65 protein-coding genes and 1 tRNA gene (1 of these 66 running past the window's edge) are annotated in these 54,329 nt (G+C 67.8%); 12 read left to right on the plus strand and 54 right to left on the minus strand.

Annotation, left to right across the window (positions count from 1 at the left end):
• Positions 1-53 precede the first annotated feature (53 nt).
• Positions 54-224 carry a hydrophobic protein gene (locus ACFV6E_RS27010; RefSeq protein WP_385161390.1) on the minus strand — a complete coding sequence of 57 codons (171 nt, stop codon included), beginning with the start codon at positions 222-224 and terminating at the stop codon, positions 54-56.
• Between the two features lie 184 nt (positions 225-408).
• On the opposite strand from ACFV6E_RS27010, the gene ACFV6E_RS27015 reads away from it, so the two are divergent.
• Positions 409-582, plus strand: a complete 174-nt coding sequence (locus tag ACFV6E_RS27015; protein ID WP_385161388.1) for a CsbD family protein — start codon at positions 409-411, stop codon at positions 580-582.
• 135 nt (positions 583-717) lie between these two features.
• Here ACFV6E_RS27015 and ACFV6E_RS27020 read toward each other — a convergent pair whose 3' ends face one another.
• Entirely contained in the window at positions 718-1,128 is a 411-nt protein-coding gene (locus tag ACFV6E_RS27020; protein ID WP_385161386.1) for an ATP-binding protein, read from the minus strand.
• A gap of 145 nt (positions 1,129-1,273) precedes the next feature.
• Here ACFV6E_RS27020 and ACFV6E_RS27025 point away from each other — a divergent pair, with 145 nt between their 5' ends.
• Positions 1,274-2,110 carry a helix-turn-helix domain-containing protein gene (locus ACFV6E_RS27025; protein WP_385161384.1) on the plus strand — a complete coding sequence of 279 codons (837 nt, stop codon included), beginning with the start codon at positions 1,274-1,276 and terminating at the stop codon, positions 2,108-2,110.
• A 7-nt stretch (positions 2,111-2,117) separates the two neighbouring features.
• Positions 2,118-2,312, plus strand: coding sequence for a DUF397 domain-containing protein (locus ACFV6E_RS27030; protein ID WP_385161382.1), 195 nt, complete (start codon positions 2,118-2,120; stop codon positions 2,310-2,312).
• Positions 2,313-2,318: 6 nt separating this feature from the next.
• On the opposite strand, the gene ACFV6E_RS27035 is transcribed toward ACFV6E_RS27030, so the two are convergent.
• The 3 genes from ACFV6E_RS27035 to ACFV6E_RS27045 all read right to left on the minus strand — a co-directional run bounded on the left by ACFV6E_RS27035 (position 2,319) and on the right by ACFV6E_RS27045 (position 5,406).
• Positions 2,319-2,972 carry a DUF4232 domain-containing protein gene (locus ACFV6E_RS27035; protein ID WP_385161380.1) on the minus strand — a complete coding sequence of 218 codons (654 nt, stop codon included), beginning with the start codon at positions 2,970-2,972 and terminating at the stop codon, positions 2,319-2,321.
• Positions 2,973-3,278: 306 nt separating this feature from the next.
• The gene (gene glmS / locus ACFV6E_RS27040) at positions 3,279-5,126 is read right to left on the minus strand and encodes a glutamine--fructose-6-phosphate transaminase (isomerizing) (RefSeq protein WP_385161378.1); all 1,848 of its coding nucleotides are present in this window, start codon (positions 5,124-5,126) and stop codon (positions 3,279-3,281) included.
• A gap of 115 nt (positions 5,127-5,241) precedes the next feature.
• Complete coding sequence (locus ACFV6E_RS27045) at positions 5,242-5,406, minus strand: hypothetical protein (protein ID WP_385161376.1); 165 nt, start codon at positions 5,404-5,406, stop codon at positions 5,242-5,244.
• Between the two features lie 291 nt (positions 5,407-5,697).
• Between ACFV6E_RS27045 and coaA the strand changes: the two genes are divergently transcribed.
• Positions 5,698-6,687 carry a type I pantothenate kinase gene (gene coaA, locus ACFV6E_RS27050; protein WP_385465153.1) on the plus strand — a complete coding sequence of 330 codons (990 nt, stop codon included), beginning with the start codon at positions 5,698-5,700 and terminating at the stop codon, positions 6,685-6,687.
• Positions 6,688-6,743: 56 nt separating this feature from the next.
• Positions 6,744-7,679 carry a DUF389 domain-containing protein gene (locus ACFV6E_RS27055; RefSeq protein ID WP_385161372.1) on the plus strand — a complete coding sequence of 312 codons (936 nt, stop codon included), beginning with the start codon at positions 6,744-6,746 and terminating at the stop codon, positions 7,677-7,679.
• Positions 7,680-7,786: 107 nt separating this feature from the next.
• Here the strand turns inward: ACFV6E_RS27055 and glmM are convergent, their stop codons facing one another.
• The 4 genes from glmM to ACFV6E_RS27075 form a co-directional block, all read right to left on the minus strand.
• Positions 7,787-9,145, minus strand: coding sequence for a phosphoglucosamine mutase (gene glmM / locus ACFV6E_RS27060; RefSeq protein WP_385465156.1), 1,359 nt, complete (start codon positions 9,143-9,145; stop codon positions 7,787-7,789).
• A gap of 226 nt (positions 9,146-9,371) precedes the next feature.
• The gene (gene rpsI, locus ACFV6E_RS27065) at positions 9,372-9,893 is read right to left on the minus strand and encodes a 30S ribosomal protein S9 (RefSeq protein WP_385161368.1); all 522 of its coding nucleotides are present in this window, start codon (positions 9,891-9,893) and stop codon (positions 9,372-9,374) included.
• Positions 9,894-9,935: 42 nt separating this feature from the next.
• A complete protein-coding gene (gene rplM / locus ACFV6E_RS27070; RefSeq protein ID WP_385161366.1) occupies positions 9,936-10,379 on the minus strand; it encodes a 50S ribosomal protein L13 in 444 nt (147 codons plus the stop codon).
• 264 nt (positions 10,380-10,643) lie between these two features.
• Positions 10,644-11,906 (minus strand): glycosyltransferase 87 family protein, encoded by a 1,263-nt coding sequence (locus ACFV6E_RS27075; RefSeq protein WP_385465159.1) that lies wholly within the window; start codon positions 11,904-11,906, stop codon positions 10,644-10,646.
• A gap of 74 nt (positions 11,907-11,980) precedes the next feature.
• Between ACFV6E_RS27075 and ACFV6E_RS27080 the strand changes: the two genes are divergently transcribed.
• The gene (locus tag ACFV6E_RS27080) at positions 11,981-12,850 is read left to right on the plus strand and encodes a hypothetical protein (RefSeq protein ID WP_385465162.1); all 870 of its coding nucleotides are present in this window, start codon (positions 11,981-11,983) and stop codon (positions 12,848-12,850) included.
• Between the two features lie 55 nt (positions 12,851-12,905).
• On the opposite strand, the gene truA is transcribed toward ACFV6E_RS27080, so the two are convergent.
• The 31 genes from truA to rpsJ form a co-directional block, all read right to left on the minus strand.
• A complete protein-coding gene (gene truA / locus ACFV6E_RS27085; RefSeq protein ID WP_385161360.1) occupies positions 12,906-13,763 on the minus strand; it encodes a tRNA pseudouridine(38-40) synthase TruA in 858 nt (285 codons plus the stop codon).
• 73 nt (positions 13,764-13,836) lie between these two features.
• Positions 13,837-14,367, minus strand: a complete 531-nt coding sequence (rplQ, locus tag ACFV6E_RS27090) for a 50S ribosomal protein L17 (RefSeq protein ID WP_385465165.1) — start codon at positions 14,365-14,367, stop codon at positions 13,837-13,839.
• Between the two features lie 188 nt (positions 14,368-14,555).
• The gene (locus tag ACFV6E_RS27095; RefSeq protein ID WP_003966937.1) at positions 14,556-15,578 is read right to left on the minus strand and encodes a DNA-directed RNA polymerase subunit alpha; all 1,023 of its coding nucleotides are present in this window, start codon (positions 15,576-15,578) and stop codon (positions 14,556-14,558) included.
• A gap of 142 nt (positions 15,579-15,720) precedes the next feature.
• Positions 15,721-16,125, minus strand: coding sequence for a 30S ribosomal protein S11 (gene rpsK / locus ACFV6E_RS27100; RefSeq protein WP_003948617.1), 405 nt, complete (start codon positions 16,123-16,125; stop codon positions 15,721-15,723).
• A gap of 97 nt (positions 16,126-16,222) precedes the next feature.
• Positions 16,223-16,603 carry a 30S ribosomal protein S13 gene (rpsM, locus tag ACFV6E_RS27105; protein WP_385161356.1) on the minus strand — a complete coding sequence of 127 codons (381 nt, stop codon included), beginning with the start codon at positions 16,601-16,603 and terminating at the stop codon, positions 16,223-16,225.
• Between the two features lie 217 nt (positions 16,604-16,820).
• A complete protein-coding gene (rpmJ, locus tag ACFV6E_RS27110; protein ID WP_003974245.1) occupies positions 16,821-16,934 on the minus strand; it encodes a 50S ribosomal protein L36 in 114 nt (37 codons plus the stop codon).
• 60 nt (positions 16,935-16,994) lie between these two features.
• Complete coding sequence (gene infA, locus ACFV6E_RS27115; RefSeq protein WP_003948620.1) at positions 16,995-17,216, minus strand: translation initiation factor IF-1; 222 nt, start codon at positions 17,214-17,216, stop codon at positions 16,995-16,997.
• Positions 17,217-17,390: 174 nt separating this feature from the next.
• On the minus strand, positions 17,391-18,227 hold the full coding sequence (gene map / locus ACFV6E_RS27120; protein WP_385161354.1) for a type I methionyl aminopeptidase: 837 nt from the start codon (positions 18,225-18,227) through the stop codon (positions 17,391-17,393).
• 102 nt (positions 18,228-18,329) lie between these two features.
• The gene (locus ACFV6E_RS27125) at positions 18,330-18,992 is read right to left on the minus strand and encodes an adenylate kinase (protein WP_385161352.1); all 663 of its coding nucleotides are present in this window, start codon (positions 18,990-18,992) and stop codon (positions 18,330-18,332) included.
• On the minus strand, positions 18,992-20,305 hold the full coding sequence (gene secY / locus ACFV6E_RS27130; RefSeq protein ID WP_385161350.1) for a preprotein translocase subunit SecY: 1,314 nt from the start codon (positions 20,303-20,305) through the stop codon (positions 18,992-18,994). Before secY ends, ACFV6E_RS27125 begins: the two co-directional genes overlap by 1 nt.
• A 231-nt stretch (positions 20,306-20,536) precedes the next feature.
• A complete protein-coding gene (gene rplO / locus ACFV6E_RS27135; RefSeq protein WP_385161348.1) occupies positions 20,537-20,992 on the minus strand; it encodes a 50S ribosomal protein L15 in 456 nt (151 codons plus the stop codon).
• 2 nt (positions 20,993-20,994) lie between these two features.
• The gene (gene rpmD / locus ACFV6E_RS27140) at positions 20,995-21,177 is read right to left on the minus strand and encodes a 50S ribosomal protein L30 (protein WP_005481207.1); all 183 of its coding nucleotides are present in this window, start codon (positions 21,175-21,177) and stop codon (positions 20,995-20,997) included.
• On the minus strand, positions 21,177-21,782 hold the full coding sequence (gene rpsE, locus ACFV6E_RS27145) for a 30S ribosomal protein S5 (protein ID WP_016645168.1): 606 nt from the start codon (positions 21,780-21,782) through the stop codon (positions 21,177-21,179). Before rpsE ends, rpmD begins: the two co-directional genes overlap by 1 nt.
• 65 nt (positions 21,783-21,847) lie before the next feature.
• A complete protein-coding gene (gene rplR / locus ACFV6E_RS27150) occupies positions 21,848-22,228 on the minus strand; it encodes a 50S ribosomal protein L18 (protein WP_385161345.1) in 381 nt (126 codons plus the stop codon).
• Between the two features lie 3 nt (positions 22,229-22,231).
• A complete protein-coding gene (rplF, locus tag ACFV6E_RS27155) occupies positions 22,232-22,771 on the minus strand; it encodes a 50S ribosomal protein L6 (RefSeq protein ID WP_385161343.1) in 540 nt (179 codons plus the stop codon).
• Positions 22,772-22,795: 24 nt separating this feature from the next.
• A complete protein-coding gene (gene rpsH, locus ACFV6E_RS27160; protein WP_010986352.1) occupies positions 22,796-23,194 on the minus strand; it encodes a 30S ribosomal protein S8 in 399 nt (132 codons plus the stop codon).
• Positions 23,195-23,404: 210 nt separating this feature from the next.
• Positions 23,405-23,590 carry a type Z 30S ribosomal protein S14 gene (locus ACFV6E_RS27165; protein ID WP_003948630.1) on the minus strand — a complete coding sequence of 62 codons (186 nt, stop codon included), beginning with the start codon at positions 23,588-23,590 and terminating at the stop codon, positions 23,405-23,407.
• Between the two features lie 5 nt (positions 23,591-23,595).
• Entirely contained in the window at positions 23,596-24,153 is a 558-nt protein-coding gene (rplE, locus tag ACFV6E_RS27170) for a 50S ribosomal protein L5 (protein ID WP_385161341.1), read from the minus strand.
• A complete protein-coding gene (rplX, locus tag ACFV6E_RS27175; protein ID WP_053674523.1) occupies positions 24,153-24,476 on the minus strand; it encodes a 50S ribosomal protein L24 in 324 nt (107 codons plus the stop codon). The genes rplE and rplX overlap by 1 nt, the downstream gene beginning before the upstream one ends.
• 2 nt (positions 24,477-24,478) lie before the next feature.
• A complete protein-coding gene (gene rplN, locus ACFV6E_RS27180; RefSeq protein ID WP_003998823.1) occupies positions 24,479-24,847 on the minus strand; it encodes a 50S ribosomal protein L14 in 369 nt (122 codons plus the stop codon).
• Between the two features lie 100 nt (positions 24,848-24,947).
• Complete coding sequence (gene rpsQ, locus ACFV6E_RS27185) at positions 24,948-25,259, minus strand: 30S ribosomal protein S17 (RefSeq protein ID WP_385161339.1); 312 nt, start codon at positions 25,257-25,259, stop codon at positions 24,948-24,950.
• A complete protein-coding gene (gene rpmC, locus ACFV6E_RS27190) occupies positions 25,259-25,483 on the minus strand; it encodes a 50S ribosomal protein L29 (RefSeq protein WP_030174543.1) in 225 nt (74 codons plus the stop codon). Before rpmC ends, rpsQ begins: the two co-directional genes overlap by 1 nt.
• Positions 25,483-25,902 (minus strand): 50S ribosomal protein L16, encoded by a 420-nt coding sequence (gene rplP / locus ACFV6E_RS27195; RefSeq protein WP_003974260.1) that lies wholly within the window; start codon positions 25,900-25,902, stop codon positions 25,483-25,485. The genes rpmC and rplP overlap by 1 nt, the downstream gene beginning before the upstream one ends.
• A gap of 5 nt (positions 25,903-25,907) precedes the next feature.
• Positions 25,908-26,744 (minus strand): 30S ribosomal protein S3, encoded by an 837-nt coding sequence (gene rpsC / locus ACFV6E_RS27200; protein WP_190134826.1) that lies wholly within the window; start codon positions 26,742-26,744, stop codon positions 25,908-25,910.
• Positions 26,744-27,091 (minus strand): 50S ribosomal protein L22, encoded by a 348-nt coding sequence (rplV, locus tag ACFV6E_RS27205; RefSeq protein ID WP_023547379.1) that lies wholly within the window; start codon positions 27,089-27,091, stop codon positions 26,744-26,746. Before rplV ends, rpsC begins: the two co-directional genes overlap by 1 nt.
• 42 nt (positions 27,092-27,133) lie before the next feature.
• Entirely contained in the window at positions 27,134-27,415 is a 282-nt protein-coding gene (gene rpsS / locus ACFV6E_RS27210; protein WP_019072284.1) for a 30S ribosomal protein S19, read from the minus strand.
• Positions 27,416-27,427: 12 nt separating this feature from the next.
• The gene (rplB, locus tag ACFV6E_RS27215) at positions 27,428-28,264 is read right to left on the minus strand and encodes a 50S ribosomal protein L2 (RefSeq protein WP_093824855.1); all 837 of its coding nucleotides are present in this window, start codon (positions 28,262-28,264) and stop codon (positions 27,428-27,430) included.
• 39 nt (positions 28,265-28,303) lie between these two features.
• Positions 28,304-28,720, minus strand: coding sequence for a 50S ribosomal protein L23 (gene rplW / locus ACFV6E_RS27220; protein WP_385161335.1), 417 nt, complete (start codon positions 28,718-28,720; stop codon positions 28,304-28,306).
• Positions 28,720-29,376 carry a 50S ribosomal protein L4 gene (gene rplD / locus ACFV6E_RS27225; protein ID WP_385465168.1) on the minus strand — a complete coding sequence of 219 codons (657 nt, stop codon included), beginning with the start codon at positions 29,374-29,376 and terminating at the stop codon, positions 28,720-28,722. The genes rplW and rplD overlap by 1 nt, the downstream gene beginning before the upstream one ends.
• Before the next feature lie 7 nt (positions 29,377-29,383).
• On the minus strand, positions 29,384-30,028 hold the full coding sequence (gene rplC / locus ACFV6E_RS27230) for a 50S ribosomal protein L3 (RefSeq protein ID WP_385161331.1): 645 nt from the start codon (positions 30,026-30,028) through the stop codon (positions 29,384-29,386).
• A 17-nt stretch (positions 30,029-30,045) separates the two neighbouring features.
• Positions 30,046-30,354 carry a 30S ribosomal protein S10 gene (gene rpsJ, locus ACFV6E_RS27235; RefSeq protein WP_003948644.1) on the minus strand — a complete coding sequence of 103 codons (309 nt, stop codon included), beginning with the start codon at positions 30,352-30,354 and terminating at the stop codon, positions 30,046-30,048.
• 605 nt (positions 30,355-30,959) lie between these two features.
• On the opposite strand from rpsJ, the gene ACFV6E_RS27240 reads away from it, so the two are divergent.
• The 5 genes from ACFV6E_RS27240 to ACFV6E_RS27260 are packed head-to-tail and all read left to right on the plus strand — an operon-like array spanning position 30,960 to position 35,587.
• Complete coding sequence (locus ACFV6E_RS27240) at positions 30,960-31,571, plus strand: hypothetical protein (RefSeq protein ID WP_385465170.1); 612 nt, start codon at positions 30,960-30,962, stop codon at positions 31,569-31,571.
• Positions 31,568-32,224: a hypothetical protein gene (locus ACFV6E_RS27245; protein WP_385161327.1), complete on the plus strand. Its 657-nt coding sequence runs from the start codon at positions 31,568-31,570 to the stop codon at positions 32,222-32,224. The genes ACFV6E_RS27240 and ACFV6E_RS27245 overlap by 4 nt, the downstream gene beginning before the upstream one ends.
• Positions 32,224-33,978, plus strand: coding sequence for a putative T7SS-secreted protein (locus tag ACFV6E_RS27250; RefSeq protein WP_385465173.1), 1,755 nt, complete (start codon positions 32,224-32,226; stop codon positions 33,976-33,978). Before ACFV6E_RS27245 ends, ACFV6E_RS27250 begins: the two co-directional genes overlap by 1 nt.
• Entirely contained in the window at positions 33,979-34,284 is a 306-nt protein-coding gene (locus tag ACFV6E_RS27255; RefSeq protein ID WP_385465175.1) for a YrhB domain-containing protein, read from the plus strand.
• Position 34,285: 1 nt separating this feature from the next.
• Complete coding sequence (locus ACFV6E_RS27260) at positions 34,286-35,587, plus strand: YrhB domain-containing protein (RefSeq protein ID WP_385161322.1); 1,302 nt, start codon at positions 34,286-34,288, stop codon at positions 35,585-35,587.
• 147 nt (positions 35,588-35,734) lie between these two features.
• Here the strand turns inward: ACFV6E_RS27260 and tuf are convergent, their stop codons facing one another.
• The 14 genes from tuf to ACFV6E_RS27330 form a co-directional block, all read right to left on the minus strand.
• On the minus strand, positions 35,735-36,928 hold the full coding sequence (gene tuf / locus ACFV6E_RS27265; RefSeq protein ID WP_385161320.1) for an elongation factor Tu: 1,194 nt from the start codon (positions 36,926-36,928) through the stop codon (positions 35,735-35,737).
• 145 nt (positions 36,929-37,073) lie between these two features.
• Positions 37,074-39,200: an elongation factor G gene (gene fusA, locus ACFV6E_RS27270; protein WP_385161318.1), complete on the minus strand. Its 2,127-nt coding sequence runs from the start codon at positions 39,198-39,200 to the stop codon at positions 37,074-37,076.
• 39 nt (positions 39,201-39,239) lie between these two features.
• Positions 39,240-39,710 carry a 30S ribosomal protein S7 gene (rpsG, locus tag ACFV6E_RS27275; protein ID WP_003992340.1) on the minus strand — a complete coding sequence of 157 codons (471 nt, stop codon included), beginning with the start codon at positions 39,708-39,710 and terminating at the stop codon, positions 39,240-39,242.
• Between the two features lie 2 nt (positions 39,711-39,712).
• Complete coding sequence (gene rpsL / locus ACFV6E_RS27280; RefSeq protein WP_003948652.1) at positions 39,713-40,084, minus strand: 30S ribosomal protein S12; 372 nt, start codon at positions 40,082-40,084, stop codon at positions 39,713-39,715.
• Positions 40,085-40,456: 372 nt separating this feature from the next.
• Positions 40,457-44,371 carry a DNA-directed RNA polymerase subunit beta' gene (locus ACFV6E_RS27285; protein WP_385161316.1) on the minus strand — a complete coding sequence of 1,305 codons (3,915 nt, stop codon included), beginning with the start codon at positions 44,369-44,371 and terminating at the stop codon, positions 40,457-40,459.
• Positions 44,372-44,481: 110 nt separating this feature from the next.
• Entirely contained in the window at positions 44,482-47,967 is a 3,486-nt protein-coding gene (rpoB, locus tag ACFV6E_RS27290) for a DNA-directed RNA polymerase subunit beta (RefSeq protein ID WP_385161314.1), read from the minus strand.
• 587 nt (positions 47,968-48,554) lie between these two features.
• Positions 48,555-48,938, minus strand: coding sequence for a 50S ribosomal protein L7/L12 (gene rplL / locus ACFV6E_RS27295; RefSeq protein ID WP_385161312.1), 384 nt, complete (start codon positions 48,936-48,938; stop codon positions 48,555-48,557).
• A 126-nt stretch (positions 48,939-49,064) separates the two neighbouring features.
• Complete coding sequence (rplJ, locus tag ACFV6E_RS27300) at positions 49,065-49,595, minus strand: 50S ribosomal protein L10 (protein ID WP_385161310.1); 531 nt, start codon at positions 49,593-49,595, stop codon at positions 49,065-49,067.
• A 399-nt stretch (positions 49,596-49,994) separates the two neighbouring features.
• Positions 49,995-50,846 (minus strand): hypothetical protein, encoded by an 852-nt coding sequence (locus tag ACFV6E_RS27305; RefSeq protein ID WP_385161308.1) that lies wholly within the window; start codon positions 50,844-50,846, stop codon positions 49,995-49,997.
• Positions 50,847-51,091: 245 nt separating this feature from the next.
• Positions 51,092-51,817, minus strand: coding sequence for a 50S ribosomal protein L1 (gene rplA / locus ACFV6E_RS27310; protein ID WP_385161306.1), 726 nt, complete (start codon positions 51,815-51,817; stop codon positions 51,092-51,094).
• A 79-nt stretch (positions 51,818-51,896) separates the two neighbouring features.
• A complete protein-coding gene (gene rplK, locus ACFV6E_RS27315) occupies positions 51,897-52,331 on the minus strand; it encodes a 50S ribosomal protein L11 (protein ID WP_016645192.1) in 435 nt (144 codons plus the stop codon).
• Between the two features lie 182 nt (positions 52,332-52,513).
• Entirely contained in the window at positions 52,514-53,377 is an 864-nt protein-coding gene (gene nusG, locus ACFV6E_RS27320; protein ID WP_385465178.1) for a transcription termination/antitermination protein NusG, read from the minus strand.
• 75 nt (positions 53,378-53,452) lie between these two features.
• Entirely contained in the window at positions 53,453-53,740 is a 288-nt protein-coding gene (gene secE, locus ACFV6E_RS27325; protein ID WP_385161302.1) for a preprotein translocase subunit SecE, read from the minus strand.
• Positions 53,741-53,847: 107 nt separating this feature from the next.
• Positions 53,848-53,920 (minus strand) — tRNA-Trp (locus ACFV6E_RS27330).
• 212 nt (positions 53,921-54,132) lie between these two features.
• Here ACFV6E_RS27330 and ACFV6E_RS27335 point away from each other — a divergent pair.
• On the plus strand, positions 54,133-54,329 hold the beginning of the coding sequence (locus ACFV6E_RS27335; RefSeq protein WP_385161300.1) for a pyridoxal phosphate-dependent aminotransferase. Its footprint extends 1,030 nt past the window's final position; 197 of the gene's 1,227 nt are visible here — the first part of the coding sequence; it begins with the start codon at positions 54,133-54,135; its stop codon lies beyond the right edge, outside the window.

Here is a 54,329-nt window from a genome sequence, read left to right on the forward strand (position 1 = left end):
GCCGTGGACGGCCGGGACCCCTACGCGTCTATTCGTCGCCGTGCGGGTGCTCGCTACCAGCGATACCAGCGGCCGCGACGGCCACCGCTGCCCGCCGGACGGACGAGGAAGCCGAGCAGCCAGACCACGAGCACGATGATCGCGATCCACCACAGGGCCTTGAGTGCGAAGCCCGCACCGAAAAGGATCAGGGCGAGCAGCAGAACCAGAAGCAAGGGAACCATGTCTATCAACCTCCGATCCGCCGAGTTCCCCCTTGTTGAGGGAACAAGCATGCGGATATCCATGACTGATTCCCGGATTCCGGGGCATGGGCGCTCGCTCCGAAGCCACGACGTTTAGCCCTTTCCTCGTCGGCAATCCGAAGGCCAGCACCAAGGACGATCAACACGTTGGGATGTGAAACCCGTGGCTGACAACCAGAAGGCACAGGCCAAGGCCGAGCAGACCAAGGGCAAGGCCAAGGAGACGCTGGGCCGCGCCGTGGGCAATGACCGCATGCGGGCCGAGGGCCGCGCGGAGAGCGCCAAGGGAGATGCCCGCGAGGCCCGGGAAAAGGTGAACGACAAGTTCCGACGCTGACGCGGGCGGTTATTTCACGGCTTCGGGCACCCCTGCACGACGCGTTCGACGTATTCGACATATGCGACGCATCCGATGGGGGTGCCCGAGGCCGTTTCCCGTTTCTCGCGGAACTTATATCTCCGGTCGGATTCGTTATGCGGCGGCCAGCTCGCACCACACGAACTTGCCCGGATCCCCGTTCGTGACGAGCGGCTGCCAGCCCCACTCGTCGGCGCAGGCCCCGACCAGCGCCAGCCCCCGTCCCTCTTCCGGCAGTTCCCCGGCCGACGCCGGACATCGCGGCGGTCCGGGCGGCTCGGGGTCGGCGTCACACACCCCGATCCGCAACACCCCCGCCACCCAGCGCACCCGCAGGGCGGCGGGGCCTTTCGTATGCCGTACGGCATTGGACACCAGCTCGGCGGCGAGCAGCTCGGCGACGTCGACGAGGCGGATGAACCCGTGGACGGTGAGGATCAGACGCAGGGTCCGACGGCTGACGGTGACGGCGCGCGGATCGTTGGGGATGTGGAGCGAGTACTCCCAGGGATCGTTTTCGGGCATGCGGAACTCCGTTCAACGGACGGGAGCGCAGCGTGTGCGACGCGTGACTGAGAGTAGGTATAACTCGTCATACGGAGCAAGCCGGTCGCGTAATCTGAGCCCGAACGAGTCGCGCCGACAGGCGTGTTGAATCGAGGAGCGACTGATGCCGCTGAGGCGCGAACCCACGGCACGACAAATGCGCCTGGGCATTGAGTTGCGCAGACTGCGTGAGGCGGCAGGACTCACCGCCGTCGAGGCAGCAGCACTGCTTGGGGCCGGTCGCGTCCAGATCAGCCACATCGAATCCGGACTCGCGGGCGTGAGCGAGGAGCGGCTGCGGCGCCTTGCTTCCCACTACGCCTGCACGGATGAGGAGTTCATCGGCGCCCTGGTCGCCATGGCCACCGACCGGACACGGGGTTGGTGGGAGGAGTACCGGGGATCACTGCCCACGTCGTTCCTGGATCTCGCCGAACTGGAGCATCACGCCGCGCTCTTGCACGAGGTGGTGTTCTTGTACGTACCGGGCCTCCTCCAGACGGAGGAATACGCCCGCGCACTTTTCTCGTCGCGAGTACCTGAACTCACCCAAAGAGAACTTGAGTTGCGCGTCAGCCATCGAGCGCGACGCCAGAAGAGCACCATCCCGTACGAGGTAGTGATCCACGAAGCGGCCCTGCGCATCAGGGTCAGCGACCGCGCCGCATCCCGGACGCAACTCACCAAGCTTCTGGAGCGATCGGAGGCGGACAACATCACCGTGCGCGTCATCCCGTTCGACCTGGACGGATTCTCCAGAGCATCGAGCACCATGTCGTACGTGGGTGGCGCCCTGCCCAAGCTGGACACAGTCGTACGAGACACGCCCCACGGCTCGGTCTTTCTCGACTCCGAAGCTCAGCTTGCCACTTACCGAATCCGCCTCCGTAAGGTGGAAGCGGTGTCACTCGAACCGGACCGGTCGCGTGACTTCATCCACGAGCTTCTGAAAGAGCTGTGAGGCACCCATGACCACGCTCAACAACTGGCGGAAGTCGTCCTACTCCGGGGAAGGCGACGGCAACGCCTGCGTCGAGATCGCCAACTCCCCCACCCACATAGCCGTCCGAGACTCAAAGGCCCCGGCCGAGGGGATCCTCACCCTCACGGCCGGAGCCTTCGTCCCGTTCATCGAGGCCCTGAAGGCCGCGACCCCCCGTTGAAACGCGTCACTGCTTCCCCGTGCCGACCGGGTCCACCGTGACCTCGTTGCCGGTGTCGGCGGTGACCGGGAGGTTGAGGCTGACCGACAGGGTCTTGGAGTGGGTCTCGTTGGGCGGGGTCACCTCGATCGCGGTGACGTCCACGCCCGAGCCGCCGGAGTTGTTCGGCGGGTAGTGCAGCGTGAAGCGGGTCGTGTCGCCGTTCTGGAGGACGACGGACACGGGAGTCACGTCGCTGCGCTTGGCGCTGAGCGGTCCCGAGGCGGCCTCGGACCGGAGGTCGACGCCGGGGAAGCCCTTGAGCGAGCACGCCTCGCCGGTGTTCTTCATGCGGACCACGAGGTCACCCTCGCCCATGCCGTGCGTGGAGCTGAACTCCAGGTTCGCGGTCTGGCACTGGCCGGTGTTGATCTGCCCGCCCCCGCTGCCGTCGGCGGAGCCGGACTCCGAGGTCGCCGAGTCGTCACCGCCGGAGGTGTTCGACGCGTTCTTGCCGGACGCGTTGCCCCCGCCGGAGGACTTACCGGAGGACGAGGAGGAGGAAGACGAAGAGTCCGAGCCCTTGCCGCTCGCGTCCGCGTCGCCGCCACCCTGGCAGGCCGTGAGCGAGAGACCCGCGGCGAGGGCCACGGCGGCGATGGTGAGCTTCTGAGCGCGCATCGTTTCTTCCTTCATGGTCGGTGCCGTCTGCGTTGCTGACCATGAAGACCCCGCCCGCCCGAACCTCGTTCCGTCGGGCCGCGCCCCCGTACATGCCTGTTACACGCGATTGCGGAACACGCGGGCGCCACTCCGCTCCCCGCCCCCATTTACCGGGGGCGGGGCGCCGTCACGGTCCCGCGGGCCGTGACACCACCCGCCGGGACAGATCCGTGACCGACCCGCCCTTGCACATCCCCGGCGGCACACTCTCTTCACGTGCGCCCCACGCCCCGGTTTCAGCGGTGCCCGGCCGGCACGGCCCCGTCACTCCACGGTGACCGACTTCGCAAGGTTGCGCGGCTGGTCGACCTCGTTCCCCCGCGCCGTCGCCAGTTCGCAGGCGAAGACCTGGAGCGGGACCGTGGCGACCAGGGGCTGGAGCAGGGTCGGCGTCACCGGGACCCGGACCAGGTGGTCCGCGTACGGGACCACCGCCTCGTCACCCTCCTCCGCGATGACGATGGTGCGGGCGCCGCGCGCGCGGATCTCCTGGATGTTGGAGACGATCTTGTCGTGGAGGACGGACCGGCCCCGGGGGGACGGCACGATGACGACCACCGGCAGGTCCTGCTCGATCAGCGCGATCGGTCCGTGCTTCAGCTCGCCCGCCGCGAAGCCCTCGGCGTGCATGTAGGCCAGTTCCTTGAGCTTCAGGGCGCCTTCCAGCGCGACCGGGTAACCCACGTGCCGGCCCAGGAACAGCACCGTGTTCTTGTCGGCGAGCGAGCGCGCCAGCTCCCGTACCGGCTCCATGGTCTCCAGGACACGGTCGACCGAGTGCGCGATCTCCGCGAGGTCCCGGACGACGGCCCGGATCTCGTCGCCCCACTTGGTGCCGCGCACCTGGCCCAGGTACAGGGCGACCAGGTAGCAGGCCACGAGCTGGGTCAGGAACGCCTTGGTCGAGGCCACCGCGACCTCCGGGCCCGCGTGCGTGTACAGCACCGCGTCCGACTCGCGCGGGATCGTCGAACCGTTGGTGTTGCAGATGGCCAGCACCTTGGAGCCCTGCTCACGGGCGTGCCGCAGCGCCATCAGGGTGTCCATGGTCTCCCCTGACTGGGAGATGGCGATCACCAGCGAGCGCGGGTCGAGGATCGGATCGCGGTAGCGGAACTCGCTGGCCAGCTCCACCTCGCAGGGAATCCGCGTCCAGTGCTCGATGGCGTACTTGGCGATCAGCCCGGCGTGGAAGGCCGTACCGCAGGCGACGATCACCACCTTGTTCACCTCGCGCAGCACACCCGTCGGGATGCGGACCTCGTCCAGTGCCAGCGTGCCCGCCGCGTCGATGCGGCCCAGGAGCGTGTCGGCGACCGCCTTGGGCTGCTCGGCGATCTCCTTGAGCATGAAGTAGTCGTAGCCGCCCTTCTCGGCGGCCGAGGCGTCCCAGTCGACGTGGTACGAGCGGACGTCGGCGGGCCGCCCGTCGAAGCCGGTGACCGTCACCCCGTCCCGGCGCAGCTCCACCACCTGGTCCTGGCCCAGCTCGATCGCCGAGCGGGTGTGCGCGATGAACGCGGCGACGTCCGAGGCGAGGAACGCCTCGCCCTCACCGACCCCGACGACGAGCGGGGAGTTGCGGCGGGCGCCGACGACCACGTCCGGCTCGTCCGCGTGCACGGCGACCAGCGTGAACGCGCCCTCCAGGCGCCGGCACACCAGCCGCATCGCCTCCGCCAGGTCCGCGCACGAGGAGAACTCCTCGGCGAGCAGATGCGCGACCACCTCGGTGTCCGTCTCGGAGGTCAGCTCGTGGCCGCGCTCGGCCAGCTCGGCACGGAGGGCGGCGAAGTTCTCGATGATGCCGTTGTGGACGACGGCGACGCGGCCCGCGTTGTCCAGGTGCGGGTGCGCGTTGGCGTCGGTGGGGCCGCCGTGCGTGGCCCACCGGGTGTGTCCGATCCCGGTGGAACCGCTCGGCAGCACCCCGTCGACCAGAGCCTTCTCCAGATTGACGAGCTTGCCGGCGCGTTTCGCCGCGGCCAGGCCGCCGTCCGCGAGCACCGCGACGCCCGCCGAGTCGTACCCCCGGTACTCCAGCCGCTTCAGTCCGGCGACCACCACGTCCAGCGCCGACTGCGAGCCCACGTATCCCACGATTCCGCACATGGGCGGCAGCCTACGGTCCCGGATCGGCGCCGTACCGGCACTTCGTGCCCGATATCGGATATTCACCGCCCCGGCGGGACGGCCCCTCAGCCCTCCTCTGCCGTCCCCGGCGGGCTCAGTCGCCCTGCTCGATGCGGTCGATCGCCTCCTGGACCAGGCCCAGGTACTCGGCCTCCTCGCAGCGCGGCTTGCTGCCGTGCTCGTACAGGGCGAGGCAGTCCGCCAGCTCCTCGTTCACGTCCTCGTCCGGCAGGTCGTCCACCGCCAGCTCGCTGCACACGCGCCCGGCGAAGTCCGGGGAGGAGGTGAATAAGGACCTGCGGCGTACGAAGTCACGGATGTGCACGGTTGTCACCAGTCCCAACCCCCCGTGATGCCCCAGGGCACGGCTCGGCCCCGGATGTCAGGGGAACGTATCCCCGTCCACCGTTCTGGTCCAGACCTCGCACACATCTGACGCACAGGCGACCGCTCCCGACCGCACCCGTCGCTTCGGGGGGCTACGGATGTCTCCCGGTGAGCGTGACGGAGCCCACCTGTCACCCTGTTCGACTTCCCGTAACAATGAAGTGTGATCTCACCGGTTACCACGTCGCCGCGGAGCGCCCACCGGCCCAGGCCGGAGGCGACTCCCTACGTCGACCTCACCCGTACCGAGTGGAGCGCGCTGCGCGACAAGACGCCGCTTCCGCTGACCGCCGAGGAGGTCGAGAAGCTGCGCGGCCTGGGCGACGTCATCGACCTCGACGAGGTGCGCGACATCTACCTGCCGCTGTCCCGCCTGCTCAACCTGTACGTCGGCGCCACCGACACCCTGCGCGGCGCCCTCAACACCTTCCTCGGCGAGCAGGGCTCCCAGTCCGGCACCCCGTTCGTCATAGGCGTCGCGGGGTCCGTCGCCGTCGGCAAGTCCACGGTCGCCCGGCTGCTCCAGGCCCTGCTGTCACGCTGGCCCGAGCACCCGCGGGTGGAACTGGTGACGACGGACGGCTTCCTGTTGCCCACCGCGGAGCTGGAGGCCCGCGGCATGATGTCCAGGAAGGGCTTCCCCGAGTCGTACGACCGCCGCGCCCTGACCCGCTTCGTCGCCGACATCAAGGCCGGCAAGGACGAGGTCACCGCGCCCGTCTACTCGCACCTGATCTACGACATCGTGCCCGGCGAGCGGCTGACCGTGCGCCGCCCCGACATCCTGATCGTCGAGGGCCTGAACGTGCTCCAGCCCGCCCTGCCCGGCAAGGACGGCCGCACCCGCGTCGGCCTCGCCGACTACTTCGACTTCAGCGTGTACGTCGACGCCCGCGCCGAGGACATCGAGCGCTGGTACCTCAACCGGTTCAAGAAGCTGCGCCAGACCGCCTTCCAGAACCCGTCCTCGTACTTCCGCAAGTACACCCAGGTCTCCGAGGAGGAGGCGCTGGACTACGCCCGCACCACCTGGCGAACCATCAACAAGCCCAACCTGCTGGAGAACGTGGCCCCGACCCGCGGCCGCGCCACCCTGGTCCTCCGCAAGGGCCGGGACCACAAGGTGCAACGGCTCAGCCTGCGCAAGCTGTAGCGATACGGCGGACCCGGCACAAGGCGCGGTGCTGCGGCGGCCGTTACCCTGCGCCCATGCTGCACTTGCGCCTCATCACTCCGCCCGGCCGGACCGACGACGTGGTGCGTCTGGTCGAGCGGACGGTCGGCACCGCCCATCTCGTGGTCCTGCCGGGCGCCGCCCGCAACCCGTCCGGCGACGTCGTCATGTGCGACGTCGCGCGCGAGGCGGGCGACGAACTGATCGCCGAGCTGCGGGAGCTGAAGATAGACACGGACGGTTCCATCGCCGTCGCGGACATCGATCTGTCCCTGTCGAAGCACGCGGACGAAGCGGAGGAGGCGGCGCCCGGCGAGGGCGCGGACGCCGTGCTGTGGGAGCAGCTCGAGGACGCGACGCACGAGGAGTCGACGCTCAACGTCACCTATCTCGCGTTCCTGACCGTCGCCACGATGCTCGCGGCCTGCGGTGTCATGCTCGACAACGCGATCCTGATCGTCGGCGCGATGGCGGTCGGCCCCGAGTTCGGGCCGCTGGCCGGAATCTCCACGGCCCTGGTGCAGCGCGCTCCGCGCCTGGTGGGGCGCTCGCTGTGGGCGCTGCTCGCCGGGTTCGCCGTCGCGATGGTGGTCACGGCCGGGTTCGCCCTGCTGATGGACGGCTTCGGCCTGTTCGAGAAGGCGATGGTGGAGGCGGAACGGCCCAACACCGCCTTCATCTGGAAGCCGGACTGGATGTCCTTCGTGGTCGCCTTCCTGGCCGGCATCGCGGGCACCCTCTCGCTCACCTCGGCCAAGTCCGGCGCCCTGATCGGCGTGGCCATCTCGGTGACGACGGTCCCGGCCGCGGCGAACGCGGCCGTGGCCCTCAGCTACGCCGACTACTCCCAGACCTGGGGCTCGACCTGGCAGCTCCTCGCCAACCTGGGCGGCATCGTGGTGGCCGGCACCCTCACGCTGCTCGCCCAGAAGTGGTTCTGGGCGAGACAGCGCGCGACAGCGCGCACGTGAACCGTTCCACCGGGCGAGCCGACCCGCCCGGTGACCGCCGACGGCCCGGCCCGCGCGCCTAGGGCGTGTTGCGAAAGTCCCGCCTGCCGCGCGACGCCATGCACGCCCTAGCCCAGCGCCGACTTCACCGCGTCCGCCAGCCGTCCGGCCACGGACCGGGCGTGGTCGATGTCCGCGGCCTCGACCATGACGCGGACCAGCGGCTCGGTGCCGGAGGGGCGCAGCAGCACCCGCCCGGTGGAGCCGAGTTCGCGCTCGGCGTCGGTGACGGCGGCGGCCAGTTCGGCGGAGGTCTTCACGCGGGACTTGTCGACGTCCGGGACGTTGATGAGCACCTGCGGCAGCCGCTCCATGACGGACGCGAGGTCCTTGAGCGTGCGGCCGGTCTCGGCGACCTGGGCCGCGAGCAGCAGCCCGGTCAGCGTGCCGTCACCGGTGGTGGCGTGGTCGAGGATGATGACGTGCCCGGACTGCTCGCCGCCGAGGGCGTAGCCGTGCTCCTTCATCTCCTCCAGCACGTAGCGGTCGCCGACCGCCGTCTGGACGAAGGAGACGCCCTCGCGCTCCATGGCGAGCTTGAAGCCCAGGTTGGACATGACCGTCGCGACGACGGTGTCGGAGCGCAGTGCGGAACGCTCCCGCATCGCCAGCGCGAGCACGGCCAGGATCTGGTCGCCGTCGACCTCCTCGCCGGTGTGGTCCACGGCGAGGCAGCGGTCGGCGTCGCCGTCGTGCGCGATGCCCAGGTGGGCGCCGTGCTCGACGACGGCGGCCTTCAGCAGGCTGAGGTGGGTGGAGCCGCAGCCGTCGTTGATGTTGAGCCCGTCCGGCTCGGTGCCGATCGTGACGATCTCCGCGCCGGCCCGCCGGAACGCCTCGGGCGACACCCGAAAGGCCGCGCCGTGCGCCTCGTCCAGGACGACCTTCAGCCCCTCGAGCCGGTTCGGCAGGGCGCCGACCAGGTGGGACACGTAGTCGTCGGAGCCCTCGTCGCAGGAGGTGACGCGGCCGACGCCGGCGCCGGTCGGGCGGTCCCAGGGGGCGCCGGTGCGGTGCTCCTCGTAGACGGACTCGATCCGGTCCTCCAGCTCGTCGGCGAGCTTGTGGCCGCCGCGCGCGAAGAACTTGATCCCGTTGTCGGGCATCGCGTTGTGGCTGGCGGACAGCATCACGCCGAGGTCGGCGCCCCGGGCGCCGGTCAGGTAGGCCACCGCCGGGGTGGGCAGCACGCCGACCCGCAGCACGTCGACGCCCGCGCTGGCGAGCCCCGCGACGACCGCGGCCTCCAGGAACTCCCCGGACGCGCGCGGATCACGTCCGACGACCGCCTTCGGCCGGTGGCCCTCGAACGTGCCCGCCTCGGCCAGTACGTGCGCCGCCGCGACGGAGAGACCGAGTGCCATCTCGGCCGTCAGATCCGCATTGGCGACACCGCGCACGCCGTCCGTGCCGAAGAGTCGTCCCACTTGCTGTCCTCCGAACTGTCGGAATTCCCCGAAGAGGCTGTGCCCAGCCTCCGGCCCTGATCGCCCATCCCTGACGAGGGCTCAAAAAGTCAGTATGGCTTCGATAAACATCCGAGCATGCAAACCTTTGAACGCCTTATGCCGTTATACGCCCACTGCTGTGATAAACGAACGCCCCGGCGGCACACAGCGTGCCGCCGGGGCGAACGAACGTACGAGGCAGCGATTAACGCTTGCTGTACTGCGGGGCCTTACGGGCCTTCTTGAGACCGGCCTTCTTGCGCTCGACCGCACGGTCGTCGCGCTTGAGGAAGCCGGCCTTCTTCAGGGCGCCGCGGTTGTTGTCCACGTCCGCCTCGTTCAGGGCGCGGGCCACGCCGAGGCGCAGGGCACCGGCCTGACCGGAGACACCGCCACCCGCGATGCGGGCGACGACGTCGTAGCGGCCCTCGAGCTCGAGCACCTTGAAGGGCTCGTTGACTTCCTGCTGGTGGACCTTGTTCGGGAAGTAGTCCTCGAGCGTGCGCCCGTTGATCTTCCACTTGCCGGAGCCCGGGACGATCCGGACGCGGGCGATGGCGTTCTTGCGACGGCCCAGGCCGGCGGCCGGCTGCGGGTCGCCGAAGCGGGACGCCATCGACTCCGAGGTGTACTCGCCCTCGACGGGCACCTCGGACTCGGTGGTGTACTGGTCGATGTCGACGAGCTCAGTCTCTTCGACCGGCTGCTCAACGGTGGTCTCGGCCACGATTCTCCTCAGATTTCTTTTCGTCTTAGGGGGTGGCCGGAACTACTGCGCGACCTGGGTGATCTCGAACGGCACCGGCTGCTGGGCAGCGTGCGGGTGCTGGTCGCCCGAGTAGACCTTCAGCTTCGAGAGCATCTGACGGCCCAGGGTGTTCTTGGGGAGCATGCCCTTGACGGCCTTTTCCACGGCCTTCTCGGGGTTCTTGTCCAGCAGCTCGTCGTAACGGACGGAGCGCAGACCACCCGGGTAGCCGGAGTGGCGGTAGGCCATCTTCTGCGTCCGCTTGTTGCCGGACAGGTGCACCTTGTCGGCGTTGATGATGATGACGAAGTCACCAGCGTCGACGTGCGGCGCGTAGATCGGCTTGTGCTTGCCCCGCAGAAGGGTGGCGGCGGTGGTCGCCAGACGGCCCAGGACGACGTCCTGAGCGTCGATGACGTGCCACTGGCGAGTGATGTCGCCGGGCTTGGGGCTGTACGTACGCACGGTTCGTAGCCTTCGCTTCTTCAGTGAAATGGGTCCTGACAAGGTCACCGAAGACGATCACGACAGCCCTGACCGCACCGCGGTGACGCAAACCGCGTGCTGGTCGCTGGTCATCGGCCCGGTGGACCGGTGTAAGGGCCCCTCACGTGAGAATGAGCAAGCCAATACACATAACGAACTGCAAGAGTACCCGTGGTGCCCCGGACGGGTCAAAACGCACCCGCACCACCCACCCGGCGGCTACCGCGACCGGCCCCGATACCGCTAAGGGACCGCACGCCCCTCCCGCACCTCACCCTCCCGTACGGGAGCCGGAGCACGTACGGGAGCCGGAGCACGTACGGGCCCGCGCCGCACGAGCCGCCCGCGCCACACGAGCCGCTCCGGCCGCCCGCCCGGCCGCCCCGCGCCCGCCGCCACCGCGACGGCCAGCACACACAGCGTGCAGCAGTCCCTAAAGGCCCGCCGGGTGATCGGTTCCAGATAAGGCCAGGTCACACCGGGCAGCTGCGGCACCAGCGCCAGCCAGAACCACGGCCCGCGCGCCACCGCCCCCGCCCCGAGCACCCCCGCGAGCAGCACCGGCACCACCACCAGCAGATAGTGGTCGTACGAGGGCCGGGAGACCAGGAACGCCGAGAGCATCAGCGCCGCCGCCGTCTCCGTGACCCGCGCCGGTGACGGATCACCCCGCCGCCACCGCCGGTACGCGCACCACACCCCGCACCCCGCACCGCCGAGCGCCAGCACCGCGGCCGCCCCCGCCGGCACCCCGAGCCGGGGCAGCACCGCCCCCGGCGACGCCTCGTAGAGCCGTACGAAGCCGTCCCGCCCGCTCAGCAGGAACGGCAGCGTCCGCGTGAAGAACCCGGCCGGGTCCGGCATCAGCAGCGCCGCCCCGCCGGACGCCGCCGCCGGCACCAGCACCGCCGCGGCCAGCGCCCGCCACCGCCCCGCGAACACGAACAGCAGCGCCACCGGCGCGAGCAACGGCTTCAGCGCCACCGCGGCACCGATCACGGCACCCGCGGCGACCCACCGCCCCCGCACCGCGCACAGCAGCGCCAGCGGCAGCGCGACCGCCGCCGTCACGGTCCAGTTGCCGAGCCGCACCAGATGCCCGAAGGGCGCGAAGCCCGCCGCGAGCCCGGCCAGCCCCAGCACCGCGAACCGGCTGCGCCACGGAACCCCGTGGATACGCAGACAGGCGCCCCAGCCCGCCACCAGCAGCGCCGTCACCGTCACCGGGACCAGCACCCGCAGCACCGCCACCGGAAGCAGCGCCTGCGGCACCGCCGCGAGGACCGCGCTCGGCAGATACAGGAAGTGCGGGTCGGCGTAGGGCGAGCCGCCGTCCAGCCAGGCGCGGGCCGCCCGTACGACGATCGCGTTGTCCATCCCGCCGTCCGGGGCCGCGTGCGCGACCGCCGCCGCCGGGGCCGCCAGGACCGCCGCCGCCGCGACCCACGCCTGCCAGGGGGCGCGACGCACCAACCACCCGGAGATGTCACTTTTGCCCGTGTGCATTCAGGTCACGCTAGGGGCTCGACTCTCCCCCGCCCCGGAACGGCACCCCCCTTGCCCCGTCTAAGATGCGCCCCATGAGTTATGGGCAGGGGGAGCCTCCGTGGGATCCCTGGAAACCGGGTTCTCAGCAACAGCAGCAGTGGGACAACCGGACGCCGGACTGGGCGGCACTCGCCGAGGCGTCCGAGTCACGCAACAAGCGCCGGAAACTGCTGCTGATCGGCGGCGCGGCAGTGGCCACGGTCGCGGTCGGCGCCGCGGTCGCCGTGGCGGTCGTCTCGGCCAACGGCGACAGCCAGGCCGACAACAAACCGACCAACCTGCCCGCCACCGCCGACCTGCCCAGCGGCAGCGGCACGGCGGACCCCTCCTTCGAGCCGACCTCGGCCCCTCCGCCGCTGGACCCGAAGGACTTCATCTCCAGCGCCGGGAAGGACACCGCGCCGATCAGCCCGGACATCCTCTTCCCCGGCACGCAGCTCACGGTCGGTGAGCGGGTCTACGCCAAGGGCCCGAAGACCTCGACCACGGACTGCGCCTCCGCCGCGCTGAAGACCCTCCCCGCGGTGCTCACCAAGAACGACTGCACCCGCGTCATGCGCGTCACCTACTCCAAGGACGGCGTCGCGGTGACCATCGGTGTCGCCCTCTTCGACACCGAGGCCCAGGCGTCCGCGGTCAAGAAGGAAGCCGACAAGAAGAGCATCATCGCCTCGCTCTCCGGTTCCGGCGTCCCCGCCTTCTGCCGCACGGCCGTCTGCCGCTCGACGACGAACTCCTACGGCCGCTACGCCTACTTCACGCTCGCCGGCTTCACCAACGGCAAGGACGTGACGGAGAAGGACGAGGACGTCTTCACGACCGGCGACGACCTGGCCCGCTTCAGTTTCAACCAGATCCACCGCCGCGGCGAGGCCCAGGCGTCGGCGGCGGCGAACCAGTAGGGCCGTCACCGCCCGGGGTGCGCGGCCCGCGCACCCCTGTCCGGCCCTTCCCCTCTCAGCAGCAGTCCGCCCCCGGCAGCGTCCGCTTGTTCCGCGCCTGACTGCTCCGCGCGGCCAGCAGTTCGTCGGCCGGATAGCCGACCTCCTCCAGGGTCAGCCCGTGCGGCCGTACGACGTGCACGGCCGAGTCGCGCACCCCGGCGGCCAGCACCTTCCCCGGCCACTCGGGACCGCGGTGCCCGTCCCCCACGAACAGCAACGCCCCGATCAGCGAGCGCACCATGTTGTGGCAGAAGGCGTCGGCCCGCACGGTCGCCGTGACGACCCCGTCGTCCCCGCGTACGAGGCTCAGCTCCTGGAGCGTACGGATGGTCGTCGCGCCCTCGCGCCGCTTGCAGTAGGCGGCGAAGTCGTGCTCGCCGAGCAGCTGCCGCGCGGCCTCGTTCATGGCGTCGACGTCCAGCGGCCAGTCGTGCCACAGGACGTGCCCGCGCAGCAGCGGGTCGACGCCCCCGGGATGATCGGTGACGCGATACGCGTACCGCCGCCAGATCGCGGAGAACCGTGCGTTGAACCCGCTCGGCGCCTCGGCCAGCGACCACACCCGCACGTCCTTCGGCAGCCGCCCCGCGAGCCGCTTGAGCAGCTTCTCCCGATGCCCGGCCCACAGCTCCTCCGGCAGATCGACATGCGCGACCTGCCCCCGCGCGTGCACCCCGGCATCCGTCCGCCCGGCCACGGTCAGCTCGTACGTGGTCTCCTTCGACCGCGTCACGGTCCGCAGCGCGTCCTCGATCTCGCCCTGCACGGTCCGCCGCCCGCCGGCCTGCTTGGCCCACCCGGAGAATTCGCTCCCGTCGTACGACAGGTCCATCCGCACCCGTACGAACCCGGGCTCCGCCTCGTCACTCACACACAGATCCTCTCAGGTACGCGAAAGCGGGCCCGTCCCGAAGGGACGGACCCGCTCACGGCAAGGCAGAGCCTCAGGCATCCTTGGCGTCCTCACCAGCCGCTTCCGCGGCGGGCTCGTCCGTGGTCTCCTCGGACGTGGCCTCGACGGCCTCGTCCTGCTTCGGCTCGTCCTTCTTCAGGGCGTCTTCCTTGACGGCACGCTTGGTGGCCGCCTCGGCCTCACCGGTGGCCTCCTGGGCCACGGTCAGGGCCTCCACCAGCTCGATGACGGCCATGGGCGCGTTGTCGCCACGGCGGTTACCGATCTTGGTGATACGGGTGTAGCCACCCGGGCGGTTCTCGTAGCGCGGGCCGATCTCGGTGAAGAGCGTGTGGACGACGCTCTTGTCCGTGATGACCTGGAGCACCTGACGGCGGTTGTGAAGGTCGCCCTTCTTCGCCTTGGTGACCAGACGCTCGGCGTACGGACGCAGGCGACGGGCCTTGGCCTCCGTGGTGGTGATGCGGCCGTGCTCGAAGAGGCTCTTCGCGAGGTTCGCGAGAAGCAGCTTCTCGTGCGCGGCACTGCCGCCCAGACGGGCACCCTTGGTGGGCTTCGGCATGGTGTTTCTCCTAGGTGTCTGCCCCGGCCGTATCAGGTACCGAGGTCAGTATCCGAGCGGGCGGTTGCCCGTCGGAGACCCCGCGCCCGCAAGGGGCGCGGGGAGGTGTCGATCTGCGGCTGCCGCCGCGTGGGCGCGACCAGCCACAGCGGGCCCGCAGCAGAGTACGGACCGGCCGGCCCGAGCTCTTAGTACTGCTCGGTCTCGACGAAGCCCGCATCGGCGTCGTCATCCGCGCCGAACGCGTCCGCCGCAGCGGTCGGGTCGAACCCGGGAGGCGAGTCCTTCAGCGCAAGGCCCATGCCGGCGAGCTTGGCCTTGACCTCGTCGATGGACTTCGCACCGAAGTTACGGATGTCGAGCAGGTCCGCCTCGGAGCGGGCGACCAGCTCACCCACGGAGTGGATGCCCTCACGCTTGAGGCAGTTGTACGAGCGAACGGTGAGCTCGAGCTCCTCGATCGGCAGCGCCAGATCGGCGGCGAGGGCGGCGTCCGTCGGGGACGGACCCATGTCGATGCCCTCGGCGTCGATGTTCAGCTCGCGGGCGAGACCGAACAGCTCGACCAGGGTCTTGCCGGCGGAGGCCATGGCGTCACGGGGACGCATCGCCTGCTTGGTCTCGACGTCGACGATCAGCTTGTCGAAGTCGGTCCGCTGCTCGACACGCGTGGCCTCGACCTTGTACGTGACCTTGAGAACCGGCGAGTAGATCGAGTCGACCGGGATGCGCCCGATCTCCTGACCGACCTGCTTGTTCTGGACGGCGGAGACGTAGCCGCGACCGCGCTCGACGGTCAGCTCCATCTCCAGCTTGCCCTTGCCGTTGAGCGTGGCGAGGACGAGGTCGGGGTTGTGCACCTCGACACCGGCCGGGGGCGCGATGTCGGCGGCGGTGACCAGACCCGGACCCTGCTTGCGCAGATACATCACGACCGGCTCGTCGTGCTCCGAGGAGACGACCAGCTGCTTGATGTTGAGGATCAGGTCGGTGACGTCCTCCTTGACGCCCGGCACGGTGGTGAACTCGTGCAGAACGCCGTCGATGCGGATGGACGTGACCGCCGCACCCGGGATCGAGGAGAGGAGCGTACGGCGGAGGGAGTTGCCGAGGGTGTAGCCGAAGCCCGGCTCCAGCGGCTCGATCACGAACCGGGAGCGGAACTCGTCGACGACCTCTTCGGTCAACGAGGGACGCTGAGCGATCAGCATGCGTTGTTCCTTCAGTCAGGGGCGCCCGCTATTTGACGCCCTGAGTCACCGGGCAGAGCCCGACGTACTTCACTACAAGGGTACGGGCGGTACGACCTGTAAGAGCCGTACCGCCCGAAAACCCGGACCCGAAGGCCGTGCGTCAGACGCGACGACGCTTCGGCGGACGGCAGCCGTTGTGCGGGGTGGGGGTGACGTCCTGGATCGAGCCGACCTCGAGGCCCGTGGCCTGGAGGGAGCGGATCGCGGTCTCACGGCCGGAGCCGGGACCCTTGACGAAGACGTCGACCTTGCGCATGCCGTGCTCCTGGGCGCGGCGGGCGGCCGACTCGGCGGCCATCTGCGCGGCGAAGGGGGTGGACTTGCGCGAGCCCTTGAAGCCGACGTGGCCGGCGGAGGCCCAGGAGATCACGTTGCCGGTCGGGTCCGTGATCGAGACGATCGTGTTGTTGAACGTGCTCTTGATGTGCGCGTGGCCGTGAGCGACGTTCTTCTTTTCCTTGCGGCGCACCTTCTTGGCAGCGCCCTGACGTCCCTTGGGGGGCATGTCTTGTTCTCCTACGGGAGGTGGTCGGTCCTACAGCGAAGACCGCTGGAATGCGGCTCCGGGGCAGGCCCCGGACGACCGCAGCGTCCGCTGAGGACTACTTCTTGCCCGGCTTCTTCTTACCGGCGATCGCGCGACGCGGGCCCTTGCGGGTACGAGCGTTCGTGCTGGTGCGCTGGCCGTGGACGGGCAGGCCGCGGCGGTGACGCAGACCCTGGTAGCAGCCGATCTCGACCTTGCGGCGGATGTCGGCCTGAATCTCGCGACGGAGGTCACCCTCGGTCTTGATGTTGTTGTCCACGTACTCGCGGATCTTGACCAGCTCCTCCTCGGAGAGGTCACGAACGCGGGTGTTCGGGTCGACGCCGGTCTCGGCCAGCGTCTGCTGCGAAAGGGTCCGGCCGATGCCGAACACGTAGGTGAGGGCGACCTCCACACGCTTCTCGCGCGGGATGTCGACACCGGAAACGCGTGCCATTCAATGGCTCCAGTTGTCGTTCGGAGGTCTTCCGCAGAACCGGATCCCGCCCGCCGTCCTCGCCTCGTGCACGCACGGGAGATTCGGTACGGACCGGGTCCCCGGCCTCCGACCGGGGGTGTCGGACCCGATGAGACTCAGGTCCGGGTTCTGCGTATGAACATGTACTGCTTGCGTCGCGCGAAATATCTGCGGATGCAGAAGGTGCGGTCGTGCGTCAGCCCTGGCGCTGCTTGTGGCGCGGGTTGTCGCAGATGACCATGACCCGGCCGTGACGGCGGATCACCCTGCACTTGTCGCAGATCTTCTTGACGCTCGGCTTGACCTTCATTGGGTGAGGTTCTCCGGGTCAGTGCCATCACCCCGCACGGCGGCGGGGCGCGGGCAAGATCTACTTGTAGCGGTAAACGATCCGGCCACGCGTCAGGTCGTACGGAGACAGCTCCACCACGACCCGGTCGTCAGGGAGGATGCGGATGTAGTGCATGCGCATCTTGCCGCTGATGTGTGCCAGGACCTGGTGGCCGTTCTGGAGCTCGACCTTGAACATGGCGTTCGGCAGAGACTCGACGACAGTGCCCTCGATCTCGATGGCACCTTGCTTCTTGGCCACGCTTCGCCCTTCGAATCGACTACCTTGATCGACTCCGTGCGAGCGCATGCAGGCATACGGGTGCACTAGAGCCGACGAGTCAGTCTACGTCAGCGCACCCGGAAAGACGAATCGAGAAAGTCTGCCCCATCTTGGAGATCCCTATGCGCACGGGGTGGCGGGAGGTGCCGGACGCTACGCCAGCGGATCCGGCGCGGCGGTGACACCCAGCTCGGCCAGCTTCGCCCGGCCGCCGTCCGGCGCGGTGAGCACCAGCGGCCCGTCCTCGGTCAGCGCCACCGAGTGCTCCCAGTGCGAGGACCAGGTGCCGTCGGTGCTGACCACCGTCCAGTCGTCCTCCAGCACCTCGGTCTTCGGGGTGCCCAGCGCGACCATCGGCTCGATGGCCAGACAGAAACCGGGGACCAGCTTGGGCCCCTTGCCGCGGCGCCGCTCGACGTAGTTCAGCAGGTGCGGGTCCATGTGCATCTCGGTGCCGATGCCGTGGCCGCCGTAGTCCTCGACGATGCCGTACTTGCCGCCGCCCGGCTTGGGCTGGCGGCGGATGTAGGTCTCGATGGCGCGGGAGACGTCGACCAGGCGGTTGCCGAGCTTCATGGCGGCGATGCCCGCCCACATCGACTCCTCGGTCACCCGGGAGAGCTCGACCAGCTCCGGAGCGTGACCGGAGCCGACGAACGCGGTGAAGGCGGCGTCGCCGTGCCAGCCGTCGACGATCGCGCCGGCGTCGATGGAGATGATGTCGCCGTCCTTCAGGACGGTCTTGTCGTCCGGGATGCCGTGGACGACGACCTCGTTGACCGAGGTGCAGATGGTCGCGGGGAAACCGCCGTAACCGAGGAAGTTCGACTTCGCGCCGTGCTCGGCCAGCACCTTGCGGGCGACCTCGTCGAGGTCCTTCGTGGTGGCGCCGGGCACCGCGGCCTCCCGCGTGGCCGCATGGACGGCGGCGACGACCAGCCCCGCCTCACGCATCCTGGCGATCTGCTCGGGGGTCTTGATCTGCACCATGGCGGTCTGCGCTCTCCGTCTTCCTACGTCATCCGGTTACGTGCACAACACTACGGCCGCGGCACCCCGAAGGGCACCGCGGCCGGAGCGGCGTTCAACCAACTACTTGCCGTCCACCGGGCGCTTGAGCGCCTCCATGGCGCGCGCGGTGACCTCGTCCACCTTGCCGAGCGCGGGGATCGTGACCACGAGACCCTGCTCCCGGTAGTAGTCGATGATCGGCTCGGTCTGCGTGTGGTAGACCTCGAGGCGCTTGCGGACGGTCTCCTCGGAGTCGTCGTCGCGCTGGTACAGCTCGCCGCCGTCGACGTCGCAGACGCCTTCCTTGGCCGGCTTCTTGTGATCCACGTGGAAGACGTGGCTCGAGTCCTTGCGGCAGACCCGGCGGCCGGCGATGCGCTTGACCACCTCGTCCTCGGGAACCTCCAGGTCCAGGACCGCGTCCAGCTTCATGCCCTCGGCGTCGAGCATCTCGTCGAGCGCCTGGGCCTGCGACACGTTCCGCGGGAAGCCGTCCAGCAGGAAGCCGTTCTCGGCGTCCGGCTGCTCCATGCGGTCCTTCGCCATCGCGATGGTGACCTCGTCCGGAACCAGCTCGCCCTTGTCCATGTAGGACTTCGCCAGCTTGCCGAGTTCCGTCTGGCTGCTGATGTTGGCGCGGAAGAGGTCGCCCGTGGAGATGTGCGGGATCGACAGGTTCTTGGCGAGGAACGCAGCCTGCGTTCCCTTGCCGGCACCGGGCGGCCCGACGAGGACGATTCGCATCAGCGGAGGAACCCTTCGTAATTGCGCTGCTGAAGCTGGCTCTCGATCTGCTTCACCGTCTCGAGACCGACACCCACGATGATCAGGATGCTGGTACCGCCGAACGGGAAGTTCTGGCTTGCCCCGAAGCCAACCAACGCCATCGTCGGCACGAGAGCGATCAGGCCCAGATACAGCGAACCCGGCCAGGTGATCCGGTTGAGTACGTAGCTGAGGTACTCAGCGGTCGGACGGCCAGCCCGGATGCCCGGGATGAAGCCACCATACTTCTTCATGTTGTCCGCGACTTCCTCGGGGTTAAACGAGATCGCCACGTAGAAGAACGCGAAGAACACGATGAGCAAGAAGTACATGGTGATGTAAATCGGGTGGTCGCCCTTGGTCAGATTCGCCTCGATCCACGTCTTCCAGCCGGATGTGCCGCTGGAGAACTGGGCGATCAGCGCCGGAATGTAGAGCAGCGACGACGCGAAGATGACGGGGATCACACCCGCCTGGTTCACCTTCAGCGGGATGTACGTCGACGTACCGCCGTAGGAACGCCGGCCGATCATGCGCTTCGCGTACTGGACCGGGATACGGCGCTGGGCCTGCTCGACGAAGACGACCAGGCCGACCATGACCAGACCCACGGCGATGACGGTGCCGAACTCGATCCAGCCGCCGGCCAGGGTGCCCTGCTTCTTGATGGCCCACAGCGCGGACGGGAAGGTGGCGGCGATCGAGATGAACATCAGGATCGACATGCCGTTGCCGATACCGCGGTCGGTGATCAGCTCACCGAGCCACATGACGATGGCCGTACCGGCGGTCATCGTGATGACCATGGTGATGGTGGTGAAGATCGCCTTGTCCGGGACGATCTCGCTGCCGACGGTGCAGCTGCTGAACAGGGCGCCGCTGCGCGCGGTCGCCACCAGGCCCGTGCCCTGGAGGATGGCCAGCGCCACCGTCAGGTAACGGGTGTACTGCGTGATCTTCGCGGTACCCGACTGGCCCTCCTTCTTGAGGGCCTCGAGCCGCGGGATCACCACGGTCAGCAGCTGAAGGATGATGCTCGCGGTGATGTACGGCATGATGCCGAGCGCGAAGATCGTGATCTGCAGCAGCGCGCCACCGCTGAACATGTTGACCAGACCGAACAGACCCTGGTTGCCCGATGCCTGTTCCACACACGCCTGGACGTTCCGGTAGTCGACGCCGGGGATCGGGATGTGGGTACCGACCCGGTAGACCACGATGATGCCGAGCGTGAAGAGCAGCTTCTTGCGCAGGTCGGGCGTCCTGAACGCCCGGGCGAACGCGGTGAGCACGGTGCCTCCTGCGACCCCCGCGCTACTGCGTCAAGGGTGACGGTCTTGAGGTTCGATGGATAAAGGCATGAATGGCGGTCAACCTCCGTGCGGCTGGGGACCGCACGAGAGTTGGCAGTGCAGGCCACCTTACCGGCGAGACTGCCCCCTCTGGAACGACCAACCGGGGATGCCCCTTTTGTGGGGCATCCCCGGTCGGGATCGCTCATGTCATCGAGACGCCTGAAGGACTCAGACGAGCTCGGTGACGGTACCGCCGGCGGCGGTGATCTTCTCCTTGGCGGAGCCGGAGACGGCGTCGACCGTCACCTGCAGCGCCACGGAGAGCTCGCCCTGGCCGAGGACCTTGACGAGGCTGTTCTTGCGGACGGCGCCCTTGGCGACCAGGTCCGCGACCGTGACCTCGCCACCCTCGGGGTAGAGGGCGGAGAGCTTGTCCAGGTTCACGACCTGGTACTCGGTCTTGAAGGGGTTCTTGAAGCCCTTCAGCTTCGGGAGACGCATGTGGAGGGGCATCTGCCCACCCTCGAAGCGCTCCGGAACCTGGTAGCGGGCCTTCGTGCCCTTCGTACCACGACCGGCCGTCTTACCCTTCGACGCCTCACCACGACCGACACGGGTCTTGGCGGTCTTGGCGCCGGGGGCGGGACGGAGGTTGTGGATCTTGAGCGGGTTGTTCTCCGCCATGATCAGTCGACCTCCTCGACCGTCACGAGGTGGCGGACGGTGTGCACCATGCCGCGGAACTCGGGGCGGTCCTCCTTGACGACCTGCGTGTTGATGCCCTTGAGACCAAGGGAACGCAGGGTGTCACGGTGGTTCTGCTTGCTGCCGATGTACGACTTCGTCTGCGTGATCTTGAGCTGCGCCATTACGCACCAGCCCCGGCACGCGCACGCAGCAGAGCCGCGGGGGCGACGTCCTCGAGGGGCAGACCACGGCGGGCCGCGATCTCCTCGGGGCGCTGCAGACCCTTCAGGGCAGCAACGGTCGCGTGCACGATGTTGATCGCGTTGTCGGAGCCGAGCGACTTCGACAGGATGTCGTGAACGCCGGCGCACTCGAGCACGGCACGCACCGGGCCACCGGCGATAACACCGGTACCGGGGGAAGCCGGCTTGAGCAGGACGACGCCCGCGGCCTTCTCACCCTGGATCGGGTGCGGGATGGTGCCCTGGATACGGGGGACCTTGAAGAAGTGCTTCTTGGCCTCCTCGACACCCTTGGCGATGGCGGCCGGCACCTCCTTGGCCTTGCCGTAACCGACACCCACGGTGCCGTCACCGTCGCCCACCACGACCAGCGCGGTGAAGCTGAAGCGACGACCACCCTTCACAACCTTGGCGACGCGGTTGATCGCGACGACGCGCTCAACGTACGCGGTCTTCTCGGCGGCAGCTGCGCCGCCGTCACGGCCCTTCCGGTCCCGCCGCTCGCCGCCACCGGCACCGCCACCGCGGCGCTGGGGTCCAGCCATTGGAATTACCTCTCTCTTTTTCCGCTAGCTACGCAGTGTCTGATAGCCACTGCATGGCGGGCGACTCAGAACTTGAGTCCGGCTTCGCGGGCGGCGTCCGCCAGGGCGGCGATGCGCCCGGCGTACTGGTTACCACCACGGTCGAATACGACAGCCTCGACACCGGCGGCCTTGGCGCGCTCGGCGACCAGGGCGCCGACCTTGCCGGCCTGCGCGGACTTCTCGCCCTCGCCACGGATCGTGGTGTCCAGGGTCGACGCCGACGCCAGGGTGTGACCCTTGATGTCGTCGATGACCTGGGCCACGATGTGGCGGTTCGAGCGCGTCACGACCAGGCGGGGACGCTCGGCCGTACCGGAGACCTTCTTACGGATCCGGATGTGGCGCCGCTTGATGGCAGCACGCTTGTAAGCGTCGCCCTTAGCGATCTTCGTACCGTATGCCATGGCTTACTTACCCGCCTTTCCGACCTTGCGGCGGATGACTTCGCCCTCGTACTTGACGCCCTTGGCCTTGTACGGGTCGGGCTTGCGCAGCTTGCGGATGTTGGCCGCAACCTCGCCGACCTTCTGCTTGTCGATGCCCTCGACCGAGAAACGGGTCGGGGCCTCCACCTTGAAGGTGATGCCCTCGGGGGCCTCGACGGTGATCGGGTGGCTGTAGCCGAGCGAGAACTCCAGGTTGGAGCCCTTGGCCACGACGCGGTAACCGACACCGCTGATCTCGAGCTTCTTCACGTAACCCTGGGTCACGCCGGTGATCATGTTCGCCACCAGCGTGCGGGACAGGCCGTGCAGGGCCTTGTTCTGACGCTCGTCGTTCGGGCGGGTGACGTTCAGAACGCCGTCCTCACCCTTAGCGATCTCGATCGGCGCCACGACGGTGTGGGAGAGAGAGCCCTTGGGGCCCTTCACCTGGACCGTACGGCCGTCGATGGTGACGTCCACGCCGGCGGGAACCGTGATGGGGAGCTTGCCAATACGCGACATAGCTGTTTCCTCCGTTCCCTTCCGCTACCAGACGTAGGCGAGGACTTCCCCACCCACGCCCTTCTTGCCGGCCTGCTTGTCGGTGAGGAGCCCGTGGGACGTGGAGATGATCGCCACGCCGAGGCCGCCGAGCACCTTGGGCAGGTTGGTGGACTTCGCGTAGACCCGGAGACCGGGCTTGGAGATCCGCTTGATGCCCGCGATGGAGCGCTCACGGTTCGGGCCGAACTTCAGCTCGAGGACGAGGTTCTTGCCGACCTCGGCGTCCTCGACCTTCCAGCCCGTGATGAAGCCCTCCTGCTGGAGGATCTCCGCGATGTGCGACTTGATCTTCGAGTGCGGCATACCGACGGTGTCGTGGTACGCCGAGTTCGCGTTACGCAGACGCGTAAGCATGTCTGCGATCGGATCAGTCATGGTCATGAATTGGCCTTCGGCCTCTCTCGCCGGGGTTTCCTGTATGCGCCATCCCTCTCCCCACACAGGGGCGGGACGGGTGCGGCGCGGGGACCTACGGCGTAGTAAGTCGTACGGGTGCCAGGGCACCCAACCCTCCTAGCCTAAGCCATGGAGAGTTGGGCCCCTGACCGCCCTTTGCTTACCGAGAGCCTCTGGAGTCCCTTGTTAGGGGGACTACCAGGAGCTCTTGGTCACGCCCGGCAGCTCGCCACGGTGAGCCATCTCACGAAGGCACACGCGGCACAGGCCGAACTTGCGGTACACGGAGTGGGGACGGCCGCAGCGCTGGCAGCGCGTGTAGCCACGCACGCCGAACTTGGGCTTGCGAGCAGCCTTCGCGATCAGAGCCTTCTTCGCCATCTCGCTCACGCCTCCTTGAAGGGGAAGCCGAGGTGACGAAGGAGCGCGCGGCCCTCAGCGTCGTTGGTCGCCGTGGTGACCACGGTGATGTCCATACCCCGGACGCGGTCGATCTTGTCCTGGTCGATCTCGTGGAACATGACCTGCTCCGTGAGACCGAAGGTGTAGTTGCCACGGCCGTCGAACTGCTTGGGGGACAGGCCGCGGAAGTCGCGGATGCGCGGCAGCGCGAGCGACAGGGTGCGGTCCAGGAACTCCCACATGCGGTCGCCACGGAGCGTGACGTGGGCACCGATCGGCTGGCCCTCACGCAGCTTGAACTGCGCGATGGACTTGCGGGCCTTGGTGACGGCCGGCTTCTGACCGGTGATCGTGGTGAGGTCGCGGATCGCGCCGTCGATCAGCTTGGAGTCGCGGGCGGCGTCGCCCACACCCATGTTGACCACGATCTTGACGAGGCCCGGGACCTGCATGACGTTCTCGTACTTGAACTCGTCACGCAGCTTGCCCGCGATCTCCTCGCGGTACTTCGTCTTGAGACGCGGAGTGGTGGTGGTAGCCATCAGATGTCCTCACCCGTCCGCTTGGCAACGCGGATCTTGTTGCCCTCGTCGTCGAAGCGGTAACCGACGCGCGTGACGACCTTGTTGCCGTCCTTCTCCACGACGAGCTGAACATTGCTCACGTGAATCGGGGCCTCGGTGGTCACGATGCCGCCGGCCTGCGAACCGCGAGCGGTGGGGCCGGCCTTCGTGTGCTTCTTGACCCGGTTGACACCCTCGACCAGGACGCGCTCGTCGCGCGGGTAAGCGGCAATGACCTTGCCCTGCTTGCCCTTGTCCTTGCCGGTGATGACCTGGACCAGGTCGCCCTTCTTGATCTTCATGCTTACAGCACCTCCGGCGCGAGCGAGATGATCTTCATGAACTTCTTCTCGCGCAGCTCACGGCCGACGGGGCCGAAGATACGGGTGCCGCGAGGGTCGCCGTCGTTCTTCAGAATGACGGCGGCGTTCTCGTCGAAGCGGATGTACGAGCCGTCCGGACGGCGGCGCTCCTTGACGGTGCGAACGATGACCGCCTTGACGACGTCACCCTTCTTCACGTTGCCACCGGGGATCGCGTCCTTGACGGTGGCGACGATGACGTCACCGATGCCCGCGTAGCGGCGACCGGAGCCACCGAGCACACGGATGCAAAGGATTTCCTTCGCACCAGTGTTGTCGGCGACACGCAGTCGCGACTCCTGCTGGATCACGTCTATCTCCTGTTTGTCTGCCGGTTCCCGGCAGGGGCTCCCTCACGGGAGACCCCTGCCGAGCCTGGCGGAACGAACCTCAGGGAAACCCCTCAGGTAATTACTTGGCCTTCTCGAGAATCTCGACGACGCGCCAGCGCTTCGTCGCGGACAGCGGCCGGGTCTCCATCAGGAGGACGCGGTCGCCGACACCGGCGGCGTTCTGCTCGTCGTGGGCCTTGAGCTTGTTCGTACGGCGGATGACCTTGCCGTACAGCGCGTGCTTGACGCGGTCCTCGACGGCGACGACGACGGTCTTGTCCATCTTGTCGCTGACGACCAGACCCTCACGGGTCTTGCGGAAGCCGCGGGCGGCCTTCTCCGCGGCGGAGCCGCTGATGTCTGCAGTTTCAGTCACGTTGCTCTCGCTCATCAGGCGCTCTCCACCGTCTCGATGCCCAGCTCGCGCTCACGCATCAGGGTGTAGATCCGCGCGATGTCCTTACGGACGGCCTTCAGCCGACCGTGGTTCTCGAGCTGACCGGTCGCCGCCTGGAAGCGGAGGTTGAACAGCTCTTCCTTGGCCTCGCGGAGCTTACCCAGAAGCTCCTCGTTGCCCAGCTCGCGCAGCTCGGACGCCTTGGTACCGGCCGACATCACGCTTCACCTGCCTCGCGCTTGACGATCCGGCACTTCATCGGCAGCTTGTGGGCGGCGCGAGTCAGAGCCTCACGGGCGATCTTCTCGTTGGGGTAGGACAGCTCGAACATCACCCGGCCCGGGTGAACGTTCGCGATCCACCACTCGGGGGAACCCTTACCGGAACCCATGCGGGTCTCGGCAGGCTTCTTGGTGAGCGGGCGGTCCGGGTAGATGTTGATCCAGACCTTGCCGCCACGCTTGATGTGGCGGGTCATCGCGATACGGGCCGCCTCGATCTGGCGGTTGGTCACGTACGCCGGCGTGAGGGCCTGGATGCCGTACTCGCCGAACGCAACCTGCGTACCGCCCTTGGCCATGCCACGGCGCTTCGGGTGGTGCTGCTTGCGGTGCTTGACCCTACGGGGGATCAGCATGTCGGTCAGGCCTCCGTTCCGGTGCTCTCAGCCGGAGCGGCAGCGGCGGGCGCCTCGGCCTTGGGGGCCTCGGCGGCCGGAGCCGACTGCTGCTGCGGCTTGCGACCGCGACCGCCACGCTCGCCACCGCGGCCACCACGGGCCGGGCGGTCGTTGCCACCACGGGCCGGGCGGTTGCCGGCGCGGGCAGCGGCGTTCTCGGCGCGGACCTCGGCGATGTTCTTGACGTCGCCCTTGTAGATCCAGACCTTCACACCGATACGGCCGAAGGTCGTCTTGGCCTCGAAGAAGCCGTAGTCGACGTTCGCGCGGAGCGTGTGCAGGGGCACACGGCCCTCGCGGTAGAACTCCGAGCGGGACATCTCGGCGCCGCCGAGACGGCCACCACACTGGATCTTGATGCCCTTGGCGCCCGCCTTCATCGCCGACTGCATGCTCTTGCGCATGGCACGGCGGAAGGAGACGCGGGAGGACAGCTGCTCGGCAACGGCCTGGGCCACGAGCTGAGCGTCGGTCTCGGGGTTCTTGACCTCGAGGATGTTCAGCTGGACCTGCTTGCCCGTGAGCTTCTCGAGGTCGCCGCGGATGCGGTCGGCCTCGGCGCCACGGCGGCCGATGACGATGCCGGGACGCGCGGTGTGGATGTCCACCCGCACGCGGTCACGGGTGCGCTCGATCTCAACCTTCGAGATGCCGGCGCGCTCCATGCCGGACGTCATCATCCGGCGGATGGCGACGTCTTCCTTGACGTAGTCCTTGTACAGCTTGTCGGCGTACCACCGGGACTTGAAGTCCGTGGTGACACCGAGCCGGAACCCATGCGGGTTAACCTTCTGGCCCATTACCGGGTTCCTTCCTTGCTGCTGACGACCACGGTGATGTGGCTGGTCCGCTTGCGGATCCGGTAGGCACGGCCCTGGGCGCGCGGCCGGAACCGCTTCAGGGTCGGGCCCTCGTCGACGTACGCCTCGGAGACGAAGAGGCTGTCGGCGTCGGTGTGGTCGTAGTTGTGCGCGGCGTTGGCGATGGCGCTGTCCAGCACCTTGCCGACCGGCACGCTCGCGGCCTGCGGGGCGAAACGCAGGACCGCCTGAGCCTCCGTGGCATCCATGCCACGGATAAGGTCCACCACGCGGCGGGCCTTCATGGGCGTAACGCGGATGTACCGCGCCTGGGCCCTGGCTTCCATGGTTGTCCTTCCAGTGTCTGTCATGGTCATTCCACCCCGCTGTTAGCGGCGCTTCGACTTCCGGTCGTCCTTGACGTGACCCCGGAAGGTGCGCGTCGGCGAGAACTCGCCGAGCTTGTGGCCGACCATCGACTCGGTGACAAACACCGGAATGTGGGTCTTGCCGTTGTGCACCGCGATCGTGTGGCCGAGCATGGCCGGGACGATCATCGAGCGACGGGACCAGGTCTTGATGACGTTCTTGGAACCGGCTTCGTTCTGGGCGTCCACCTTCTTGATGAGGTGTCCGTCGACGAAGGGCCCCTTCTTGAGACTGCGCGGCATCTAAACCCGCTCCTAGCGCTTCTTGTTCGTCTTGCGGCGGCGGACGATGTACTTGTTCGAAGCCTTCTTCGGCGAACGAGTACGACCCTCCTTCTGACCCCACGGCGAGACCGGGTGGCGACCACCGGAGGTCTTGCCCTCACCACCACCGTGCGGGTGGTCAACCGGGTTCATCGCCACACCGCGGACGGTCGGACGGACGCCGAGCCAGCGCTTACGGCCGGCCTTGCCCCAGTTGATGTTGGACTGCTCGGCGTTGCCGACCTCGCCGACCGTGGCGCGGCAGCGCTGGTCGACCAGGCGGATCTCACCGGACGGCATGCGGAGGTGGGCCATCGAGCCCTCCTTCGCGAGCAGCTGCACGGAGGCACCGGCGGAGCGGGCGAACTTGGCGCCGCCACCGGGACGGAGCTCGATCGCGTGGATCGTGGTACCGACCGGGATGTTGCGGAGCGCCAGGTTGTTGCCCGGCTTGATGTCGGCCCCGGGGCCGTTCTCCACGCGGTCACCCTGCGACAGGTTGCGCGGGGCGAGGATGTAACGCTTCTCGCCGTCGGCGTAGTGCAGCAGCGCGATGCGCGCGGTGCGGTTGGGGTCGTACTCGATGTGCGCGACCTTCGCCGGCACGCCGTCCTTGTCGTGACGACGGAAGTCGATCACGCGGTAGGCGCGCTTGTGTCCGCCACCCTGGTGGCGAACGGTCACACGACCGGCGTTGTTACGGCCGCCCTTGCTGTGCAGCGGGCGGACCAGCGACTTCTCCGGCGTGGACCGCGTGACCTCGACGAAGTCGGCGACGGAGGAGCCACGGCGGCCCGGCGTCGTCGGCTTGTACTTGCGGATTCCCATTTCTCAGTCCTCGTCCGATATTCGGACCAGGGCGCTCCGTTAGGAGGCCTGGCCGAAGATGTCGATACGGTCGCCCTCAGCGAGGGTCACGATCGCGCGCTTGCTGTCCGCACGCTTGCCGAAGCCGGTGCGGGTGCGCTTGCGCTTGCCCTGACGGTTGATCGTGTTGACCCCGGTGACCTTGACCGAGAAGACCGCCTGGACGGCCTCCTTGATCTGGGTCTTGTTGGCGCCAGGCGCGACGATGAAGGTGTACTTGCCCTCGTCGAGAAGCGCGTAGCTCTTCTCCGAGACGACCGGCTTGAGGAGCACGTCACGGGGGTCCGTGAAGGACTTGCTCAGCGGGGTCTCGACGGTGTTCTTGCCCTCGGTGGCGTGGCGCTTCGCCTTGGCGACGCGCGCGGCCTTGGCGGCCTTGGCGGCCTTCGAGGCGATGCTCGGGTGACGCGTAGCCATCAGGCTTCGCTCCCTTCGGTGTCAGCGGCCTTGGGGCCAGACACGAAGGACTCGAAAGCGGCCTGGGTGAAGACCACGTCGTCCGAGACGAGAACGTCGTACGTGTTCAGCTGGCCCGGCTCCAGGATGTGGACCTGGGGCAGGTTGCGCGCGGAGAGCAGCGCGGCCTCGTCGGAGCGCTCGATGACCAGGAGCACGTTCTTGCGCTCCGAGATCTTGCCGAGCAGGCTCTTGGCGGCCTTGGTGGAGGGGGTCTCGCCCTCGATCACGCCGGAGACGACGTGGATGCGAGCGTTGCGGGCCCGGTCGGTGAGGGCGTGGCGCAGGGCCGCGGCCTTCATCTTCTTCGGGGTCCGCTGCGAGTAGTCACGCGGCACGGGACCGTGCACGACGCCACCACCGGCGAACTGCGGGGCGCGGGTAGAGCCCTGGCGCGCGCGGCCGGTGCCCTTCTGACGGTAAGGCTTCTTACCGCCACCACGAACCTCGCCGCGGGTCTTGGTCTTGTGCGTGCCCTGGCGGGCAGCGGCCAGCTGCGCGACGACGACCTGGTGAAGCAGCGGAACGCTGATCTTCTCGACGTCGAAGATCTCCGCGGGGAGCTCGACCGTCCCGGTCTTGTCGCCTGCCGGCGAAAGGATGTCAACAGTGCTCATCGTTACCTCAGGCCCCCTTGGCCGCGGTGCGGACCAGGACGAGGCCGCCGTTCGGACCGGGGACGGCGCCCTTGATGAGCAGCAGACCCTTCTCCGCGTCAACGGCGTGGACGGTCAGGTTCTGGGTGGTGACCCGCTCGTTGCCCATGCGACCCGCCATGCGCAGGCCCTTGAACACGCGGCCCGGGGTGGCGCAGCCACCGATGGAACCGGGCGAGCGGTGCTTGCGCTGGGTACCGTGCCCGGCGCCGAGGCCACCGAAGTTGTGGCGCTTCATGACACCGGCGAAGCCCTTGCCCTTGCTCTTGCCGGTGACGTCGACCTTGAGGCCGGCCTCGAACACCTCGGCGGTGATCTCCTGGCCGAGGGTGTACTCGCTGGCGTCAGCGGTACGGATCTCGACGAGGTGGCGGCGGGGGGTGACGTCGGCCTTGGCGAAGTGACCCTTGAGGGGCTTGTTCACCTTGCGCGGGTCGATCTCGCCGAAGGCGATCTGGACCGACTCGTAGCCGTCACTGTCGTTCGTACGGACCTGGGTCACGACGTTGGGGCCGGCCTTGACGACGGTGACCGGAACAACACGGTTGTTCTCGTCCCACACCTGCGTCATGCCGAGCTTCTCGCCCAGGATGCCCTTGATCTGCTTGGTCATCTCTCAGATCACCGGCCTCAGAGCTTGATCTCGATGTCGACACCGGCCGGGAGGTCGAGTCGCATCAGAGAGTCAACGGTCTTGGGCGTCGGGTCGAGGATGTCGATCAGGCGCTTGTGCGTGCGCATCTCGAAGTGCTCGCGCGAGTCCTTGTACTTGTGCGGCGACTTGATGACGCAGTACACGTTCTTCTCAGTGGGCAGCGGCACCGGGCCCGCGACCGACGCACCAGTGCGGGTCACCGTCTCGACGATCTTCTTCGCCGAGGAGTCGATGACCTCGTGGTCGTAGGCCTTGAGCCGGATGCGGATCTTCTGTCCCGCCATGGCTACTCAGTAGTCCTTTGTCTAGTGAAACGCTCTGGTACCCGGGGGTTCGCGTTCCTGCCTCCGACCCACGCGGTCGGGTGTGTCGCGCTCCTGCCGCACAGATATCCGTACCGGATTTCCCTGCCAGGGACGCGGCTCGACCCTTTGGGCAACCGCTGGACCGGGGGCTGAACACCCACCGGGCGCCTGGTCGGCACCCCGCTGACACTTCCCGGAAGATTCCCGTACGTCCGCCCCAGCGCTGCCTCTCGGCAGTTGGAGCGACGAGTACTGTGGGACTCGCTTCCGGTCCTCCCGGCGGGAGGCGCGCAGCATCGGCACTCGACCGAGCAACCCCGCTAGTCTGCCACATCGGACGGGGGGCTGGCCAATCGAGCCGATGACTGTACCCCACGTCACGCCGGGCTACACACGGGCACACCGGAGCCGGTCACCAGAGCCCGGCGTGCGGCCGCCGTCAGGCCGGCAGGAACACCGTGTAGATCACCGCGCTCCCCGCCGGCCCGAGACGTGCTCGGCCCCGCCGACACGGCGCCCTCGCGCCTCCGCCCGGCGGCCACCCGCCTTGCACCGCGAAGGCCGTGGTTGTGATGATGACCGGCATGTCTGAGCACGGGGGCGAGGCGGCCGGACCGCCACGGACCAGCATGCCCAGGTCGAAGCTCGCGGACTACGCGGAGATGGCCGGGCCGTCGCTGGAAGCGGAGAACTCGAAGAGCACACGGTCCGCACTGGACGGAGCGCCTTCCGCCTCGGCCTCGACCGCGCCTCGCGGCCCGACGGCACCGCCGGACGACGACGTCCCGGTCGAGGACCCGCAGGTCGCCGAGCGACGGCGCTGGTACGAGGCGCTGCTGGACGAGTTCCGGCGCACCGCGGTCCTGGTGCCGCTGGGCGAGGGGCCGGGCCCGGACGACGAGCGCGGCCTGCTGACCGCTGACCTCAACGGCATCCGCTTCATCCTGGCCTTCTCCGACGAGCAGGCTCTGGGCCGCTACGCGAAGGCACGGGAGGGCTACCACCGCGAGTGGACCTACCAGACCGTCCTGGGCGCGCGTCTGCTGGACGTGGGCGTACCGGCCGCCGGTGTGCCGTGCGGCGTGGCGCTGGACTGCGCGGACGGGCCGGACGGGGCGGTGTTCCCGCCGGTCAGGGGGGTCGTTCCCGAGGAAGCCGCGGTCGACGCAGACCTTTTCGAGGAGCGTGTGCGGTGAGCGGGAGCGACAAAGACCTCAAGGCCCAGGGCCTGGATCTGATCGCGAAAGGCCTGACCGAAGCGCTCGACGAGCTCGAGGAACTCGGCATGGTCGGGATGGCCGGCGCGGGCCGAGGCTTCTCGGACGTGTCGCTGAACGGGCTGGAACTGGGCCACGGAGGGCTGACGGAGACCTTCTCCTCGTTCTGCGAGCGCTGGGAGTGGGGTGTCCGCTCGCTGATCAACGAGGGCAACGGGTTCGCCGTGCGCACCGGACTGTCGGCCGGCACCTACTACGAGACCGACCAGTACGTGGAAGGCTCCCTCAAGGTCGCGGCCAACTCCCTCATCGGCAATCCGTACGCCTCCGAGGACGAGGTCACCCAGCAGGGCTGGGGCGACATCGCCACCTCCGGCGCCTTCGGCGGCGCCGACTACAGCCAGGAGTCCTTCGAACAGGCCGGGGAGAACATCAAGCAGGGCTGGAAGGACACCGGTCGCGATCTCATGACCTCCAGCACCATCGGACCGGCCGGGCTCAACCCGCAGAATCTGCACAACTCCTTCGGCGTCTCCGACTCCGAGTACGAACAGATGCTGGACGACACCTTCGGCCCCTCCCCCGAAGCCAGGGCCGAGGCAGCCCAGCAGCAGGGCGGCGGTGAGGGCTGATGGGCATCGTCGGAGACATCGGCGACGGACTCAAGGGCCTCGGCAGCGACATCAAGGACGGGGTCAACGACGGCCTCGGCGCGATCGAGGACGGCGTCGACGCCGGCAAGAAAGTCCTCGGTACGGGGATCGACTGGGGGTCGGAGAAGCTCGGTGAGGGGCTTGACGGAGTCGGTCTGCACGACGCCGCCGACACCGTCGAGGACTGGGGCGACGAGGCCGCCTCGGCTCTCGGTGCCACCCCTGGTGAACAGCAGCTCGGTCAGAGCGAGGACGCCGATGAGCTCGTACACGGCAAGCCCGACAGGATCCGGGAGAGCGCGAAGCATCTCAGGGACTTCCACGGCGCCTTCGACAAGGTCGGCCAGGGCATGCGGAAGCTCGACTCCTCGCACTGGCGAGGCGAGGGCGGTGACGCCTTCCGTAAGAAGTTCGAGATGCACCCCACCAAATGGCTGCACGCGTCCGACGCCTGTGAGATCGCGGCAGCCGCCCTGGAAACGTACGCCGACACCGTGAAATGGGCTCAGGGCCAGGCCAAGGAGGCCATCGAGCTCTACAAGAAGGGCAAGAACGCCTCCGAGGCGGCCGTGGAGGCATACAACAAGCGGATCGACGCCTACAACGCGAAGGTCAGGGCGGACGAGGATCCCGGCCCGGAGCCCGAGGCGTTCAAGGACCCCGGCAAGGCCGACATCCAGGCGGCCCGGGACAAGCTCGCCGAGGCCCGGAAGCAGCGGAACACATCCGCCACGACGGCCCAGGGCAAGGTCAAGGAGGCCCTCGCGTACGCCCCCGCCGAACCGCCGCCCCTGGACCGGCTGGGCAACAACATCGTCGACGGCTACCAGGCCGTCGACATCGAGCTGACCCACGTCGTCGGCGGCGCCGTCAAGGGAACCGCAGGCCTGCTCAATTTCGCCCGTGGCCTCAACCCGACCGATCCGTACAACCTGACCCACCCCGCTGAGTACGTCCAGAACGTCAACATGACGCTGGCCGGGCTGGTCTCCACCGCCGCGCACCCGGAGCGCGTCGTCCAGGCGGCGGTGGACGGTTTCAAGAAGGACCCCTCCGAGTTCGTCGGCCGTCTCCTGCCCGAACTCGTCGGCACGAAGGGCGCCGGCCTCGCCCGCAGCGGCCTGCGCCTCGGCGTGAAGGAGGGCGCCGAGACCGCCGCGTCGAACATGGCGTCGAAGGGTCTGAAATACGCGGACGACGCGGCCGGATCCGCACCCAAGGACTGGGGCGACCTGGCACGCAGCACCGAGCATGTGAAAGAAAAGGCGATCCACTATGAATCGGTGAATCCGACGAGAGCCCAGGAGTTCCTGGACTCCGAATATCCGTGGCTCAAGGACGTCAACAACACCGGGCAGCCCGGTTACACCTTGAATTGCAGCCACAATACCGTGGCCGTCGACCGTCGCCTTGACGGCATCGACGTGAGTGCGGCGCCCAAGCAGGCGGGCGACCACATCCCGCCGGAGCAGCTCGGCCTCACGGACAGGCCCAAGGGCACCTACGACATGGTGAATAGCTACGATGACATCATCCGTGACCTCCAGGCGCGCGGGGAGGGCTCGCGCAGCGTCGTCTACATCAGCCGCCCCGATGGCACGGCACACGTCTTCAACGCGGTGAACACCCCGCACGGTGTGGCCTTCCTCGACGGCCAGAGCGGAACGCTGGGCGTTCTCGAAAGAAATGTCTCGTCTGTCGGGCACATTCCGTATCGCAATGGAGTTCCATAAATGGTGACCAAAGACGAAGCAGTGACGGCTGCCGCGAAATTCTTGAAGACTATCGCTTACCCGGACCGCGCGGGATCCGTGGTAGTGCTTCCGGATACGGGCATCGAATTCACTTACGGCTGGACGGTGCGCTTCGATTTCCAGGAGCATATCGATACGGGAGATCCCACGCAGGCGCCGTTCACCTCGGTCGTGGTCGTGCCGCACGACGGGAGTGCCGCTCATTTCGCTCCGACGTTCCCGCCGACGGAGGATTACATGGCTCTGCAGGCTTCGGGCGACTGGCCGCCCAAGAAGGGGCACTGAGATGCACGGTCCCACCCAGCAAGCGGCGGCCTGGCTCCACCACACCTACCGCGGCCTCGTCGAGCCGGCCGTCCCCCACCCCGTGCACGAGTCGGCCACGGCCTGGCTCATGGCGTGCCGGACCGTACAGCAGCCCGGCTACCCGCACACGCCCATGCTCGCGGCCTCGGTCGTCGTCCCCAAGGACGGCAGCTCGCCGTTCCACCCGTCGCCCAGCGCTCCCTTCGCGGACCTGGAACCGGCCGTGTCGTACGACGCGGCCGTCGCCCGGGTCGAGAACCAGGGACGCCGGATCAACGCGCGCGGCTGCGTCGTGGCCCTGCACTCGGCGATCGGCCGGAGTCCGTCGGTGCCACTGCCCTGGCAGCCGTCGGACGAGGCGCCCGGCTGGTGGGACCGGCTCACCCGCCGGTACTTCCCCGGGTTCGAGCCGGTGGACGCGGGCTCCTGGGACGAGATCGTCAAGGCCGTCGGGGAGAGTGGGCCCGACACCCGGGGACTGGTCTGGGTCCGTCGCGAGGCCGGCGGGCAGGAAGCCACGGGGAATCTGGTCTACGCCCACAACAACAAGGGCCAGGTCGTCTTCCTCGACGGCCTGACCTCGTCGCTCGCCCGGCTGGACACCCACGACGTGCGCGAGCTGGTGCTGATGCGGGCGGTGCCCGAGGCGCTACGGGGCCGCCGACGGCCGTGGGAGCGCGAGGCGCGGGACTTCGAGTCCGCCCAGGCGAAGGCGCGGCTGTGGCTGGAGAACACGTACGGGGGCCAGGCCGAGCTGGTCGGTCCGGTCGCCCAGGACGAGACACGACGGGGCTGGGTGTTCTCCTGCGACACACGCCGTCACCTTCGTGACGGGCGCTGGCAGGACACCATGCTCGACGCGACGGTGGTCGTCCCCAAGGACACCGCCGAGCCCTTCGGACTGCCGAACTCCGACCCCTGGACCTGGCTGGCCCACTGGGACGCCGGCGGAACCCCCGGCACCGGTCAATTTCCGCCGCCGCCCGCACCGGGCCGCGCCCTCTGGTTCGAGCCGACGCTCGCCGAGCTCGGGGCGGTCCTGTCGACGTCCGATCACGAGACGTGGTCGTCGGCCGTGGACGAGGTGTCGTCGTTCCCGGCCGGGGCCCGTGCGCTGATCTGGATCCGCCGTACGGACGGCCGGGGCCGTGAGGCCGTGGGATGGCTGGTCAACGCGCTGGCCACTGCGGACGGCGTGCTGCTGTTCGACGGCGCGTCCGACCGGCCGGTGTCCTTCGACCCGACCGGCGTCCGCGCCCTGCACGTGATCCGCTACCGCTGACCCGGCGGGGAGCGGCACGCCCGGCCCTCGCCGGAAGGCGCCCGCACAGCAAAGAGGCCCGCACGACCGAAGTCGTACGGGCCTCCTCAGGAGCTCACCGCATCGCTGCGGAGCTACCAGGCATCAAGCCCAACAGGCAAGCGGAGCTTACTTGTTGATCTTGGTGACCTGGCCGGCGCCCACCGTCCGGCCACCCTCACGGATGGCGAACTTCAGGCCCTCTTCCATGGCGACGGGCTGGATGAGCTCGACCTTCATCTCAGTGTTGTCGCCCGGCATGACCATCTCCGTGCCCTCGGGGAGGGTCACAACACCGGTCACGTCAGTCGTACGGAAGTAGAACTGCGGACGGTAGTTGTTGAAGAACGGCGTGTGGCGGCCACCCTCGTCCTTGGACAGGATGTAGGCCTGGGCCTCGAACTCGGTGTGCGGGGTGACCGAACCGGGCTTGATGATGACCTGGCCGCGCTCGACGTCCTCGCGCTTGATGCCGCGGAGGAGCAGACCGACGTTCTCACCGGCCTGGCCCTCGTCGAGCAGCTTGCGGAACATCTCGATGCCGGTGACCGTGGTGGTGGTCTTCTCCTGCTTGATACCGATGATGTCCACGGTCTCGTTGACCTTGAGGACACCACGCTCGATACGGCCGGTGACGACCGTACCGCGACCGGTGATCGTGAAGACGTCCTCGATCGGCATGAGGAACGGCTTGTCGACGTCGCGGGCCGGCTCCGGGATGGCGGTGTCGACGGCGGACATCAGGTCCAGGACCGACTGGCCCCACTCCTTGTCGCCCTCGAGCGCCTTGAGCGCCGAGACCTTGACGACCGGCAGGTCGTCGCCCGGGAACTCGTACTCGGAGAGGAGCTCACGGACCTCGAGCTCGACGAGCTCCAGGATCTCCTCGTCGTCCACCATGTCGGCCTTGTTCAGGGCGACGACGATGTACGGAACGCCGACCTGGCGGGCCAGGAGCACGTGCTCCTTGGTCTGCGGCATCGGGCCGTCGGTGGCGGCGACCACGAGGATGGCGCCGTCCATCTGCGCCGCACCCGTGATCATGTTCTTGATGTAGTCCGCGTGACCGGGGCAGTCGACGTGGGCGTAGTGACGCGTCTCCGTCTGGTACTCGACGTGCGCGATGGAGATGGTGATACCGCGCTGGCGCTCCTCAGGAGCCTTGTCGATCTGGTCGAAGGCCGAGGCCTCGTTCAGGTCCGGGTACGCGTCGTGCAGCACCTTGGTAATGGCGGCCGTGAGGGTCGTCTTACCGTGGTCGATGTGACCGATGGTGCCGATGTTGACGTGCGGCTTAGTCCGCTCGAACTTCGCCTTCGCCACTGGGGTCCTCCTGTGGAGTGGTTCTGTACGCCTTACTCATCGGCGCCAGGGTGATCTTTGCTGGGGTGCCGGCCGCCGGGGTCTCTCCTGGTGGGGATCGAACCCCGGCGGTCGGTGTCAAGCCTAAAGCGTGGAACGCGGTGCGTTACTCGCCCTTGGCCTTCGCGATGATCTCCTCGGCGACGTTCCGCGGAACCTCGGCGTAGGAGTCGAACTGCATCGAGTAGCTTGCGCGACCCGAGGTCTTGCTGCGGAGGTCTCCGACGTAGCCGAACATCTCCGAGAGGGGCACGAGGCCCTTCACGACGCGGGCACCGGCCCGCTCCTCCATGGCCTGGATCTGGCCACGGCGGGAGTTGATGTCGCCGATGACCTCACCCATGTAGTCCTCGGGCGTGGTGACCTCGACGGCCATCATCGGCTCGAGCAGCACGGGGCTGGCCTTGCGCGCGGCCTCCTTGAAGGCCTGCGAACCGGCGATCTTGAAGGCGAGCTCGGAGGAATCGACCTCGTGGTAGGCACCGTCGATGAGCGTGACGCGGACGCCCGTCATCTCGTACCCGGCCAGGATGCCGAACTGCATGGCCTCCTGCGCACCGGCGTCGACCGAAGGGATGTACTCCTTCGGGATGCGGCCGCCGGTGACCTTGTTCACGAACTCGTACGACGCGTCGCCGCCCTCGATGGGCTCGATCGCGATCTGCACCTTGGCGAACTGACCGGTACCACCGGTCTGCTTCTTGTGGGTGTAGTCCACGCGCTCGACGGCCTTGCGGATCGTCTCGCGGTACGCGACCTGCGGCTTGCCGACGTTGGCCTCGACCTTGAACTCACGGCGCATACGGTCGACCAGCACCTCGAGGTGCAGCTCGCCCATACCACCGATGATGGTCTGGCCGGTCTCCTCGTCCGAGTGAACCTGGAAGGAGGGGTCCTCCTCCGCGAGACGCTGGATGGCGACACCCAGCTTCTCCTGGTCACCCTTGGACTTGGGCTCGATGGCGACCTGGATGACCGGCGCCGGGAAGTCCATGGACTCCAGGATGACCGGGCTCTTGTCGTCGCTCAGCGTCTCACCGGTGGTGGTCTGCTTGAGGCCCATCACGGCGATGATGTCGCCGGCGCCCACCGACTCGATCTCCTCACGCTTGTTCGCGTGCATGCGGTAGATCTTGCCGATGCGCTCCTTCTTGCCCTTGACGGAGTTCAGCACCGCGGTGCCGGACTCCAGGCGGCCCGAGTAGACCCGGACGAAGGTGAGCTTGCCCAGGTGCGGGTCGCTCATGATCTTGAAGGCGAGCGCGGACAGCGGCTCGTCGTCCGACGGCTTGCGCTTGACGACGACCTCGGGGTCCTTGACGTCATGGCCCTCGATGGCCTCGACGTCGAGCGGGGTCGGCAGGTAGCGCACGACCGCGTCGAGCAGGGGCTGGACGCCCTTGTTCTTGAACGCGGTACCGCAGAACACGGGGGTGACCGTGGTGTCCTCGGACTTGCCGGACGCGATGGTGATACGACGGATCGCGGCGTACAGCTGCTCCTCGGTGGGCTCCTGGCCCTCCAGGTACAGCTCCATGATCTCTTCGTCGTTCTCCGCGACGGCCTCGACCAGCTTGCCGCGCCACTCCTCGGCGGCCTCGGTGTGCGTGGCCGGGATGTCGACGACGTCGTACATCTCGCCCTTCGCCGCCTCGGCGGACCACACGAGCGCCTTCATGCGGACCAGGTCCACGACGCCCTTGAAGTCGGCCTCGGCACCGATCGGAAGCTGCATGACGAGCGGCTGGGCGCCCAGGCGGTCCGAGATCATGTCCACGCAGCGGTGGAACTCGGCGCCGGTACGGTCCAGCTTGTTCACGAAGCAGATGCGCGGCACACCGTAACGGTCGGCCTGACGCCACACCGTCTCGGACTGCGGCTCGACACCGGCGACACCGTCGAACACCGTGACGGCACCGTCGAGCACGCGGAGCGAACGCTCCACCTCGACCGTGAAGTCGACGTGCCCGGGGGTGTCGATGATGTTGATCGTGTAGTCGTTGTCCTCGAGCGGCCAGTGACAGGTGGTGGCAGCAGAGGTGATCGTGATGCCACGCTCCTGCTCCTGCTCCATCCAGTCCATGGTGGCAGCGCCGTCGTGGACTTCACCGATCTTGTAGCTGACGCCGGTGTAGAAGAGGATCCGCTCGGTGGTGGTCGTCTTGCCCGCGTCGATGTGGGCCATGATCCCGATGTTGCGGACCTTGGCCAGGTCAAGTGAAGTGGTAGCCATAAGGCTTCAGTCTTCTCTCGGTCTCGATGGGGTCTGCGACTACCAGCGGTAGTGCGCGAAGGCCTTGTTGGACTCGGCCATCTTGTGGGTGTCCTCACGCTTCTTCACAGCGGCACCGAGGCCGTTGGAGGCGTCGAGGAGCTCGTTGAGGAGGCGCTCGGTCATGGTCTTCTCGCGACGGGCGCGGGAGTAACCGACGAGCCAGCGCAGCGCGAGGGTGTTGGCACGACCGGGCTTGACCTCGATCGGCACCTGGTAGGTGGCGCCACCGACACGGCGGGACTTGACCTCGAGGGTCGGCTTGATGTTCTCCAGCGCGCGCTTCAGCGTGATGATCGGGTCGTTGCCCGTCTTCTCACGCAGACCCTCCATGGCGCCGTACACGATGCGCTCGGCGGTGGAGCGCTTGCCGTTCAGCAGCACCTTGTTGATGAGGGAGGTCACCAGAGGAGAACCGTAGACCGGGTCGATGATGACCGGGCGCTTCGGGGCGGGGCCCTTACGAGGCATTCTTACTTCTCCTTCTTGGCGCCGTAGCGGCTGCGGGCCTGCTTGCGGTTCTTGACACCCTGGGTGTCGAGGGAACCGCGGATGATCTTGTAGCGAACACCCGGCAGGTCCTTCACACGGCCGCCGCGCACGAGCACGATGGAGTGCTCCTGCAGGTTGTGTCCCTCACCCGGGATGTAAGCGGTGACCTCGATCCCGCTGGTCAGACGCACACGCGCGACCTTACGCAGGGCCGAGTTCGGCTTCTTCGGGGTGGTCGTGAACACACGCGTGCAGACGCCACGACGCTGGGGCGAACCCTCGAGTGCGGGCGTCTTGTTCTTCTCGACCTTGTCCTGCCGGCCCTTACGGACCAGCTGCTGGATCGTAGGCACTACTTCTCCGGTTTCTGTGTGCCGAATGGTGAAGCTAACCTGAAACGTCGCCGACCCACGCGGTCGGGTGTGTCGAATCCCGCAGACTCCCGCCGCAAGGCGAAAGGAGCGCAGATTACGGTGGCCGGTCACGGCTCCCCTTGCGGTTTCAAGGCACGCACGGGGGCCAGGGCACACCCCAGGCACAAGGTCTGAGCGTACCTACCTCATCGACTTGGGTCAAAACAAATGCCCGCGCGGGGGACACGCCGGTCGGCCTGCGGCCTTGCGCCGCCTGGCCAGCACGGGAAAAGCACGTGGCCGATCTCATACGAAAGGCGCCCACCCCGTGATCCACGGAGTGGGCGCCCCTCAACACCTCAGACCGACGCCTTACTGGTTGTAAGGCCCGTAGTCGTAGTCCTCCAGCGGAACGGCCTGGCCGGAGCCCGTGCCGAACGGGGAGTAGTCGATGTCGTCGTAGCCGACGGCCGAGTACATCGCGGCCTTGGCCTCCTCGGTCGGCTCGACCCGGATGTTGCGGTAGCGGGACAGACCCGTACCGGCCGGGATGAGCTTACCGATGATGACGTTCTCCTTGAGGCCGATGAGGCTGTCGGACTTGGCGTTGATCGCCGCGTCCGTCAGGACTCGGGTCGTCTCCTGGAAGGAGGCGGCCGACAGCCAGGATTCCGTCGCCAGCGAGGCCTTGGTGATACCCATCAGCTGCGGACGGCCGGAGGCCGGGTGGCCGCCTTCCTGGACCACACGACGGTTCTCGGTCTCGAACTTCGAGCGCTCGACCAGCTCGCCGGGCAGCAGCTCCGCATCGCCCGACTCGATGATCGTCACCCGGCGGAGCATCTGCCGGATGATGATCTCGATGTGCTTGTCGTGGATCGACACACCCTGCGAGTTGTAGACCTTCTGGACCTCGCCGACCAGGTGGACCTGGACCGCGCGCTGGCCGAGGATGCGCAGCACGTCGTGCGGGTTGGTGGCACCCACGGTGAGCTTCTGGCCCACCTCGACGTGGTCGCCCTCGCCGACCAGCAGACGGGCACGCTTCGAGATCGGGTACGCCGTCTCGTCGCTGCCGTCGTCCGGGGTGACGACGATCTTCTTGGTCTTCTCGGTCTCCTCGATCCGTACGCGGCCGGAGGCCTCGGAGATCGGGGCGACACCCTTCGGCGTACGGGCCTCGAAGAGCTCGACGACACGGGGCAGACCCTGGGTGATGTCGTCACCGGCCACACCACCGGTGTGGAAGGTACGCATCGTCAGCTGCGTGCCGGGCTCACCGATGGACTGGGCGGCGATGATGCCGACCGCCTCACCGATGTCGACCAGCTTGCCGGTGGCCAGCGAGCGGCCGTAGCAGAAGGCACAGGTGCCGACGGCGGACTCGCAGGTCAGGATCGAACGGGTCTTGACCTCCTCGACACCGTGGCGCACCAGCTGGTCGATGAGCACGTCGCCCAGGTCCACGTTGGCCGAAGCGATCACCTTGCCGTCGACGACGACGTCCTCGGCGAGCATCCGGGCGTAGACGCTGGTCTCGACGTCCTCCGCCTTGCGCAGCACGCCGGCGGCGTCCTTCGAGGCGATCCGCAGCTTCAGACCGCGGTCGGTGCCGCAGTCCTCCTCGCGGATGATGACGTCCTGCGAGACGTCGACCAGACGACGGGTGAGGTAACCCGAGTCGGCGGTACGCAGGGCGGTGTCCGCCAGACCCTTACGGGCACCGTGCGTGGAGATGAAGTACTCAAGGACGGACAGGCCCTCGCGGAAGGACGCCTTGATGGGACGCGGGATCGTCTCGTTCTTGGCGTTCGACACCAGACCACGCATACCGGCGATCTGACGCATCTGCATCATGTTTCCGCGCGCGCCCGAGTTCACCATCATGAAGATCGGGTTCGTCTTCGGGAAGTTGTCGTTCATCGCCTCGGCGACCTCGTTGGTCGCCTTGGTCCAGATCGCGATGAGCTCCTGCGTGCGCTCGTCCTTGGTGATCAGACCGCGCTCGTACTGCTTCTGGACCTTCTCGTCCTGCGCCTCGTAGCCCTTGACGATCTCCTTCTTCGCCTCGGGAACGACGACGTCGGAGATGGCCACGGTGACGCCGGAGCGGGTCGCCCAGAAGAAGCCGGCCGCCTTCAGGTTGTCGAGCGTCGCCGCCACGATGACCTTGGGGTAGCGCTCGGCGAGGTCGTTGACGATCTCGGAGAGCTGCTTCTTGCCGACCTCGTAGTCGACGAACGGGTAGTCCTCGGGCAGCAGCTCGTTGAAGAGCGCACGGCCCAGGGTCGTACGGAGGCGGAAGGTGTCACCCTGCTGCCACGCCCGCTCGCCGACGGTCTCCTCGCCGTCCTCGCTCGCCGGCGGGGTCCAGCCGCGCGGCGGGATGGTGCCCACCGGGAAGCGGATGTCCACGCGCGACTGGAGCGAGAGCTCGCCCGCGTCGAACGCCATGATCGCCTCGGCGACGGACGCGAAGGAACGCTCCTCGCCCTTGACGTTGCGCATCTCGCCGTCGGTGGTCAGGAAGAACAGACCGAGGACCATGTCCTGGGTCGGCATCGTGACCGGGCGGCCGTCGGCGGGCTTGAGGATGTTGTTCGAGGACAGCATCAGGATGCGGGCCTCGGCCTGCGCCTCCGCGGAGAGCGGCAGGTGGACGGCCATCTGGTCACCGTCGAAGTCCGCGTTGAACGCGGTGCAGACGAGCGGGTGGATCTGGATGGCCTTGCCCTCGACCAGCTGCGGCTCGAAGGCCTGGATGCCGAGGCGGTGCAGCGTGGGCGCACGGTTCAGCAGAACCGGGTGCTCCGCGATGACCTCTTCCAGGACGTCGTACACGACCGTGCGGCCACGCTCGACCATCCGCTTGGCGCTCTTGATGTTCTGCGCGTGGTTCAGGTCGACCAGGCGCTTCATCACGAACGGCTTGAAGAGCTCCAGGGCCATGGCCTTGGGCAGACCGCACTGGTGCAGCTTGAGCTGCGGACCGACGACGATCACGGAACGCGCGGAGTAGTCCACACGCTTGCCGAGCAGGTTCTGGCGGAAACGACCCTGCTTGCCCTTCAGCATGTCGCTGAGGGACTTCAGCGGACGGTTGCCGGGGCCCGTCACCGGGCGGCCGCGGCGGCCGTTGTCGAAGAGGGCGTCGACCGCCTCCTGGAGCATGCGCTTCTCGTTGTTCACGATGATCTCGGGCGCGCCGAGGTCGAGAAGCCGCTTCAGGCGGTTGTTGCGGTTGATCACACGGCGGTACAGGTCGTTCAGGTCGGAGGTCGCGAAGCGGCCACCGTCCAGCTGCACCATCGGACGCAGGTCCGGCGGGATGACCGGCACGCAGTCGAGCACCATGCCCTTGGGGCTGTTGGACGTCTGCAGGAACGCGGAGACGACCTTCAGGCGCTTGAGCGCACGGGTCTTCTTCTGGCCCTTGCCGGTACGGATGATCTCGCGGAGGCGCTCGGCCTCCTCCTCCAGGTCGAAGGACTCCAGGCGCTTCTGGAGCGCCGCGGCACCCATCGACCCGTCGAAGTACGTGCCGAAGCGGTCACGCAGTTCGCGGTAGAGCAGCTCGTCGCCCTCCAGGTCCTGGACCTTGAGGTTCTTGAACCGGTTCCACACCTCGTCGAGCCGGTCGATCTCGCGCTGCGCACGGTCGCGCAGCTGCTTCATCTCGCGCTCGGCACCCTCGCGCACCTTGCGGCGCACGTCGGCCTTGGCGCCCTCGGCCTCCAGCTCGGCCAGGTCGGTCTCGAGCTTCTTGGCGCGGGCCTCGAGGTCGGCGTCGCGGCGGTTCTCGATCTGCTGGCGCTCGACGGAGACGTGCGCCTCCAGCGAGGGCAGGTCGCGCGTACGGCGCTCCTCGTCCACGTACGTGATCATGTACGCGGCGAAGTAGATGACCTTCTCGAGGTCCTTCGGGGCGAGGTCGAGCAGGTAGCCCAGACGCGACGGAACGCCCTTGAAGTACCAGATGTGGGTGACGGGAGCGGCCAGCTCGATGTGGCCCATCCGCTCACGGCGCACCTTGGCGCGAGTGACCTCGACGCCGCAGCGCTCGCAGATGATGCCCTTGAAGCGGACACGCTTGTACTTGCCGCAGTAGCACTCCCAGTCCCGGGTCGGACCGAAGATCTTCTCGCAGAAGAGTCCGTCCTTCTCGGGCTTGAGGGTGCGGTAGTTGATGGTCTCGGGCTTCTTGACCTCACCGTGGCTCCACTGACGGATGTCGTCAGCGGTCGCCAGGCCGATCCGGAGCTCATCGAAGAAGTTGACGTCGAGCACTATGCGTCAATCCCTCTCAGGGTTGTAAGTCTTGGGGTCTGAAACGGGGGTCCTGGGGCCGGCCGGAGGCTCAGTGGGGTGACCGCTGAGCCTCCGGGTCCGGACTCCCGTCAGACCTCTTCGACGCTGCTCGGCTCGCGCCGGGACAGGTCGATGCCGAGCTCCTCCGCCGCGCGGAAGACGTCCTCGTCGGTGTCACGCATCTCGATGGACATACCGTCGCTGGACAGCACCTCCACGTTCAGGCAGAGAGACTGCATCTCCTTGATGAGCACCTTGAAGGACTCGGGGATGCCGGGCTCGGGGATGTTCTCGCCCTTGACGATGGCCTCGTAGACCTTCACGCGGCCGGTGACGTCGTCGGACTTGATGGTCAGCAGCTCCTGGAGGGCGTAAGCGGCGCCGTACGCCTCCAGCGCCCACACCTCCATCTCACCGAAGCGCTGGCCACCGAACTGGGCCTTACCACCCAGCGGCTGCTGGGTGATCATGGAGTACGGACCGGTCGACCGGGCGTGCAGCTTGTCGTCGACCAGGTGGTGGAGCTTGAGGATGTACATGTAACCGATGGAGATCGGGTCCGGGAACGGCTCGCCGGAGCGGCCGTCGAACAGCCTCGCCTTACCGGTCGGCTGCACCATGCGCTCGCCGTCGCGGTTCGGGATCGTGTGCTGGAGCAGACCCGCGAGCTCGTCCTCACGCGCACCGTCGAAAACGGGGGTGGCGACGTTGGTACCCGGGTCGACCTGGTCGGCGCCGATGGCCTGGAGGCGCTGCGCCCACTCCTCGCCGAGCCCGGAGACGTCCCAGCCGCGGCTGGCGAGCCAGCCGAGGTGGATCTCCAGGACCTGTCCCGGGTTCATTCGGGACGGGACACCCAGCGGGTTGAGGATGATGTCGACCGGGGTGCCGTCCTCCAGGAACGGCATGTCCTCGATCGGCAGGATCTTGGAGATGACGCCCTTGTTGCCGTGCCGGCCGGCGAGCTTGTCACCGTCGGTGATCTTGCGCTTCTGCGCCACGTACACGCGCACCAGCTGGTTCACACCGGGGGGAAGCTCGTCGCCCTCCTCGCGGTCGAAGACGCGGACGCCGATGACCTTGCCGGTCTCGCCGTGCGGCACCTTCAGCGAGGTGTCACGGACCTCACGGGCCTTCTCACCGAAGATCGCGCGCAGCAGGCGCTCCTCCGGCGTCAGCTCGGTCTCGCCCTTCGGGGTCACCTTGCCGACGAGGATGTCGCCGGCGATGACCTCGGCGCCGATGCGGATGATGCCGCGCTCGTCGAGGTCGGCGAGGACCTCCTCGGAGACGTTCGGGATGTCCCGGGTGATCTCCTCGGGGCCGAGCTTGGTGTCACGGGCGTCGACCTCGTGCTCCTCGATGTGGATCGAGGAGAGGACGTCGTCCTGCACGAGGCGCTGCGACAGGATGATCGCGTCCTCGTAGTTGTGGCCCTCCCACGGCATGAACGCCACGAGCAGGTTCTTGCCGAGCGCCATCTCGCCGAACTCGGTCGCCGGACCATCGGCCAGGACCTGGCCCGCGATGACCCGCGAGCCCTCGTCCACGACGACCTTCTGGTTGACCGAGGTGCCCTGGTTGGAGCGGGAGAACTTGGCCAGGCGGTACGTGGTGTACGTGCCGTCGTCGTTGGCGGTGGTGATGTAGTCCGCGGAGACCTCCTGGACCACACCGTCCTTCTCCGACTTCAGGACGTCACCGGCGTCGACCGCGCAGCGGTACTCCATGCCGGTGCCGACCAGCGGCGCCTCGCTCTTGATGAGCGGGACGGCCTGGCGCATCATGTTCGCGCCCATGAGGGCACGGTTGGCGTCGTCGTGCTCGAGGAACGGGATCATGGCGGTCGCGACCGACACCATCTGGCGCGGCGAGACGTCCATGTAGTCGACGTCGTCACCGGGGACGTAGTCGACCTCGCCGCCACGGCGGCGGACCAGGACGCGGGCCTCCTCGAAGCGGAGCTCGTCCGTCAGCGGCGCGTTGGCCTGCGCGATGACGAACCGGTCCTCCTCGTCGGCCGTGAGGTAGTCGACCTCGTCGGTGACGACGCCCTCGACGACCTTGCGGTACGGGGTCTCGACGAAGCCGAACGCGTTGACCCGGCCGTAGGAGGCGAGCGAGCCGATCAGACCGATGTTCGGGCCTTCGGGGGTCTCGATCGGGCACATGCGGCCGTAGTGCGAGGGGTGCACGTCACGGACCTCGAAGCCGGCCCGCTCACGGGAGAGACCACCCGGGCCGAGGGCCGACAGACGGCGCTTGTGGGTGAGACCCGACAGCGGGTTGTTCTGGTCCATGAACTGCGACAGCTGGCTGGTGCCGAAGAACTCCTTGATGGAGGCGACGACCGGCCGGATGTTGATCAGCGTCTGCGGCGTGATCGCCTCGACGTCCTGGGTCGTCATGCGCTCGCGCACGACGCGCTCCATCCGCGCCAGACCCGTACGGACCTGGTTCTGGATGAGCTCGCCGACGTTGCGCAGACGGCGGTTGCCGAAGTGGTCGATGTCGTCGGTCTCGACGACGATCGAGGTGCCGTTGTCGCCGACCGTCTCGGTCTCACCGGCGTGCAGCTTCACCAGGTACTTGATCGTCGAGATGATGTCCTCGACGGTCAGGACGCCGGCGTCGAGCGGGGCGTCGCCGCCCAGCTTCTTGTTCACCTTGTAGCGGCCGACCTTCGCGAGGTCGTAGCGCTTGGGGTTGAAGTACAGGTTCTCGAGCAGCGTCTGCGCGGCCTCACGCGTGGGGGGCTCGCCCGGACGCAGCTTGCGGTAGATGTCGAGCAGCGCGTCGTCCTGGCCCTGGGTGTGGTCCTTCTCCAGGGTGGCGCGCATGGACTCGTACTCGCCGAACTCCTCGAGGATCTGCTCGGTCGTCCAGCCGAGCGCCTTGAGCAGGACGGTCACGGACTGCTTGCGCTTGCGGTCGATGCGCACACCGACCATGTCGCGCTTGTCGATCTCCATCTCCAGCCAGGCACCACGCGAGGGGATGACCTTGGCGGAGAAGATGTCCTTGTCGGACGTCTTGTCGATGGAGGAGTCGAAGTAGACACCGGGCGAGCGGACGAGCTGCGACACGACGACACGCTCGGTGCCGTTGATGACGAAGGTGCCCTTGTTGGTCATGAGCGGGAAGTCGCCCATGAAGACCGTCTGGGACTTGATCTCGCCGGTCTCGTTGTTGGTGAACTCGGCGGTGACGAAGAGCGGGGCCGCGTACGTGAAGTCGCGCTCCTTGCACTCGTCGATGGAGTTCTTCGGCGGCTCGAAGCGGTGGTCGCGGAAGGTCAGCGACATCGACCCGGAGAAGTCCTCGATCGGGGAGATCTCCTCGAAGATCTCCTCCAGACCGGACTTGGTGGGGACGTCCTGTCCGTTGTCCAGAGCCGCCTCGACACGAGCCTTCCACGCGTCGTTGCCGAGCAGCCAGTCGAAGCTCTCGGTCTGCAGCGCAAGAAGGTTCGGAACCTCGAGGGGCTCCTTGATCTTTGCAAAGGAGATGCGCAGCGGGGCGGTGCTGGCGCCGTTGTTCGTATTCGCGGTCGAGGCAGTGCGCGAGGCGGCCAAGAGGGGGTCCTTCCGAGGGCTCGGACTCACTACGCGCGTACCGGTCCCTTGCCGGCGCACAGAGATGGAAATCCCAGGTCAGGGATGGTCCGGTCATCGGTGCTCAAGCGAGGGCATGCCCCTGGTGACGGGCAGGAGGCAGCTAACAGGCAGCGCAAAGGGTCAGTGTAGCCACTTGGCCCACTGATGTCCAGTGCGGGTTTTTTGAGACCCTCGTTGTTCTCAACACCTGCGGCAAGCCACGCCCTCAATGCACATCGATACTGCCCTCTTCGTCGTCGATCCATGCCTCGGATCCGGATCGTTGTGACGACGCGTCCTGAGAATTGCGCGCTCCGTGCAGTTCGTCAAGGCCCCCCAAGCCCGAACCAGGTACTGCCATCGTCACTTGCAGCCTGTCACCAGGGCCCGTCGGAGGCACGACGAAGATCACCATACTCGCCGCCCCCGACAGTGCAAGGCAGCCGCTGCCGGTCCCCCTGAAACGCCGAGGAGCGACCACCCAACTGGGTGATCGCTCCTCGGTGCGACAGCGTTACAGCGCTACGAGAGCGCCCGCTCGCGGGGGTCCTGAGGGACCCGTGGGGTCACTTGACCTCGACGGAGGCGCCGGCGCCCTTGAGGGACTCGGCGGCCTTCTCGGCGGCGTCCTTGGCGACCTTCTCGAGGACGGGCTTCGGGGCGCCGTCCACGAGGTCCTTGGCCTCCTTCAGACCCAGGGAGGTCAGCTCACGCACGACCTTGATGACCTGGATCTTCTTGTCGCCGGCACCGGTGAGGATGACGTCGAACTCGTCCTTCTCCTCCGGGGCGTCGGCAGCGGCGGCCGGACCGGCCGGACCGGCGACGGCGACGGCCGCGGCGGCGGTGACGTCGAACTTCTCCTCGAACGCCTTCACGAACTCGGAGAGCTCGATGAGGGTCATGTCCTCGAACTGCGCGAGCAGGTCTTCCTGAGACAGCTTCGCCATGATGGGCGATCCTTCCACTAATTCGGCTGGTGCCGGATGTACATGTCTGGCGGGCGTACGTTCGGCCCGCGACGACCACTGCCTGGCGGCCTGAGCCTTCAGGCGGCGGTCATTTCGGGAGCCGAGTTACTCGGCACCGCCCTGCTCGTCCTGCTTGGCACGGAGCGCGTCCACGGTGCGGACGAGCTTCGAGGGGAGCGCCTGGAAGACCTGAGCAGCCTGAGTCTGCTTGCCCTTGAAGGCGCCCGCCAGCTTGGCGAGCAGAACCTCGCGGGACTCGAGGTCCGCAAGCTTCTTGATCTCGTCGGCGGACAGCGCCTTGCCGTCAAGGACACCGCCCTTGATGACGAGGTTCGGGTTGTCCTTGGCGAAGTCACGAAGACCCTTCGCCGACACCACCGGGTCACCGGAGATGAAGGCGACCGCCGTCGGACCGTTGAACAGGTCGTCGAGCGCGGAGATCCCGGCCTCGTTGGCCGCAATCTTGGTCAGCGTGTTCTTCACCACGGCGTACTGGGCGTCTTCACCGAGCGAACGGCGCAGCGTCTTGAGCTGCGCGACGGTGAGACCCCGGTACTCGGTCAGCACAGCGGCGTTCGAGCTGCGGAACTGGTCCGTGAGCTCGGCTACCGCGGCAGCCTTGTCGGGCCTTGCCATAAGCGTGGCCTCCTTCCGGGTGATGAGGACCGCTCGGAAGGGGCTGGGGAAAACGAAACGCCCCGGCGCAGGCGCACGGGGCGTGACTCGACCGGGGATCCTGAGCGGATCATCGGGAGTTCATCCACAGTCACCTGCGCGGGTCGTCCGCGTTACAGCGGATCCTTCGGCCACTGCGCCCTCCTACGAGCACACAGCAACGACCAGCGGTCTTTGGCTTCTCCGGAAGAGTACGTGACCGGATCGCCGTCGAGCAAATCCGCCCGGAAGCCACCCCGGCCACCCCGCTCCCGGAGGCGTACCCGTCCTCCGGGCACCCGCTCCTGGAAGGCACACCCGCCCTCCCCGCACCCGCGCCCACCCTCATGACACCGTTCCGGAAAGGCGCACCCGCCTCCCTCACTCCGACGGGCCCGCGCTCGCGACCGCCGCGAAGTCGACCGTGTCCGCTGCGGGCGGCGCCTCGGGAATGCGCACCCGCGTGCCGTAGTCCGAGTAGTGGGCGGTGGTCACCGACATCCCGCCGGAGGTCTCGGCGCGCTCGGAGCGCTTCACCAGCCGGCCCCGGGCGTCGACCCATATGTCGACCCGCTCCTTGCTGACGCCCGCCTGCGTCAGCCACTTCCTCAGCTCGGCCACCTCGGCGCCGGTGAGCCCGGGCCGCGGGGCGCCCAGCGCGGCGGCGTCCACCGTGCCCGAGTAGTGCGTCGTACGGACGCCGCGGACCTTCGCCGGGCCCACCTCGCGGGCGTCGGGGGCGGCCAGCAGGAGCTCCACCGACTGGGCCGGGCTGAAGTTCACCGTGGCGCCGTAGTCGTACTTGATCCAGTGCCGGCCGTGCCCGGAGGCGGCGGCGAACTTGTCGCTCATCCTGGCGTAGTAGGCGTCGGAGACGAAGCGGGCCGGGGTGGAGGCGTTGCCCAGCTCCCGCATGGTCTCGGCCCAGCTTCCGCCGGTGTAGGTGATGGTCAGGGTGCCGGAGAGGCCGCCGGTCCAGTCGAGGGCGCCCGTGGAGCGGGTGGCGACCGTCTCGCCCACGGCCATGGCGCAGTCGACCCGCGCGGAACCGGCCGCGTCGGTCTTCTCCCGGACCGCGCTCAGCTCCCGGGAGATCCGGGTGGCGGCCGGGGTCTCCGCCTGCCCGGGCTTGTCCGCGGAGGTGTCCGAGGGACCGCAGCCGACCGGGCCGCATACCAGCGCGCCGGACACCGCCAGCGACACACCCGCACGCCGCAGCACACTGCCGATCATGGGCCCCCGCCCTTCCCCACCCCTGTGTGACGACTGTGATCTGCACGCTAGCGCAGCGGTACGACAGCCGGGCCCCGATCAGGATTCCGCGCCTCCGGTACGCGCGGTCACGCACAGTCGCGCGGCGCGCGAAGAAGCGCGGAAGCAGCGCGGGGAAAAGGGAACGGGCCCCGCACCCTCGAAAGGGTGCGGGGCCCGTCCACGGACACGCGTACGCGACGCAGCTACCGGGGTGAGCCGAGGGCTCAGACGGCGGCCGGGTCCTCCTCGACGAGAAGGTTGCGGGTGCGGTTGGAGTCGACCGGGACGCCGGGGCCCATCGTGGTGCTGATGGCGGCCTTCTTGATGTAGCGGCCCTTGGCGGCGGACGGCTTCAGACGGAGGATCTCGTCGAGCGCGGCGCCGTAGTTCTCCACCAGCTGGGCGTCCTCGAAGGACGTCTTGCCGATGATGAAGTGCAGGTTCGAGTGCTTGTCGACGCGGAACTCGATCTTGCCGCCCTTGATGTCGGTGACAGCCTTGGCGACGTCCGGGGTCACGGTGCCGGTCTTGGGGTTCGGCATGAGACCACGGGGACCGAGCACGCGGCCGAGGCGGCCGACCTTGCCCATGAGGTCCGGGGTGGCGACGACGGCGTCAAAGTCCAGACGGCCCTTCGCCACCTCGTCGATCAGCTCGTCGGAGCCGACGATGTCGGCGCCCGCGGCGGTCGCGGCCTCGGCACGGTCACCGGTCGCGAAGACCAGGACCCGGGCGGTCTTACCGGTGCCGTGCGGGAGGTTCACGGTGCCACGGACCATCTGGTCGGCCTTGCGCGGGTCGACACCCAGGCGGAAGGCGACCTCGACGGTGCCGTCGAACTTGGTCGTGGAGGTCTCCTTGGCGAGACGGATCGCCTCGAGCGGGGCGTACTGCTTCTCCCGGTCGATCTTGGCGTCCGCAGCGCGGAGAGACTTGCTGCGCTTGCTCACTACTGCTCCTGTGTGTTCTGAGGAGTCGTGGTACGGGCCGAGCAGGCCCTGCCACGGTTTCGTCCTGCGAAGGTGGGGGTCAGCCCTCGACCGTGATGCCCATGGAACGGGCGGTACCGGCGATGATCTTGGACGCGGCGTCCAGGTCATTGGCGTTGAGGTCGGGCATCTTGGTGGTGGCGATCTCGCGGACCTGCGCCTCGGTGATCTTGGCGACCTTGGTCTTGTGCGGCTCGCCGGAGCCCTTCTCGACACCAGCGGCCTTGAGGATCATCTTCGCGGCCGGCGGGGTCTTGGTGATGAAGGTGAAGGACCGGTCCTCGTAGACCGTGATCTCCACCGGGATGACCCAACCGCGCTGCGACTCGGTCGCGGCGTTGTAGGCCTTGCAGAACTCCATGATGTTGACGCCGTGCTGGCCCAGCGCGGGGCCGACCGGCGGAGCCGGGTTGGCGGCACCGGCCTGGATCTGGAGCTTGATGAGCCCCGTGACCTTCTTCTTCTTGGGAGGCATTGCTCTCTCCGGGTCCTAGTGAGAGTTTTCAGCCCACTCATCCGGATCATCCGGATGGAGGCATACCGCACAACGATAACGGGTATCCATGCGCGGCCAAAAACCGAGCAGGTCAGACGGGCTGTGACAGCCCGTCTGACCTGGTCGGAAGCGGTGTGTCCGGAAGACCGTCCCGAAGGGGACTAGTTCTTCTGGATCTGGTCGAAGCTCAGCTCGACCGGGGTCTCGCGGCCGAAGATCTCGACGAGGCCCTTGACCTTCTTCGAGTCGGCGTTGATCTCGTTGATGGTCGCCTGGAGCGTCGCGAACGGGCCGTCGGTGACGGTGACCGAGTCGCCGACCTCGAAGTCCAGCACCTGGACCTCGACCTTGCGGGCCGGAGCCGGCTTGCCCTCGGCCTCGGCGGCCTCGCGGGCGGCCTTCTCCTCGGCCTCCGGGGCGAGCATCTTGACGATCTCGTCCAGCGTCAGCGGATACGGGTCGTAGGCGTTGCCGACGAAGCCGGTGACACCCGGCGTGTTGCGGACGACGCCCCAGGACTCGTTCGTCAGGTCCATGCGCACCAGCACGTAGCCGGGGAGCTTGTTCTGCCGGATGGTCTTGCGCTCGCCGTTCTTGATCTGCGCGACCTCTTCCTGCGGCACCTCGGCCTGGAAGATGAAGTCCTCGACGTTCAGCGAGACGGCGCGCTGCTCGAGGTTGGTCTTCACGCGGTTCTCGTAACCGGCGTACGTGTGGATGACGTACCACTCGCCGGGGAGCGTGCGCAGTTCCTCGCGGAGGGCGGCGACGGGGTCGACCGGCTCGACCGGCTCGGCCGGCTCGGTCTCCTCCTCGGCCTCCTCGGTGACGTCCTCGTCGGCGGACTCGACGTCCGCGTCCGACTCGTCGTCGGCCTCGGCCGCCTCGGCGTCGTCGGCCTCGGCCAGGTCCGTGCCCTCCGCGCTCTCGACGTCCGCCGCCGCGGCGATGTCGCGCTCGGCCTCGGCGGACTCGGCCCCTTCACCGCGAGGCTCGATGGCGTCGTTCAGGTTCGGGTCAGACACGGTGGCTGCTTCTTCCTGGATACATGGGTGGAACACGCGAAAGGGGCGCCGGTGACGGCGCCCTTCGCTCTTGGCTCAGCCGAAGACGTACTTGGCGGCGTGGTCGAGTCCATAGTCAATCACGGTGACCAGGCCGATCATGATGATGACGAAGACGATCACCACGGTCGTGTAAGTCGTCAGCTGGTTGCGAGTCGGCCAGACGACCTTGCGGAGCTCCGCGATGATCTGGCGGTAGAAGAGCGCGAGGCGCTTGAGCGGGCCCTTCTTGGCACGCTTGCCGCCCTTGCGGGTCTTCTTCTTGGACTCCGGCGCCTCATCCTGGGCATCAGGCATGTCGATGGAGCCCACGGCGTCCGTCACTCGTCCTCACCTGATTCCGGGTCGTGGCCGTGCCGCGCCCGGTTGAGCCGCACGGCGGTGCAATGCAGTACGTACATGCGCACACATCCTGGCGAAGGAGTGTGTAGCAGGGCCGGAGGGACTTGAACCCCCAACCGCTGGTTTTGGAGACCAGTGCTCTACCAATTGAGCTACGACCCTTTGTTTCCCCCAACGTACCGCATCCGCCCGGGTGCTCGGTGTGCACCGGTAGAACGCGGCCGGTGAAGGCCAACGAGGTGAGAGTGTACGTGGTCCGCGGCCGGGCGTCGAACAGAAAGCGTCCGCACGGTTCACGGCGCCGTGCGCACACGGGTGTTCAGTCTGTGAAACCGGTGTGCCGGGCGCATTTCCGGTCTGGAACGATGGGCCCCATGAGCGCTGCAACCCCTCCCACCGAGCGCCGGGTCTCCGCCCGAGTCGGCGCGATCTCCGAGTCCGCCACCCTCGCCGTGGACGCCAAGGCCAAGGCCCTCAAGGCCGCCGGGCGCCCGGTGATCGGCTTCGGCGCCGGTGAGCCCGACTTCCCGACGCCGGACTACATCGTCGAAGCCGCCGTCGAGGCGTGCAA

Origin of the sequence: Streptomyces sp. NPDC059785, assembly GCF_042732375.1 — a bacterium.
GTDB lineage: Bacteria > Actinomycetota > Actinomycetes > Streptomycetales > Streptomycetaceae > Streptomyces.

What these genes read in the sequence shown, in the direction of transcription:
- ACFV6E_RS27010 (WP_385161390.1), bottom strand. Translation starts at nt 224, where the DNA reads ATGGTTCCCTTGCTTCTGGTTCTGCTGCTCGCCCTGATCCTTTTCGGT.
- ACFV6E_RS27020 (WP_385161386.1), bottom strand. Translation starts at nt 1,128, where the DNA reads ATGCCCGAAAACGATCCCTGGGAGTACTCGCTCCACATCCCCAACGAT.
- ACFV6E_RS27025 (WP_385161384.1), top strand. Translation starts at nt 1,274, where the DNA reads ATGCCGCTGAGGCGCGAACCCACGGCACGACAAATGCGCCTGGGCATT.
- ACFV6E_RS27030 (WP_385161382.1), top strand. Translation starts at nt 2,118, where the DNA reads ATGACCACGCTCAACAACTGGCGGAAGTCGTCCTACTCCGGGGAAGGC.
- ACFV6E_RS27035 (WP_385161380.1), bottom strand. Translation starts at nt 2,972, where the DNA reads ATGCGCGCTCAGAAGCTCACCATCGCCGCCGTGGCCCTCGCCGCGGGT.
- glmS (WP_385161378.1), bottom strand. Translation starts at nt 5,126, where the DNA reads ATGTGCGGAATCGTGGGATACGTGGGCTCGCAGTCGGCGCTGGACGTG.
- ACFV6E_RS27055 (WP_385161372.1), top strand. Translation starts at nt 6,744, where the DNA reads ATGCTGCACTTGCGCCTCATCACTCCGCCCGGCCGGACCGACGACGTG.
- ACFV6E_RS27075 (WP_385465159.1), bottom strand. Translation starts at nt 11,906, where the DNA reads ATGCACACGGGCAAAAGTGACATCTCCGGGTGGTTGGTGCGTCGCGCC.
- ACFV6E_RS27080 (WP_385465162.1), top strand. Translation starts at nt 11,981, where the DNA reads ATGAGTTATGGGCAGGGGGAGCCTCCGTGGGATCCCTGGAAACCGGGT.
- rplQ (WP_385465165.1), bottom strand. Translation starts at nt 14,367, where the DNA reads ATGCCGAAGCCCACCAAGGGTGCCCGTCTGGGCGGCAGTGCCGCGCAC.
- ACFV6E_RS27095 (WP_003966937.1), bottom strand. Translation starts at nt 15,578, where the DNA reads ATGCTGATCGCTCAGCGTCCCTCGTTGACCGAAGAGGTCGTCGACGAG.
- rpsK (WP_003948617.1), bottom strand. Translation starts at nt 16,125, where the DNA reads ATGCCCCCCAAGGGACGTCAGGGCGCTGCCAAGAAGGTGCGCCGCAAG.
- rpsM (WP_385161356.1), bottom strand. Translation starts at nt 16,603, where the DNA reads ATGGCACGCGTTTCCGGTGTCGACATCCCGCGCGAGAAGCGTGTGGAG.
- rpmJ (WP_003974245.1), bottom strand. Translation starts at nt 16,934, where the DNA reads ATGAAGGTCAAGCCGAGCGTCAAGAAGATCTGCGACAAGTGCAGGGTG.
- map (WP_385161354.1), bottom strand. Translation starts at nt 18,227, where the DNA reads ATGGTGCAGATCAAGACCCCCGAGCAGATCGCCAGGATGCGTGAGGCG.
- ACFV6E_RS27125 (WP_385161352.1), bottom strand. Translation starts at nt 18,992, where the DNA reads ATGCGAATCGTCCTCGTCGGGCCGCCCGGTGCCGGCAAGGGAACGCAG.
- rplO (WP_385161348.1), bottom strand. Translation starts at nt 20,992, where the DNA reads ATGGCGGAGAACAACCCGCTCAAGATCCACAACCTCCGTCCCGCCCCC.
- rpmD (WP_005481207.1), bottom strand. Translation starts at nt 21,177, where the DNA reads ATGGCGCAGCTCAAGATCACGCAGACGAAGTCGTACATCGGCAGCAAG.
- rpsE (WP_016645168.1), bottom strand. Translation starts at nt 21,782, where the DNA reads ATGGCTGGACCCCAGCGCCGCGGTGGCGGTGCCGGTGGCGGCGAGCGG.
- rplR (WP_385161345.1), bottom strand. Translation starts at nt 22,228, where the DNA reads ATGGCATACGGTACGAAGATCGCTAAGGGCGACGCTTACAAGCGTGCT.
- rplF (WP_385161343.1), bottom strand. Translation starts at nt 22,771, where the DNA reads ATGTCGCGTATTGGCAAGCTCCCCATCACGGTTCCCGCCGGCGTGGAC.
- rpsH (WP_010986352.1), bottom strand. Translation starts at nt 23,194, where the DNA reads ATGACCATGACTGATCCGATCGCAGACATGCTTACGCGTCTGCGTAAC.
- ACFV6E_RS27165 (WP_003948630.1), bottom strand. Translation starts at nt 23,590, where the DNA reads ATGGCGAAGAAGGCTCTGATCGCGAAGGCTGCTCGCAAGCCCAAGTTC.
- rplE (WP_385161341.1), bottom strand. Translation starts at nt 24,153, where the DNA reads ATGGCTACCACCACCACTCCGCGTCTCAAGACGAAGTACCGCGAGGAG.
- rplX (WP_053674523.1), bottom strand. Translation starts at nt 24,476, where the DNA reads ATGAAGATCAAGAAGGGCGACCTGGTCCAGGTCATCACCGGCAAGGAC.
- rpsQ (WP_385161339.1), bottom strand. Translation starts at nt 25,259, where the DNA reads ATGAGCGAGAGCAACGTGACTGAAACTGCAGACATCAGCGGCTCCGCC.
- rpmC (WP_030174543.1), bottom strand. Translation starts at nt 25,483, where the DNA reads ATGTCGGCCGGTACCAAGGCGTCCGAGCTGCGCGAGCTGGGCAACGAG.
- rplP (WP_003974260.1), bottom strand. Translation starts at nt 25,902, where the DNA reads ATGCTGATCCCCCGTAGGGTCAAGCACCGCAAGCAGCACCACCCGAAG.
- rpsC (WP_190134826.1), bottom strand. Translation starts at nt 26,744, where the DNA reads ATGGGCCAGAAGGTTAACCCGCATGGGTTCCGGCTCGGTGTCACCACG.
- rplV (WP_023547379.1), bottom strand. Translation starts at nt 27,091, where the DNA reads ATGGAAGCCAGGGCCCAGGCGCGGTACATCCGCGTTACGCCCATGAAG.
- rpsS (WP_019072284.1), bottom strand. Translation starts at nt 27,415, where the DNA reads ATGCCGCGCAGTCTCAAGAAGGGGCCCTTCGTCGACGGACACCTCATC.
- rplB (WP_093824855.1), bottom strand. Translation starts at nt 28,264, where the DNA reads ATGGGAATCCGCAAGTACAAGCCGACGACGCCGGGCCGCCGTGGCTCC.
- rplW (WP_385161335.1), bottom strand. Translation starts at nt 28,720, where the DNA reads ATGGCTACGCGTCACCCGAGCATCGCCTCGAAGGCCGCCAAGGCCGCC.
- rplD (WP_385465168.1), bottom strand. Translation starts at nt 29,376, where the DNA reads ATGAGCACTGTTGACATCCTTTCGCCGGCAGGCGACAAGACCGGGACG.
- rplC (WP_385161331.1), bottom strand. Translation starts at nt 30,028, where the DNA reads ATGACCAAGCAGATCAAGGGCATCCTGGGCGAGAAGCTCGGCATGACG.
- rpsJ (WP_003948644.1), bottom strand. Translation starts at nt 30,354, where the DNA reads ATGGCGGGACAGAAGATCCGCATCCGGCTCAAGGCCTACGACCACGAG.
- ACFV6E_RS27240 (WP_385465170.1), top strand. Translation starts at nt 30,960, where the DNA reads ATGTCTGAGCACGGGGGCGAGGCGGCCGGACCGCCACGGACCAGCATG.
- ACFV6E_RS27250 (WP_385465173.1), top strand. Translation starts at nt 32,224, where the DNA reads ATGGGCATCGTCGGAGACATCGGCGACGGACTCAAGGGCCTCGGCAGC.
- ACFV6E_RS27255 (WP_385465175.1), top strand. Translation starts at nt 33,979, where the DNA reads ATGGTGACCAAAGACGAAGCAGTGACGGCTGCCGCGAAATTCTTGAAG.
- ACFV6E_RS27260 (WP_385161322.1), top strand. Translation starts at nt 34,286, where the DNA reads ATGCACGGTCCCACCCAGCAAGCGGCGGCCTGGCTCCACCACACCTAC.
- fusA (WP_385161318.1), bottom strand. Translation starts at nt 39,200, where the DNA reads ATGGCTACCACTTCACTTGACCTGGCCAAGGTCCGCAACATCGGGATC.
- rpsG (WP_003992340.1), bottom strand. Translation starts at nt 39,710, where the DNA reads ATGCCTCGTAAGGGCCCCGCCCCGAAGCGCCCGGTCATCATCGACCCG.
- rplL (WP_385161312.1), bottom strand. Translation starts at nt 48,938, where the DNA reads ATGGCGAAGCTGTCTCAGGAAGACCTGCTCGCGCAGTTCGAGGACATG.
- rplJ (WP_385161310.1), bottom strand. Translation starts at nt 49,595, where the DNA reads ATGGCAAGGCCCGACAAGGCTGCCGCGGTAGCCGAGCTCACGGACCAG.
- ACFV6E_RS27305 (WP_385161308.1), bottom strand. Translation starts at nt 50,846, where the DNA reads ATGATCGGCAGTGTGCTGCGGCGTGCGGGTGTGTCGCTGGCGGTGTCC.
- rplK (WP_016645192.1), bottom strand. Translation starts at nt 52,331, where the DNA reads ATGCCTCCCAAGAAGAAGAAGGTCACGGGGCTCATCAAGCTCCAGATC.